At 29.7% G+C, this 50,993-nt stretch carries 44 protein-coding genes, 5 tRNA genes, 1 pseudogene and 1 riboswitch; of the genes and pseudogenes, 13 read left to right on the forward strand and 37 right to left on the reverse strand.

What is annotated here, in order from left to right; genetic code table 11:
* Nucleotides 1–287 precede the first annotated feature (287 nt).
* The gene (locus I6E17_RS07940; RefSeq protein WP_235236625.1) at nucleotides 288–635 is read left to right on the forward strand and encodes a hypothetical protein; all 348 of its coding nucleotides are present in this window, start codon (nucleotides 288–290) and stop codon (nucleotides 633–635) included.
* 68 nt (nucleotides 636–703) lie between these two features.
* On the opposite strand, the gene I6E17_RS07945 is transcribed toward I6E17_RS07940, so the two are convergent.
* Nucleotides 704–1,195, reverse strand: a complete 492-nt coding sequence (locus I6E17_RS07945) for a deoxycytidylate deaminase (RefSeq protein WP_235236627.1) — start codon at nucleotides 1,193–1,195, stop codon at nucleotides 704–706.
* 300 nt (nucleotides 1,196–1,495) lie between these two features.
* A riboswitch (SAM riboswitch) is annotated at nucleotides 1,496–1,584 on the forward strand.
* A gap of 88 nt (nucleotides 1,585–1,672) precedes the next feature.
* Here I6E17_RS07945 and I6E17_RS07950 point away from each other — a divergent pair.
* The 3 genes and pseudogenes from I6E17_RS07950 (at nucleotide 1,673) to I6E17_RS07960 (ending at nucleotide 4,249) form a co-directional block, all read left to right on the forward strand.
* Nucleotides 1,673–2,680: a methionine ABC transporter ATP-binding protein gene (locus I6E17_RS07950; protein ID WP_176828528.1), complete on the forward strand. Its 1,008-nt coding sequence runs from the start codon at nucleotides 1,673–1,675 to the stop codon at nucleotides 2,678–2,680.
* A pseudogene (locus I6E17_RS07955) lies at nucleotides 2,670–3,308 on the forward strand (methionine ABC transporter permease); the annotation flags it as partial. The gene I6E17_RS07950 and the pseudogene I6E17_RS07955, both read left to right, overlap by 11 nt.
* A gap of 149 nt (nucleotides 3,309–3,457) precedes the next feature.
* On the forward strand, nucleotides 3,458–4,249 hold the full coding sequence (locus I6E17_RS07960) for a MetQ/NlpA family ABC transporter substrate-binding protein (protein WP_235236629.1): 792 nt from the start codon (nucleotides 3,458–3,460) through the stop codon (nucleotides 4,247–4,249).
* A gap of 72 nt (nucleotides 4,250–4,321) precedes the next feature.
* Here I6E17_RS07960 and I6E17_RS07965 read toward each other — a convergent pair whose 3' ends face one another.
* The gene (locus I6E17_RS07965; protein ID WP_235236631.1) at nucleotides 4,322–5,683 is read right to left on the reverse strand and encodes a Na+/H+ antiporter NhaC family protein; all 1,362 of its coding nucleotides are present in this window, start codon (nucleotides 5,681–5,683) and stop codon (nucleotides 4,322–4,324) included.
* Nucleotides 5,684–5,710: 27 nt separating this feature from the next.
* Nucleotides 5,711–6,898 carry a MalY/PatB family protein gene (locus tag I6E17_RS07970; RefSeq protein WP_235236633.1) on the reverse strand — a complete coding sequence of 396 codons (1,188 nt, stop codon included), beginning with the start codon at nucleotides 6,896–6,898 and terminating at the stop codon, nucleotides 5,711–5,713.
* 310 nt (nucleotides 6,899–7,208) lie between these two features.
* Between I6E17_RS07970 and I6E17_RS07975 the strand changes: the two genes are divergently transcribed.
* The 5 genes from I6E17_RS07975 to I6E17_RS07995 all read left to right on the forward strand — a co-directional run bounded on the left by I6E17_RS07975 (nucleotide 7,209) and on the right by I6E17_RS07995 (nucleotide 12,365).
* Nucleotides 7,209–9,248: a sigma-54 interaction domain-containing protein gene (locus tag I6E17_RS07975; protein ID WP_235236635.1), complete on the forward strand. Its 2,040-nt coding sequence runs from the start codon at nucleotides 7,209–7,211 to the stop codon at nucleotides 9,246–9,248.
* Nucleotides 9,249–9,321: 73 nt separating this feature from the next.
* The gene (locus I6E17_RS07980) at nucleotides 9,322–9,996 is read left to right on the forward strand and encodes a NifB/NifX family molybdenum-iron cluster-binding protein (protein ID WP_235236637.1); all 675 of its coding nucleotides are present in this window, start codon (nucleotides 9,322–9,324) and stop codon (nucleotides 9,994–9,996) included.
* A 323-nt stretch (nucleotides 9,997–10,319) separates the two neighbouring features.
* The gene (locus I6E17_RS07985; RefSeq protein ID WP_176828534.1) at nucleotides 10,320–10,688 is read left to right on the forward strand and encodes a NifB/NifX family molybdenum-iron cluster-binding protein; all 369 of its coding nucleotides are present in this window, start codon (nucleotides 10,320–10,322) and stop codon (nucleotides 10,686–10,688) included.
* An 11-nt stretch (nucleotides 10,689–10,699) separates the two neighbouring features.
* A complete protein-coding gene (locus tag I6E17_RS07990; protein ID WP_235236639.1) occupies nucleotides 10,700–11,530 on the forward strand; it encodes a P-loop NTPase in 831 nt (276 codons plus the stop codon).
* Complete coding sequence (locus I6E17_RS07995) at nucleotides 11,520–12,365, forward strand: ATP-binding protein (protein WP_235236641.1); 846 nt, start codon at nucleotides 11,520–11,522, stop codon at nucleotides 12,363–12,365. Before I6E17_RS07990 ends, I6E17_RS07995 begins: the two co-directional genes overlap by 11 nt.
* A gap of 50 nt (nucleotides 12,366–12,415) precedes the next feature.
* Here I6E17_RS07995 and thrS read toward each other — a convergent pair whose 3' ends face one another.
* The 6 genes from thrS to rfaE2 all read right to left on the reverse strand — a co-directional run bounded on the left by thrS (nucleotide 12,416) and on the right by rfaE2 (nucleotide 20,305).
* A complete protein-coding gene (thrS, locus tag I6E17_RS08000) occupies nucleotides 12,416–14,329 on the reverse strand; it encodes a threonine--tRNA ligase (protein ID WP_176828537.1) in 1,914 nt (637 codons plus the stop codon).
* Between the two features lie 31 nt (nucleotides 14,330–14,360).
* Entirely contained in the window at nucleotides 14,361–18,002 is a 3,642-nt protein-coding gene (locus I6E17_RS08005; RefSeq protein WP_235236644.1) for a hypothetical protein, read from the reverse strand.
* 196 nt (nucleotides 18,003–18,198) lie between these two features.
* Entirely contained in the window at nucleotides 18,199–18,516 is a 318-nt protein-coding gene (gene trxA / locus I6E17_RS08010; RefSeq protein WP_176828539.1) for a thioredoxin, read from the reverse strand.
* A 191-nt stretch (nucleotides 18,517–18,707) separates the two neighbouring features.
* Complete coding sequence (gene tsaB, locus I6E17_RS08015; protein ID WP_235236646.1) at nucleotides 18,708–19,388, reverse strand: tRNA (adenosine(37)-N6)-threonylcarbamoyltransferase complex dimerization subunit type 1 TsaB; 681 nt, start codon at nucleotides 19,386–19,388, stop codon at nucleotides 18,708–18,710.
* Nucleotides 19,369–19,833, reverse strand: a complete 465-nt coding sequence (gene tsaE, locus I6E17_RS08020) for a tRNA (adenosine(37)-N6)-threonylcarbamoyltransferase complex ATPase subunit type 1 TsaE (RefSeq protein WP_176828541.1) — start codon at nucleotides 19,831–19,833, stop codon at nucleotides 19,369–19,371. The genes tsaB and tsaE overlap by 20 nt, the downstream gene beginning before the upstream one ends.
* Before the next feature lie 10 nt (nucleotides 19,834–19,843).
* On the reverse strand, nucleotides 19,844–20,305 hold the full coding sequence (gene rfaE2 / locus I6E17_RS08025) for a D-glycero-beta-D-manno-heptose 1-phosphate adenylyltransferase (RefSeq protein ID WP_235236648.1): 462 nt from the start codon (nucleotides 20,303–20,305) through the stop codon (nucleotides 19,844–19,846).
* Between the two features lie 276 nt (nucleotides 20,306–20,581).
* Here rfaE2 and I6E17_RS08030 point away from each other — a divergent pair, with 276 nt between their 5' ends.
* From I6E17_RS08030 to I6E17_RS08040, 3 genes are all read left to right on the forward strand, one after another.
* Nucleotides 20,582–21,415, forward strand: a complete 834-nt coding sequence (locus I6E17_RS08030; protein ID WP_176828543.1) for a hypothetical protein — start codon at nucleotides 20,582–20,584, stop codon at nucleotides 21,413–21,415.
* 173 nt (nucleotides 21,416–21,588) lie between these two features.
* Entirely contained in the window at nucleotides 21,589–22,473 is an 885-nt protein-coding gene (locus tag I6E17_RS08035; RefSeq protein ID WP_268825980.1) for an ROK family protein, read from the forward strand.
* Between the two features lie 22 nt (nucleotides 22,474–22,495).
* Nucleotides 22,496–23,464, forward strand: coding sequence for a type I phosphomannose isomerase catalytic subunit (locus I6E17_RS08040; protein ID WP_235236650.1), 969 nt, complete (start codon nucleotides 22,496–22,498; stop codon nucleotides 23,462–23,464).
* A 159-nt stretch (nucleotides 23,465–23,623) separates the two neighbouring features.
* Here the strand turns inward: I6E17_RS08040 and I6E17_RS08045 are convergent, their stop codons facing one another.
* From I6E17_RS08045 to I6E17_RS08105, 13 genes are all read right to left on the reverse strand, one after another.
* Complete coding sequence (locus tag I6E17_RS08045; RefSeq protein ID WP_176828953.1) at nucleotides 23,624–23,941, reverse strand: PTS fructose-like transporter subunit IIB; 318 nt, start codon at nucleotides 23,939–23,941, stop codon at nucleotides 23,624–23,626.
* A gap of 104 nt (nucleotides 23,942–24,045) precedes the next feature.
* Nucleotides 24,046–25,104, reverse strand: coding sequence for a PTS fructose transporter subunit EIIC (locus I6E17_RS08050; protein WP_176828952.1), 1,059 nt, complete (start codon nucleotides 25,102–25,104; stop codon nucleotides 24,046–24,048).
* Nucleotides 25,105–25,222: 118 nt separating this feature from the next.
* Nucleotides 25,223–25,663: a fructose PTS transporter subunit IIA gene (locus I6E17_RS08055; RefSeq protein ID WP_235236652.1), complete on the reverse strand. Its 441-nt coding sequence runs from the start codon at nucleotides 25,661–25,663 to the stop codon at nucleotides 25,223–25,225.
* 1 nt (nucleotide 25,664) lies between these two features.
* Nucleotides 25,665–27,722, reverse strand: coding sequence for a BglG family transcription antiterminator (locus I6E17_RS08060; RefSeq protein WP_176828950.1), 2,058 nt, complete (start codon nucleotides 27,720–27,722; stop codon nucleotides 25,665–25,667).
* Nucleotides 27,679–27,828 (reverse strand): hypothetical protein, encoded by a 150-nt coding sequence (locus tag I6E17_RS08065; protein WP_235236654.1) that lies wholly within the window; start codon nucleotides 27,826–27,828, stop codon nucleotides 27,679–27,681. The genes I6E17_RS08060 and I6E17_RS08065 overlap by 44 nt, the downstream gene beginning before the upstream one ends.
* A gap of 178 nt (nucleotides 27,829–28,006) precedes the next feature.
* Nucleotides 28,007–28,876 (reverse strand): mechanosensitive ion channel family protein, encoded by an 870-nt coding sequence (locus I6E17_RS08070; RefSeq protein ID WP_235236656.1) that lies wholly within the window; start codon nucleotides 28,874–28,876, stop codon nucleotides 28,007–28,009.
* A 127-nt stretch (nucleotides 28,877–29,003) separates the two neighbouring features.
* Nucleotides 29,004–29,080: transfer RNA gene (locus tag I6E17_RS08075), tRNA-Asp, on the reverse strand.
* 7 nt (nucleotides 29,081–29,087) lie between these two features.
* Nucleotides 29,088–29,163: transfer RNA gene (locus I6E17_RS08080), tRNA-Val, on the reverse strand.
* 7 nt (nucleotides 29,164–29,170) lie between these two features.
* A tRNA-Tyr gene (locus tag I6E17_RS08085) sits at nucleotides 29,171–29,255 on the reverse strand.
* Between the two features lie 35 nt (nucleotides 29,256–29,290).
* Nucleotides 29,291–29,365: transfer RNA gene (locus tag I6E17_RS08090), tRNA-Glu, on the reverse strand.
* Between the two features lie 7 nt (nucleotides 29,366–29,372).
* A tRNA-Thr gene (locus tag I6E17_RS08095) sits at nucleotides 29,373–29,448 on the reverse strand.
* Between the two features lie 255 nt (nucleotides 29,449–29,703).
* The gene (minD, locus tag I6E17_RS08100) at nucleotides 29,704–30,495 is read right to left on the reverse strand and encodes a septum site-determining protein MinD (RefSeq protein WP_235236658.1); all 792 of its coding nucleotides are present in this window, start codon (nucleotides 30,493–30,495) and stop codon (nucleotides 29,704–29,706) included.
* A gap of 12 nt (nucleotides 30,496–30,507) precedes the next feature.
* Nucleotides 30,508–31,191, reverse strand: a complete 684-nt coding sequence (locus I6E17_RS08105; RefSeq protein WP_235236660.1) for a septum site-determining protein MinC — start codon at nucleotides 31,189–31,191, stop codon at nucleotides 30,508–30,510.
* Between the two features lie 255 nt (nucleotides 31,192–31,446).
* On the opposite strand from I6E17_RS08105, the gene I6E17_RS08110 reads away from it, so the two are divergent.
* A complete protein-coding gene (locus I6E17_RS08110) occupies nucleotides 31,447–31,806 on the forward strand; it encodes an arsenate reductase family protein (RefSeq protein WP_235236662.1) in 360 nt (119 codons plus the stop codon).
* A 51-nt stretch (nucleotides 31,807–31,857) separates the two neighbouring features.
* Here I6E17_RS08110 and I6E17_RS08115 read toward each other — a convergent pair whose 3' ends face one another.
* The 15 genes from I6E17_RS08115 to I6E17_RS08185 all read right to left on the reverse strand — a co-directional run bounded on the left by I6E17_RS08115 (nucleotide 31,858) and on the right by I6E17_RS08185 (nucleotide 50,350).
* Complete coding sequence (locus tag I6E17_RS08115; RefSeq protein WP_235236664.1) at nucleotides 31,858–33,189, reverse strand: dicarboxylate/amino acid:cation symporter; 1,332 nt, start codon at nucleotides 33,187–33,189, stop codon at nucleotides 31,858–31,860.
* Between the two features lie 173 nt (nucleotides 33,190–33,362).
* Nucleotides 33,363–34,700, reverse strand: a complete 1,338-nt coding sequence (locus I6E17_RS08120) for an alanine/glycine:cation symporter family protein (protein WP_235236666.1) — start codon at nucleotides 34,698–34,700, stop codon at nucleotides 33,363–33,365.
* An 84-nt stretch (nucleotides 34,701–34,784) separates the two neighbouring features.
* Nucleotides 34,785–35,582 (reverse strand): biotin--[acetyl-CoA-carboxylase] ligase, encoded by a 798-nt coding sequence (locus I6E17_RS08125; protein WP_235236669.1) that lies wholly within the window; start codon nucleotides 35,580–35,582, stop codon nucleotides 34,785–34,787.
* On the reverse strand, nucleotides 35,540–36,319 hold the full coding sequence (locus I6E17_RS08130; RefSeq protein ID WP_176828943.1) for a nitroreductase family protein: 780 nt from the start codon (nucleotides 36,317–36,319) through the stop codon (nucleotides 35,540–35,542). The genes I6E17_RS08125 and I6E17_RS08130 overlap by 43 nt, the downstream gene beginning before the upstream one ends.
* Nucleotides 36,320–36,535: 216 nt before the next feature.
* Nucleotides 36,536–37,819 (reverse strand): ArsB/NhaD family transporter, encoded by a 1,284-nt coding sequence (locus I6E17_RS08135; protein WP_235236671.1) that lies wholly within the window; start codon nucleotides 37,817–37,819, stop codon nucleotides 36,536–36,538.
* Between the two features lie 63 nt (nucleotides 37,820–37,882).
* The gene (locus I6E17_RS08140; RefSeq protein ID WP_176828439.1) at nucleotides 37,883–38,812 is read right to left on the reverse strand and encodes a PTS sugar transporter subunit IIA; all 930 of its coding nucleotides are present in this window, start codon (nucleotides 38,810–38,812) and stop codon (nucleotides 37,883–37,885) included.
* Nucleotides 38,813–38,834: 22 nt separating this feature from the next.
* Nucleotides 38,835–40,112, reverse strand: coding sequence for a sodium:proton antiporter (locus I6E17_RS08145; RefSeq protein ID WP_235236673.1), 1,278 nt, complete (start codon nucleotides 40,110–40,112; stop codon nucleotides 38,835–38,837).
* Between the two features lie 101 nt (nucleotides 40,113–40,213).
* A complete protein-coding gene (locus I6E17_RS08150; protein WP_235236675.1) occupies nucleotides 40,214–42,730 on the reverse strand; it encodes a DegV family EDD domain-containing protein in 2,517 nt (838 codons plus the stop codon).
* Between the two features lie 41 nt (nucleotides 42,731–42,771).
* Complete coding sequence (locus I6E17_RS08155) at nucleotides 42,772–43,320, reverse strand: helix-turn-helix domain-containing protein (protein WP_176828436.1); 549 nt, start codon at nucleotides 43,318–43,320, stop codon at nucleotides 42,772–42,774.
* A gap of 4 nt (nucleotides 43,321–43,324) precedes the next feature.
* On the reverse strand, nucleotides 43,325–44,527 hold the full coding sequence (locus I6E17_RS08160; RefSeq protein WP_235236677.1) for a competence/damage-inducible protein A: 1,203 nt from the start codon (nucleotides 44,525–44,527) through the stop codon (nucleotides 43,325–43,327).
* 255 nt (nucleotides 44,528–44,782) lie between these two features.
* Nucleotides 44,783–45,286 carry a phosphatidylglycerophosphatase A gene (locus tag I6E17_RS08165; RefSeq protein ID WP_176828434.1) on the reverse strand — a complete coding sequence of 168 codons (504 nt, stop codon included), beginning with the start codon at nucleotides 45,284–45,286 and terminating at the stop codon, nucleotides 44,783–44,785.
* Nucleotides 45,286–47,451: a peptidase U32 family protein gene (locus I6E17_RS08170; RefSeq protein WP_235236679.1), complete on the reverse strand. Its 2,166-nt coding sequence runs from the start codon at nucleotides 47,449–47,451 to the stop codon at nucleotides 45,286–45,288. The genes I6E17_RS08165 and I6E17_RS08170 overlap by 1 nt, the downstream gene beginning before the upstream one ends.
* Nucleotides 47,452–47,453: 2 nt before the next feature.
* A complete protein-coding gene (gene coaE, locus I6E17_RS08175) occupies nucleotides 47,454–48,041 on the reverse strand; it encodes a dephospho-CoA kinase (protein ID WP_235236681.1) in 588 nt (195 codons plus the stop codon).
* 159 nt (nucleotides 48,042–48,200) lie between these two features.
* Entirely contained in the window at nucleotides 48,201–49,142 is a 942-nt protein-coding gene (locus I6E17_RS08180; protein WP_235236683.1) for a hypothetical protein, read from the reverse strand.
* Between the two features lie 299 nt (nucleotides 49,143–49,441).
* Nucleotides 49,442–50,350, reverse strand: a complete 909-nt coding sequence (locus tag I6E17_RS08185; protein WP_235236685.1) for a DUF1302 domain-containing protein — start codon at nucleotides 50,348–50,350, stop codon at nucleotides 49,442–49,444.
* Nucleotides 50,351–50,993: the final 643 nt, after the last annotated feature.

Genomic DNA, 50,993 nt, shown 5'->3' on the forward strand with positions numbered 1-50,993 from the left:
GTTAATGTCCTTAGTTATTTGCTTTGTCCTGTTTCTCACGGACAAGATGTATAATACCACAATATCTGAAATCCGTCAATAAAAATTTTTTTATTTTTTAAAATTTATTTTTATTTTTTATATTAAGCGTTTAATTTCAACATTTTTCTTTTAAAAAATTTTTTTATTTTTTTATATCATAAATATTTTTTAATAATTTTTTTATTTTTTTTAAAAAATATTTTATGGACTTACAAGTTAATAAAGTTTATAATAAAATACATAGATTTTTAACCAAGGAGATTTAAATGAAAAAAATTATAGTAACATGTCCTTCATGTAAGAAAAAAATGAAAGTTCTTAATAAAGCTGCAAAATATAAATGCCCTTCATGTGGAAATATTTACAAAATTAATTCCTTAACTCTTACAGGACTTAAGATAAAAGGATTTTTTACAGGAATAGGTGATACAGTAAGAGATATTAAAAATAATATTAAATATAAAATTAATTCTACCCGTGCCACATATAACTACATAAAGCAAATGAAAAAAAATATGAAAAATAACCCTGACTGGTCAAATTACCACAAAGAACAAAGAGAGATGAAAAACGCAAATAAGCGTTCTTTCAAAGATTTCTTCAAAAAAAAATAGCAAAATAAAAACTGCTGTATATTAAAAAGTGACAAAACTTTTATAAGTTTACAGCAGTTCTTTTTATTTTAATAATCTTCTTCCCTGAAAGAAAGTTCAAGTTTTTCTCTGTTTGGTTTAAGTTTTCTGTAAGTAACTCCAGCTGCATCAAGCATTCTTTTTGATGCCTGATCAGACTCTGTTCCATTATACTTATCAGAAAGAAATACTATTTCTTTTATTCCACTTTGAATGATTGCTTTACTACATTCATGACATGGAAAAAGTGCAATATAAATACTGCATCCTTTAAGACTTCTAGTACTGTTTAAAATTGCATTAAGTTCTGCATGACATACAAAGGGATATTTTGTATTAAGAAACTCTCCTTCTCTTTCCCATGGAAATTCATCGTCACTACATCCCCTTGGAAGTCCATTATACCCTAATCCAACTATCTTTTTATCATCAGTTACTATACATGCCCCAACCTGAGTATTAGGATCTTTACTTCTTTTAGCTGATAAAAGAGCAACTCCCATAAAATATTCATCCCAATTTATATAATCTTCTCTCTTCATAAAATTCCTCCTGATTTTGCATATCCTATCCAAAATATTTTTATAATAATTTTTTTATTTTTTAAAACAAAAAACAAACTTCATGATAATTAATTTATCTTCATAATTTTATAAAAAATCTGTTAAATATATTTTAAATTTTATTTTTTTAAAAAATTTTTTTATAACTACATAATACATTATTTTCCGTATTTTTCAAAAGGTTTCTTGATTATTTTTATTTTTATCAAAAAAATTTTTATAATTTTATTTGACAAAAAAATTAATTTGGTATATGATTAGTCCAACTTAAAAATTTAATATCCATCAAGAGAGACTGAGGGACTGGCCCTAGGACGTTTCAGCAACCTACCTTATCAGGTGTGGTGCTAATTCCAGACAGATGGCAAGAGCTAAACTTGTTGTACAGTCAAATCTCTATTACTTGATGGTAATGGAGATTTTTTTTATACAAACATCATGGGGAGGGGCTAACATATGATTTTAATTGAAAAAGTCAACAAAATATACTCAAATGGCTTTCATGCAGTAAAGAATGTTGACTTAGAAATAAAAAAGGGAGATATATTTGGAATTATAGGTCTTAGTGGTGCAGGAAAATCCTCACTTATAAGGCTTATTAACAGACTTGAAGAGCCTACAAGTGGAAAAGTAATAATTGATGGAGTGGATATCACTTCTCTTTCAAAAACTGAACTTCTTGAAAAAAGAAAAAAAATAGGAATGATTTTCCAGCATTTTAATCTTCTTTCTTCAAGAACTGTAGGAGAAAATGTTGCTTTTGCATTAGAGATAGCAAAATGGGATAAAAATAAAATTCAAGAAAGAGTAAAAGATCTTTTAGAACTTGTTGAACTATCAGATAAAATAAATTATTATCCTAATCAATTAAGTGGAGGTCAGAAACAAAGAGTTGCTATTGCAAGAGCTCTTGCAAATAACCCTGATATTCTTCTTTCTGATGAAGCTACTTCAGCTCTTGATCCAAAAACTACAAAATCTATACTTGAACTTATTAAAAGTATTCAAAAAAAACTTGGACTTACTGTTGTAATGATAACACATCAAATGGAAGTTATTAAAGAAATCTGCAATAAAGTAGCTGTTATGTCTGGAGGACAGATCGTAGAAAAAGGAGGAGTACACCATATTTTCTCAGATCCTCAGTCAGATATTACAAAAGAACTTATCTCATATCTTCCAAGCACAGATGAAAAAGGAATAGAAGTTATGAAACATAAAGGACAGCATATAGTAAAACTTAAATTCTTAGGAGTAATAGCTGAAGAACCTATCATCTCCCAAGCTACCAGAAAATTTGATATTGATTTAAATATCATAAGTGGTTCTATAGATAATCTTTCTACAATACAAGTTGGACATCTTTATGTTGAACTTGTAGGAAATTTTGAAAAACAAAAACAAGCTATTAAATGGTTTGAAGAATCTGGAGTTATTGTAGAGGTGATATACGATGGTATTTAATATGATTTGGACTTCAACTTTAGAAACTCTTTATATGGTTTTCTTTTCTACTGTTTTTTCTCTTGCAATAGGTTTTCCTGTAGGAATACTTCTTGTGGTTACAAAAGAAGGGAATATTATGGAAAGACCAAAACTTAATCAGTTTCTTGAAATTATTATAAATACTTTAAGATCTTTTCCTTTTATCATTTTGATGATATGTCTATTTCCTCTTTCAAGAATTGTAGTGGGAACAACAATTGGAAGCACTGCTGCCATTGTTCCTCTTTCAATATCAGCAGCACCTTTTGTTGCAAGAATGGTTGAAGGAGCATTAAATGAAATTGACAAAGGTCTTATTGAAGCTGCTTCAAGTATGGGAGCAAGTAATAAAACAATAATTTTTGATGTTATGATTCCTGAGACACTTCCTCATATCATACATGGTATAACTGTTACTGTAATAAGTCTTATAGGATTTTCTGCAATGGCAGGAAGTATAGGAGCAGGGGGACTGGGAGATCTTGCAGTAAGATTTGGATACCAAAGATTTAAAACAGATATAATGCTTTATTCTGTGGTTGTAATAATAATTCTTGTTCAAATTTTACAGTCACTTGGAAATTACTTAGCTAAAAAATCTGGAACAATGAATAGAAAAAAAATACTACAACATCTAGCTATAATCTTCATTGTCGCTGTTGCTGTAAAATATCTTATAAATTTTTTTAACTTTTAAAAACAGTTTTTAATTTATTTTTAATTATAAATTTTATATTTTTAAGGAGATGGTTATTTATGTCAAACACATTCAAAAGAACTTTACTTTCAACTGCTGCACTTTTAATTTTAGGTACTTCTTCTTTTGCTAATACAGTTTTAAAAGTTGGAGCTACTCCTGTTCCTCATGCTGAAATTCTTAATGCTGTAAAAGATAGACTTGCAAAAGAAGGAATTGATTTAAAAGTTGTAGATTTTACAGACTATGTCACTCCAAATCTTGCTCTTTCTGACGGAGAACTTGATGCAAACTACTTCCAACACAAACCTTATCTTGATAAATTCTGTGAAGAAAAAGGTCTTAAACTTAATTCTGCTGGGGGAGTCCATGTTGAACCTATTGGAATTTTCTCTGATAAACTAAAATCTATAAATGATATTCCTAACAAAGCTGTTGTTGCTATACCAAATGATCCTTCAAATGGAGGAAGAGCACTTATTCTTCTTCACAATGCAGGAATTATTACTTTAAACGATCCTTCAAATTTATATGCAACAGAATTTGATGTTGTAAAAAATCCTAAAAAACTTAAATTCAAAACACTTGAAGCAGCTCAACTTCCAAGAGTTTTAAAAGATGTTGATTTTGCTGTAATAAATGGAAACTATGCTTTAGAAGCTGGACTTTCTCCAGTTGAAGATGCTCTTCTTCTTGAAGGTAAAGAATCTCCTTATACTAATATAGTTGCTGTTAAAGCTGGAGATGAAAAAAGAGAAGATATTGTTAAATTAATAGAAGTTTTAAACAGCCCTGAAACTGCTGAATTTATAAATAATACTTATAAAGGTGGAGTAGTTCCTGCTTTCTAGTATTATATATTTATAAAAAAACTCCTGAAAAATGAGTAAAATCATTTTCAGGAGTTTTTATTTTTATATTTTTTATACTTCTGTTATAGATTCATGATGTTCTTTTGCTACACGGGCAAATTCTTTTTCCTCAGAAGTTCTTAATAATCCAAACTTAATTGTTACAAGTGTTGCTAAAATTAAGAATACAGGATAGTATGCAAATTTTAATATATCAAGAGGAGATACATGTCCCATACCTGTCATAATAAGCATTCCACCATCGTGAGGGCAAAGAGCAAGTGTTCCACAAGCAAAAATATCTATAAGACTTGCAAGTCTTTTTGGTGCAATATGATATTTAGAACCTATTTCTTTAGCTATTGGGGCAGATATAATAATTGCAACAGTATTATTTACAAGTGCTGCAGCAAGAGATCCTGCAAGAATTCCTATTCCATATTCAGCTCCGCTTCTTGTTTTTACTTTAGAAGTTATTTTTTCAATAAGCCATTCAATTCCACCATTTTCTTTAATAACACCAATTATACCTGCAATCAGAATTGCTACAATTGTAATTCCCATCATATCTTCCATTCCACCACCAATGGCTTTAATAAATGGAAGGAAACCTACACTTCCTGTTGCAAGTCCCACTATTCCACAAAGAACTATTCCTCCCATAAGGACAAGAACAACATTTCCTCCTGCAAGAGCTCCTGCAAGAACAAGAAGATAAGGTACAACTTTTATAAAGTGGAAAGTAAGATCTCCTTCAATCTCTCCTGCTTTACCTAAAATTGTATAAAGAACTATTGTAATAAGTGCTGCTGGTATAGCTATTAAGAAGTTCATTCTAAACTTATCTTTCATTTCACAGCCAACTCCTCTTGTTGCAGAAATTGTTGTATCTGATAAAATTGAAAGGTTATCTCCAAAATATGCTCCTCCCATAACTGCTGCAAGTGTTATTGCTACATCCATATTACTTTTTGCTGCAACTCCAACAGCTATTGGTGCCATAGCTGCCATTGTTCCCATTGATGTTCCCATAGCAGTTGCTATGAAACAAGAAATTAAGAATATTCCTGGAACTATAAATGTTGATGGTATGAAAGTAAGACCTAAGTTAACTACTGATTCAACTCCACCCATAGATTTTGCTGCTCCCGAAAATCCTCCTGCAAGAAGATAGATAAGACCCATTATCATTACACCTGATGAACCTGCATTTTTAGAAAAAACTTCTATCTTATCATCTATCTTTTTGTTCTTATTCATAAGAACTGCAACTCCAATAGCTATAAACAAAGCTACATGACGAGGAAATTGGTTAAAAGGTGATGCTGATCCTTTTATTGAAAAAAATACTCCACTTCCTATATACAATCCTAAAAAAATAAACAGCGGAAGAAACGATATTCCTCCAAGACCTTTTTTGTTATCTGCTGCCATAAAACTACCCCCTATTAAATTAAAGTTTTATTTATTTCTCCACATTTTTATTGCATTCTCTATTCTTTTCATACCCTCTTCAACCATATATCTTGGGCATGCTATATTCATTCTTTCAAATCCTGCTCCATTTTCTCCAAACCAGAAACCATCATCAAGAGCAATTTTTGCATCTTTTTGCATAAACATTGAAAGTTCCTCTTTTGTCATTCCAAGAGCTGAGAAATCAAGCCACATTAAATATGTTCCTTCAGGTTTTCTAACTTTTACTTCTGGAATATTTTCTTTTACAAAGTTTATTACATAATCCATATTTCCGTCAAGATGAACTAAAAGTTCTTCAAGCCATTCTTCTCCTTTTGTATAGGCTGCTTCAAATCCTACTAAACTGAAAGGACTGTTTCTTTTTACATCTAGTCTTCCAAGTTCTTCATCAAGCATTTTCCACTCTTCTTCTCTTGGAAGTGTTACAAATGAAGCCTGAAGTCCTGCTATATTAAATGTTTTTGTAGGAGAGAAACATGTTATTGTATTATACTCTGCCTCTTTGCTTACAGAAGCTGCTGGAGTATGTTTATGCCCTGGCATAATAATATCTCTCCAAATTTCATCTGCAATCACTCTTACATTATATTTTAAGCAAAGTTCTGACATTTTTTCAAGTTCTTCTTTTTTCCATACTCTTCCAACAGGGTTATGAGGACTGCAAAGAATGAAAAGTGTCACTTTTTCATCTGATACTTTTTTCTCAAAATCTTCAAAGTCTATTGTATAATATCCTGTTTCATCTTTCACAAGGTTATTTACTACAAGTTCTCTGTTATTTTCTTTTACAACTGCTGAGAAAGGATAATATACAGGACTCTGAATAAGAACTTTTTCATCTGCTTTTGTCATAAGTCTAACAAGTATTGATAGTGTAGGTACAACCCCAGGACTGTTTATTAAAGTTTTCGCATCTATTTTATATCCGAATCTTCTTTCAATCCAGTCAGCTGCACTTTGATAATATGATGCAGGTCTGTACACATATCCGAATATTCCCTGTTCTAATTTTTCTCTCATTGCATCAATTATTACAGGAGCTGTTTTTAAATCCATATCAGCTATCCACATAGGCCATAAATCATTAGAGATAAATTTATTTCCCATTTCCTCCCATTTAGCTGAATGGTTGTTGCTTCTGTCAATTTTTTCATTAAAATTATATTTCATTTTAACATCTCCTTATTAATATAAATGTCATTCTTTTATAAAAAAGTTTTATTTAAGAATTATACATTTCATTTTATTACACAATTTTATATTTAGCAATTTTTATGCCAAAATATAAGTTTTTTATAGATACTTAATTTTAGAGCATCTGACTTAAATTTATTTTTTTTTAATTTTTTTAAATTGGTTTTTTTATTTTTTAACCTGTTTTTATAGGTTTTTTAGGTTGTAATAACCTAAAAAATATTATAAAATAATAATTATACATTAATCTATCAGTTTTAAATTTTATATAAAAAAATAATTTCCTATGGAGGTGTTTAAAATTTCTTTAAAAATTGCAGTTATTTCAGCTGGTAAAGATGTAGGACTTTTTTATAAAAAACAACTTGAATATTTTTTTGCTGATGCAGTTGAACTTTATACATATTCTATTGAAGATGGAACAGCCTATTCTCCTAAAACAGAGGATATTTTTCTTATAACCACTATTTCTTTTGACAGTCATAATGAAGTTTTAAGGTATATTCCTAAAGACAAGCACATTGTTAATGGGACTATTACCGTAAGAAACAGCACCATTGAAAAACTAAAAAAATTACCTTCAGGAACAAAAGCCCTTCTTGTAAATTCTACAAAATCCATGTGTGAAGAATCCATTGTTCTTCTTCATCAAAAAGGAATAAACAATATTTCTTTTTCTCCTTATTATCCTGGATGTAAGGAAAAATATGAAGATATTCCTCTTGCTATAACTCCTGGGGAAGCTCACTTTGCCCCTGCTGGAAAAGAAATTATAGATATTGGAAACAGAGTTCTTGATACAAATACTATCCTGGAAATTATCTCTTTTACAGACTGTGAATACCTTTTAAAAACAGACAGACTTATAAATTACTTTGATGAAATTTCTGAAAATAATACTGGAGTAGAGTCTCTTATTTCAAAGATGGAACTTGCCACACAACAATTTAATATACTTTTTCGTCTTTCCAGTGAAGGAATTATTCTAGTTGATAAAAAAAATAATATTATAATGTGCAATCAAAAAGCAAACGACTTTTTAGAAAAAGGAAGGATAGATATTCTTTATAAGCCAGCTTCAAGTGCTTTTCAAAATAATATTTTTGAGCAGGCTGCAAAAGATCAGATTACTAAAACAGTTCTTCTTCTTTCCCCTTCCGGAATTAAATTAAAATTAAAGGTTATTCCTATAGTCAAACATGGAATTTATCTTTCTGGAATAGGGATAATAAATAGAGCAAATCCTGAAGATGAAATAATGACAAGTGCTGTTAACAAAATCTTAAAAAAGGGACATATTGCAAGATATACATTTGATTCAATTATTACTAAAAGTAAAAATGTAATCAAAATAAAGGAAGTTGCTAAAAAAATGGCAAAATCAAATTCTGCTGTCCTTATCACAGGAGAAAGTGGAACTGGAAAAGAACTCTTTGCTCATTCTATTCACAACTATTCTTCAAGAAGAGATAAACCTTTCGTTGCTATAAACTGTGCTGCTCTTGCTGATAATCTTTTGGAAAGTGAACTTTTTGGATATGAAGAAGGAGCTTTTACTGGAGCGAAAAAAGGAGGAAAAACAGGTCTTTTTGAAATTGCAAATAACGGAACTCTTTTTCTTGATGAAATTGAAGGAATGAGTAAAAATCTTCAGTTTAAACTTCTTCGTGTTATTCAGGAAAAAGAAATTATAAAAGTTGGAGGAGATGAAATGATTCCTATTGATGTAAGGATTATTGCTGCTTCCAATGAAAATTTAGGAGAACTTGTTGAAAATAAAGTCTTCAGACAAGACCTTTATTACAGATTAAATACTCTTCCTATAACTATTCCTCCTTTAAGAGAGAGAATAGACGATCTTTATCTTCTTATAGAAGATTTTAAGCAGGAAATGGATTTTAATTTTATATTTACAAAAGCATCAAAACATCTTATTGAGAACTATACATGGCCTGGAAATATAAGAGAATTAAGAAACTGTATTGAATATCTTGGATGTCTTGGAGAAACTATTATTGAACCTGAAATGTTCCCTCAGAACATGAATTCTTTAAATAAAAACATTACAAAACCATCTTCTTATGAAGAAAAAAATATTTTCTATGAAACTGCATTTGTTATAGGCGAACTTGAAAAAAAAGGAAAATCTTGCGGAAGAAAAAGTATTTCTGAAGAACTAAAAAATAAAAATATTTATATTTCTGAAGCTAAAATAAGAAAAATTCTTGAAAATATGAAAAACGACGGACTTATTTCTTCTGGAGAAGGAAGAACAGGATCAAAACTTACTTCTTTTGGAAGAAAAAAATTTAATATTTTTGAATAATAAATATTGACAACTTATTATACGAGGAGTATACTTTAATTGTGCATATGCACAATTAAACAAGGAGGCTAATATGCCAAGATGTAAAAAGCAAAGATGTTGCAGAATTTTAGATAATGAAAGAATTTTTAAGCCAACTGGAATTCCTATGTCAAATCTTAAAATAAATGAAATTGAAATAGATGAATTTGAGGCTATAAGGCTTTGTGACTATGAAGGAAAAAGCCAGATTGAAACAGCTGAAATCATGCAAATTTCAAGAGGAACTGTACAAAGACTTTTAAATTCAGGAAGAAAAAAAATTCTGGACAGTTTATTACATTTAAAAGCTATAAAATTAAAAAATACAGGACAGGAGATGATTTTAATGGCAACTGAAATATTAAGAGTAGGTTTCCCAACAAATGACGGAGTAACTGTAGAAGAACACTTCGGACATTGTGAAAAATTTGCAGTTTATTCAATAGAAGAAGGAAAAGTAGTTAATAAAGAATTTTTAACTGCACCTGAGCATGCACCAGGAGTTTTCCCAAGATTTATTGCTGCAAATAACATAAATGTTGTAATCACAGGAGGAATGGGACAAAGAGCTATTGATCTTATAAAAGCCAATGGAGGACAAGTTATTCTAGGAGCAAGTGGAAGAATAGAAGATGTTCTTGCTGTTTACTTAGAAGGAAGCTTATATTCAAAAGGTTCTGCTTGTGCTCATCATCACCATGATGACGACCATGAATGTCAACACTAATTTAATAAAATAAAATACAAACAGGAGCTGTTATCTCTCTAAAAAACATTATAAAAATAAAATTTTATCTCATGAAAAATATTTTCTATTTATTTTGTTCGTTTCACTAAAAATGACAAACTCACTTCGTTCAAACATGTCATTTTTCATCGTTCAACTCACTGCATAAATTAAGAAAATTTTTTCAATCTTCTAAAATTTTATTTTTTATAATTGCAAAGTTCTCTATATTTATGAGAGCTGTTTTTCACTAAATGGAAAATAAAAAAACATAACAGCTCCTAATTTTTTATACTCTTTAAAAATGAAAAGGAGATATCACAATGAAAATAGCAATAGCACTAGAAGAAAATAATTACTCTTCACAAACTGACAGAAGATTCGGAAGAGCAGCTTATTTTATTTTAATAAATACAGAAACAAATGACTATGAAATAATTGAAAATGAAGCAAAAGATGAAGCTACAGGAGCTGGACTTAAAGCAGTGAGAACACTTGTAAATCTTGGTGTAAATGAAATTATTGCAGGAGAAATAGGCCCAAAGGCAGCTGTTCTTATTAATGAATTTGAAATTCCTGTTTATAAAATGGGAGATTTAAAAACTATTGATGAAATATTAAAGAACTATAAAGATAATAAACTTGAAAAATATGATCTTTCTCCAAAACCACAAGGTCTTAGAATGGCATAAAGAGGTGAAAAATGAAAATAGCAGTTTTAAGTGGAAAAGGAGGAACAGGAAAAACTACTGTAAGTACAAACTTAGCTTTTATTTCAAAACTTCCTCTTTTTGATACTGACATAGAAGAACCAAATTCACATATCTTTTTAAAAAATAATATAATCAATGAAGAATCAGTATATATGAATTATCCAAAAATTCATATGGAAAAATGTAATCTTTGTGGGGAGTGTGGGGATTTCTGTAAATTTAATGCTGTTATTCCTGCTAGAAATACAGTTCTTGTCTTTGAAGAAAGCTGTCATGACTGTGGTGGTTGTGGAATCATCTGTAAGCAAAAAGCAATTTCTTGGGAAAAAAGAGAAATTGGAAAAATTTTTACAGGAAAAACATACTTTGACTCTGATACTGTGTATGGAAAGTTAAATATAGGAGAAATGTCAGGAGTAAGAATCATAAAGAAAATGTATAAAGATGCAAAATATAAAGACTTCTTAATTGACTGTCCCCCAGGAACTGCTTGTACAACAGTAGCTGCTGTAGAAGAAGCTGACTTTGCTATAATAGTTACAGAGCCTTCTCCTTTTGGACTTAGTGACATGAAACTTGTAGTAAAACTTTTAAAAGATATAAAAATACCTTTTGGTATAGTTGTAAATAAAGCTGAAGATGATGAAACAGAACTTAAAAAATACTGTCTTTCAGAAAATATAACTATCTTAGGGGAAATACCTTTCAGCAGAAAAATTGCAGAAAATTATTCTAAAGGAGAAATAATTTCAGATGTTCTTCCTGAATACAGAAAATACTATGAAAATATTTGGAAGAAGGTGAAAAATTATGGAAATTAAAGAAATAGTAGTTATTTCAGGAAAAGGTGGAACAGGAAAAACTACAGTTACATCATCTCTTATTCCTTATTTTCAAAATGTTGTCATAGGTGACTGTGATGTTGATGCTCCTAATCTTCAAATACTTTTTAATCCTCAAAATACTGTGAAAGAAGATTTTTTAGGAATGAAAAAAGCTCTTCTTAATAAAGAGCTTTGTATAAACTGTGGAAAATGTTATGAACTTTGTAAATTTGATGCTGTTGAAAATATTAAAAAGTGCGAAAGCTGTGGACTTTGTGAATATATATGTCCTGTTGGAGCAATTAAAATGGTTGATAATAAAGCAGGAGAAATTTTTGAATCAGATACAAAATATGGAAAACTTATTCATGCCTGCCTTTTTCCAGGAGAGGAAAATTCTGGAAAATTAGTTGCCCAAGTGAGAAAAAAAGCAAAAAAAACAGCTGAAGAACAAAATATGGAATATATTATTTTAGACGGAGCTCCTGGAGTTGCATGTAATGTCATAAGTTCCCTTACGGGAGTTAAAAAAGCTGTTATTGTAACTGAACCTACTCTTTCAGGACTTCACGATTTAGAAAGAGTTTTAAATCTTATAGAAAGATTTAGAATAAAGCCTTATTTTATAATAAATAAATATGATCTTTCTCCTGAAATTTCAAAAAAAATAGAAGAATTTTTACATAAAAAAGGAACTGAAGTTTCTGTAAAAATTCCTTTTGATAAAAAAATTATAAAATCCATTATAAAAAAATCTATTCCTTCTATTGAAGAAAAAGAATTCTTTGAAAAAATTGGCTTTAAAAAACTTGCTGAAGAATTAAAAAAATAACTTTATTATAATTAAAAAACGGCTCCCTTAACTATGGAGCCGTAATTTTATTATTTATTTATTTTTACTTTTGCTTCTTCAACTACATATTTTAAGAAGTCATCAAGTTTCATTGAAACTTGTTCATTTGAACCAAATCTTCTTACATTAACTTCTCTGTTTTCAACTTCGTTTTTACCTATAATTAACTGCATAGGAATTTTGTATTTTCCATTTGCTTCTCTAATCTTATATCCTATAGATTCTGCTCTGTCATCAAGTTCAACTCTTAAATCCATATCTTCTAAGATTTGTTTTAATTCTTTTGCATAAGGAACAACATCTTCATTGATAGTTAAAAGTTTGATTTGAGTAGGAGCAAGCCACATAGGGAATGCACCTGCATAGTGTTCTATTAAGATTCCTATAAATCTTTCAATAGATCCATAAACAACTCTATGAATCATTACTGGTCTATGTTTTTCCCCATCTTCTCCGATATAGTTTATATCAAATCTTTCTGGAAGGTTAAAGTCTAGCTGAATTGTTCCACATTGCCAAGTTCTTCCAATAGCATCTTTAATTTTGAAATCAAGTTTAGGTCCATAGAATGCTCCGTCACCAGGGTTAACTTTGTATTCTCTTCCCATTTTCTTTAAAGCACCTTCAAGTCCTGCTTCTGCTCTGTCCCATATTTCTTGGCTTCCTATTGCTTTTTCAGGTTTAGTTGAAAGTTCTATGCTGTAATCAAATCCAAAAATTCCTTTATAGAATTTATCAATTAATTCTGTTACTCCTATAATTTCTTCTTCTATTTGTTCAGGAGTCATAAAGATATGAGCATCGTCCTGAGTAAATGCTCTAACTCTCATAAGTCCATGTAATGCTCCAGAAAATTCATGTCTATGAACATGTCCTAATTCTCCTACTCTTTCTGGAAGATCTTTGTATGAGTGAATTTTATTTTTATAGTTTAAAATTCCTCCTGGACAGTTCATTGGTTTAATAGCAAAATCTGTTTCATCAATAGAAGTTGTATACATATTTTCTCTATAGTTAAACCAGTGTCCTGAAGTTTCCCAAAGTTCTCTGTTTAATATTGTAGGAGTTTGAATTTCAACATATCCTGCTTTTCTATGTTCTTTTCTCCATAAGTCTATAAGAGTGTTTTTAAGAACCATTCCTTTTGGCATAAAGAATGGGAATCCAGGTCCATATTCACTTACAAAGAATAGTTCAAGTTCTTTTCCAAGTCTTCTATGATCTCTCTTTTCAGCTTCTTCTAAGAATTTTAAGTAATCTTTTAATCTTTTTTCATCAGCAAAAGCAAGTCCGTAGATTCTTTGAAGCATTTTATTATTTGAGTCTCCTCTCCAGTATGCACCAGCTAGAGATTTTAATTTAAATGCTTTTATATAAGATGTAGAAGGTACATGAGGTCCTCTGCAAAGATCCATGAAATCTCCTTGTTTATAGAAAGAAAGCATTTCTCCTTGTGCTATATCTTTTATTATTTCAACTTTATAATTTTCTCCAAGAGCCTCAAAATGTTTTATAGCATCTTCTCTTGACATTTCAAGTCTTTCTATTTTTATATCTTCTTTTGAAAGCTTTTTCATTTCAGCTTCAATTTTTTCTAAATCTTCAGGAACAAACTGAACATTAGGATCAAAGTCATAATAGAATCCATTTTCAATAGCTGGTCCTATTGTAACTTTAGTTCCAGGGAATAATCTTACAACAGCTTGAGCCATAAGGTGAGCTGCTGAGTGTCTTATGATATGTTCTCCTTCTTCTGAATCTGCTGTTATAAATTCAACTTCAGCATCTCTATCTAGAATATAAGACATATCTTTTAATTCTCCATCTACTTTTGCTGCAACTGATTTTTTAGCAAGTGAATTGCTTATACTTTTAGCTATCACAAACATATTTTCAGCATTTTCAAATTCTTTTATATTTCCATCCATTAATTTTACTTTCATTATATATCCTCTCCTTAGTCATTCTTTTTTATTAATCTATTTCATCTTCAATTTTTATTCCGCTGAATACATGTACATCAGGACTTACATTTTCTCCCTCTGCACTTCCTCCTTTAGCTCCAAGACCAAATAATCTCTTATCTGGGAATGTAAGAAGTGTAAATTGAAGAGCGGCTTTCCATTCGTAATCACGAGTGGTTATACTATATTCTCTCATATATGCAACAGACCATTCATAGTATCCCATTTCTTTTCCTATTTCAACTCCAACTCCGTCAAAGAATCTTCTTCCACTTCCATCTCCGTATGGAGTATCAATATTGTCATAGAATTCTATGTAAGTCTTAAGTCTCCATCCTTCACTTGGTCTTCCAAGTTTTGTGTGGAAACTAAATTCATGTTCTCTCTCTGTTACTTTCCAGTTATCAGGATTTGTACGGTCTCCTCTATAATCAGCTTCTTGTGTAAATGTATATCCAAGTCCTGTTCTATTTTGTGAATAGAATACAGCTGCTTCTAGTTTTGAAATTGATCCCCAATAATCTTCCTGATGTCTTCTGTCATCATTACTTTCAAGTGTAAGTCTTGCATCAAAACTTCTTCTGTAATCTCCAAAGTTTACTTTATTGTCCATTACACTATTTAAATTAAATCCAACAGAATTTCTATTTTCAATAATGCTTCTAATATGGTTTAAATCTTGTGAAGTAAGTTCTCCTGCTTCTTTTCCATATTCTTTTTCTGCATATCTTGAAAGTTCTCTTTCTGATAATCTCTTATCTTTGAAACCATATCTTAATGTTATTACATTAGAGTTATAGTCTGTTTTAAATTTGTTTTCATAGCTTCCATATGGTTTATAATTTCCTTGATAATCTTCATATTTTACTCCATAAGAGTGTTCAATTTCTCCTCCGTTTAAATATGAAACTGCATAAGTTTTATTATTTATATCAAGAACATCATAATTTCCAACAGAGGCACTGTCTTTACCTTCTGTATATTGGAAGTTTAATCTGTTTTCATCAAAGCTGTATGTATAACCATATACATTTTCTCTAATTTTTTCATCAAGACCTCTTACTAACTGAGCTTCAAAATTACTATCTACAAAATCTATACTTTGATTTTTATAGTAAAACTCATGATTTCCAAAATAGATATTTGCTCCATAATCTTTATATCCTAAATCATTTTTATAATTATTAAATAAATCATTAGAGCCATATTCACTTACATATCTGTCATCACTGTTATAATATGCACTGAATGCTTTATCTCCGTCAATTAAGAAATCTACTTTATTTTTAAATATCTCTCCTGTTTTTTCATCATTAACAGGTCTTTCTTTTACAGTATATTCTCCAGTATAAACAGTTTCAGTATTTCCAAATTCAAAGGCAATTTTATCTCCATATTTATAAACATTCTCTTTATTTATAAATCTTCCATACTCTTGTCTTTCGTTATCTCCGTCATACTTATAATCCTGCCAGAAGAATGTAAAATCATTGCTAAGTCCAATGTCTGCCCATCTGTCAGCATTTCCTGAGTTATCAAGAAGTGTGATTCTGTGATTTAAACCACCTTGATATCTTGTAGATTTATCATTGTTTTCTGTATCTCTTCCATCATTTATACCTGAAGTATATTTATCCTGTCTGATATTTCCAAAAACATCAATTTCTCCAAGATATCCTAATTCTATATTATTTTTATTAATTCCAAATTCATAGAAATCAGAATCATTTTTATAAGTTCTGTAACCTTTTATTCCGTTTAAACCTTCTCTGTTTACAACAGTTTCTTCAGACTGTCCACCTGCAAAAGTAAAATCTGCAAGTCCTGTATAAAGAGTTGCATAAGCTCTGTCTTCTCTTGTTTTTTCATAGATAATATTTTCAAATCTATTATACTGACTCCATCTGCTTTTATCTCCAAAAACCTTTACTCTCATTGGGTCATTTTCTAGATTTAATTCTTTTTCAGAAAAATTAAAATCATATCCTGTCTTAAAAGCTATATTATCCGTCAGCTTATATTCTCCAAAAGCTGTGCTTAATTTACGGCTGTCATAAATATCATACTGAGATACTGTCCATGGAACATAGTCTGCTTCAAGACCATATCTTCCTGTATGTTTTAAACTACTTAAATCAGGATTTCTTTCCCAAGAATTAAGTCTTCTGTATTTATCCCCATTTGCTTCATCATAACTGAAAGAGATTTTATTTCTCTTATCTTCAAATCCAAAACCAAAATCTTCTGCTCTTGACTGAAGATCATTAGGGCTTGATCCTGGATCCATATCGTAAAGATAATTATAATATCCACTGAATTTATAATCTTTATTATCTTTTACTAAAGAAATTTCAGAAAATAAATCATTATCAACTTGTGAATCATAACCTAAATCATCAATCTGATCTGTTACTATATATTGATATGCTTTTTTATCATCAGTAAGTTTTACTTTAGCATTAAGAGATATGTCTTTTTCTGTTCCAAGTCCCGTCAGTGCAGTATCTAAAGTATAGAAGTTAGAATAATCTCCCATACTTGGAATTTCTCCTAAATCTCCTTTCACTGTTTTTCCATCTTTTCCTCTATGATTAAATTTTCCTTGGGCATCATAGTCTTCTATAATATCTTTTAAATTTTCATTCATATTATAGGTCATACTTTGGACACCAAAATTAAAGTATCCATAATTTCCCTCATAACTATGAGTATAATCTATACTCCATCTATCATCATGACTTGCTTCAGGTCTTCCTGTTTCTGAATCTATTTTTTGATCTCCTTTTTTATGAACAAGAAGATCTGTTATATTAAGTCTTGACTCTCCATATGTTCCTGTATCATACCAGTTTTCCATTCTTCCTATTAAGAATCCCATCTGGTCTCCAAATTTAGGTGCAAATCCTCCTCTAAATTTGTTATCTTTACTTTCATACAGAACCCCTGTAGAAATAGTCCATCCATAGTCATCTTCATCTCCCCACATTGGGAATAAAGGAACTTCTGAACCTTGTCTTATGTTAAATCTGTACCATGGAAATGTAAAAGGCATAACATCGTGATTCTGAATAAATAAATCAGATCCTGTAAGAGTTACTTGTTTATCTGGTTCAATTTTTATTCTCTCACTTTGAAGATAATATCCAAGTCCCGTCAGATCCCTGTTAGTATTAACTTTTGGATCTGTTGTTAACCAAGCATTTTTTAGAAGAACAATCCCATTATCAAACTTGGTTTTTTCTCCTCCAAAATATATTTTGTCATTAGGAGCTTCTGCTCCCGTTACCTTTCCTACCTCCATATATCCAAAGCTTTGCCCAAAAATAGCTTTGCTTCCATCAAGAAGAGCAACTCCATCTTTTGACTCCATTCTTATGTCTCCCATAGGCTGATAAGAATCAAGGGTAAAGTCTCCATCTATATACATTCTGTTTTTAGGTTCATCTCTTCTTACATTGAAAACTTTAAATTTATTATTTCCATAAATTATATCTATCCCATTGGTTGAGGTTACATTCTCATTATCCAGACTTATCTCAACCTCTGTTTCAGTACTTTTTTTATCTGATTTGCTTTCAACAACTTTATCTTCAGACAAAGCTTTCATACATACAAGCATCAATGCCAGAAGAAGATATATTTTTTTCTTCATAAAAAATACCCCTCAGTTTTTAATGTAATCACACATAATATTTCATTTGATTATACCATATATTTATTTATTTTTATAGAGTTTCAACTTTTTATTTTAATTATTTTTATTTTCTGACAAATAAATTTTATAATTATAAAAATAAAAAAACAGCAGAAAGAATTTTTAATCTGTTCTGCTGTTTAAAATTTATTACTTATAATGACTGAAGTTTTCCTGAAAGTTCGCTTTTATGTTTAAGCCCTACGAACTGTTCAACTTTTACTCCATCTTTAAAAACCATCATTGTTGGTATGCTTCTTATTCCAAACTTTACTGCTAATTCAGTATTTTCATCAACATTGACTTTACATATTTTTACATTAGGAAGTTCTTCTGAAATTTCTTCTAAAATAGGCAGCTGCATTTTACATGGTCCGCACCATTCAGCCCAAAAGTCTACAAGAACAACTCCTGAGTGTTTTAAAATTTCATTTTCAAAAGAGCCTATATCTACTTTAATTATATTACTCATTAAGTTCCCTCCTTAAAAAATAACCCTCTTCATAATCTATCACAGTTTTCATTACTTTGTCAAACCTTCAATTTTTTTACAAGAAAATTTTCTTAGTTTCAAAAATTTTTTAAACACTGTGTACTGTTATAGTTTTTTAAGAGAAAGACACTTAAATATACTTTTATAAATTTATAGTAATCTCTAAAATTTTAACTTCTTCTTTCTTTTTCTCTTTCAGCTTGTGCTTTGCTAAGATAGAAAGGCTCCATTGTATAAAGATTATCCTCCATATTTTCTGCAATTTCTCCTATTACAGCTCCTCTTGGAAGACTTAAAGATTTTATAGAAAATTTTGCATTTTCTCCCATAATTTCTTCTATAAGAGTTTTATATTTTAATGCTCCGTCCCCTGTGAAAATTATCTTTTTATCTTTTTTATTTTCTAAATACTCTCTTATTTCCCCTACAGCATATTCTTCTTTTCTTATAATTTTTCCATTTTCGTAAGCATATCTGCAGAAATATCCTCTTTCTTTTCTCGCATCTATAATAGGAATTATTTCACAGTCTGTCTCACTTATTCCATAAGCTATTGCATCAAGTTCATTTATTCCTGCAATAGGTTTTCCTGTTGAATAAGCAAGTCCTTTTGCTACTGCAACTCCTATTCTTATTCCTGTAAAAGAACCTGGTCCTGTACTTACAGCAAATTTATCCACATCTTTTATTGTATGTTCTGTAAGTTTTAAAAGATTATCTATTGCAATCATTATATTTTCAGAATGAGTTCTTTTTATATTTATTGTTATCTCACCAACAAGACCTGTTTCACTGGAATACAGTGCCACAGTTCCTACATTTGTTGATGTATCAATCGCTAAAATTAACATATTCCAGCATCTCCTTTTCTTTTGCCTTATTTCCTATATATTCTATTGATACCTTTCTTGTATCATCTCCGTCATATTCTAAAATAATTTCAATATATTCTTTAGGAAGTTCTGATTTAATTATATCTGCCCATTCAATAAGCATTACCCCATCTCCATTAAGATAGTCTTCATATCCCACTTCATATATTTCTTCAGCTTCTCCAAGTCTATACACATCAAAATGATATAGAGGAAGTCTTCCTGAAAAATATTCAAGCACATAGTTAAAAGTTGGGCTTTTTAAATTTTCTTTTACTCCTAAAGTTTCAGCAAATTTTTTTGTAAAAGTTGTTTTTCCTGTTCCTAAATCTCCAATAAGAGCAATAATATCTCCTGCTTTTACATAATCTGCAAGTTTTTCTGCAAGTCTATTTATTTCTTCAAACTTTAATACCTTTTTCATTTTTTCACCTTTATCCTTGGATTTTCTTTACTATGTTGGTAGTTGATTTTCCTTCAATAAAAGTAAGAATTCTCACTTCTCCTCCATAGCTTTCAACCACTTTTGTTTCTGGAAGATCGTCTTTTGTATAATCTCCTCCCTTAACATGAATTGAAGGCTTTAATTCTCCTATTAAACTTTCAGGAGTATCTTCTTCAAAAATCACTGCATAATCAACAGCTTTTAGTCCACAAAGCATTTCAGCTCTGTCATACTGATTATTTATAGGTCTTGTTTCCCCTTTAAGTCTTTTAACTGACTGATCTGAATTTACACCTATAATAAGAACATCTCCCTGTCTTTTTGCCTCATTAAGATATCTTAAATGTCCCACATGAAGAATATCAAAGCAACCATTTGTAAATACTACAGTTTTATTTTGTTTTTTTAATTCTTCAACTAATTTTTTTCCAAATTCTCTGTCTACAAGCACGGGAATCCTCCTGAATACTTTTTTAATTTCATTCTACAATTTTACACCATTTTTTATATTATAGCAATACTTACAAACTTTTATTATTTCTTTTTATTCTTTTAATTTTTTTTAGCAATAAATCTAGTTTTCCTTTATTTTCAAATACTAAAAATCAAATTTTTATTTCTTTTTTTGAAATTTTTCTTTACTTTCTTATAGAAATTAAGGTAATATAATATAAACAATGTATTTTTTACAGGTACTTTTTATTATTTCTTTTAGGGGGTTATAAATATGGAAAAATTATTGGAACTTGGATTTAAAAAAATTGGTTTCTGGAAAAAAAGTGAAAAAATTCTTTCTTTTGAGCTTTCTGAATTTAAAGACTCTACAGATATCATCTTTGCCTTTGTTCAAAATTCCACTGTTGTATATATGGCTTCAGCATCAAGTAATTTTGAAACTTTTTTAAATTCATTTGTAAATCCTTCAAATATAGATCTTGAAAAAACAGGAATAAAAAATCTTCTTTTAAAAGCACTTGATACAGGAGATATAGCAATATATGCGCTAAGAAATAAAAAATTCTTTGGACTTATGACAAAGTTTTCACCTGTTGAAATCGCAAATATAATAAAAGAAATGAACCCTTCTTGGAATTCAGACGACCTTAAAGAGCGTATGAAAAATATTGTAGGAAAAGATAGAAATGCTGTACTTAAATCTGAGCAACTTAAAGAAAAAGAAGAGAAAGAAGCAAAAGTTTCAGAACAAAATAATTCCTCTTCTGAAACTATTAAAGTTCCTACTAAAGAAAAATCAAAAAAACAATATGAAACATATATTTTTATTCTTGGAAAAAGCTATTACGAAAGAGGTTTCTTTAATTTAAAAACTTCTTATTCTCACCTTGTAGGAGAAGATAAAACAGATATTCAAATTATTCTTGAGGGAAAAGAAAAATATACTATTCCAGGAAAGATAAACAGAACTGCAAATACTTCAAAGGCTGCAAGAATAATTGGAAATAAACCTCTTAAAATGTGGTTTCAGGAAAATGCTCAAGTTAACAGTGAATTAAGAATCACATTTATTTCAAAAAAGAAAATAAAATTGGAAGTAGCTTAGTTTAAGCTACCTCAAATTATTATAAAAGCTGTTGCAGATCAATAAAATATTTATTGATTTTCTTCAGCTTTTATTTTTAATTTTCTGCTTTATTTTTCATATTTTTTTTGAAATTTTTTTATCTGTTATTAAAAAATATATAATGATATAATAAGTTTTAGGAGGAAGATATTATGATATTAGGTTCTATTGAAGCAGGTGGAACAAAATTTGTATGTGCTGTGGGAGATGAAAATGGTGTTATAAAAGAGCGTGCTTCTTTTCCAACAACAACTCCAGAAGAAACAATGAACACAGTTATTAATTTTTTCAAAAATAAAAATATTGAAGCTGTTGGAATAGGATGCTTTGGACCTATCTGCCTTGATAAAAAAAGCAAGGAATATGGTTCTATCACTACAACACCAAAACTTTTATGGCAAAATTATAACATTGTAAAAAAATTCAAAGAAAATTTTGATATTCCTATAGGATTTGATACTGATGTAAATGCTGCTGCTCTTGGAGAATTTACTTGGGGAGCTGCTAAAGATTTAAACTCATGTTTTTATATGACTGTAGGCACAGGAATAGGAGCAGGAATTATTGTTGAAGGAAATATAATCCATGGTCTTCTTCATCCTGAAGCTGGGCATATGATGATATGCCATGAAGAAAGAGATCTTTTTGAAGGTTGCTGTCCTTTTCATAAAAATTGTCTGGAAGGTATGGCATCAGGTCCTTCCATTGAAAAAAGATGGGGTAAAAAAGCTTATGAACTTGAGCCTGATCATATTGCATGGGATATTGAAGCACATTATCTTTCTGTTGCTTTAATGGATGCTGTTCTTATGATTTCACCTGAAAAAATTATTCTTGGTGGAGGAGTTATGAAACAATCTCATCTGTTTCCTCTTATAAGAAAAAAAGTTTTAGAAAGACTTAATGGATATATAAAAGTTCCTGAAATTTTAGAAAATATTGACAGCTACATTGTATATCCTGAGCTGGGAGATAATGCAGGAATCTGTGGAGGACTTGCTCTTGCTCTTAGAGAATTAAAAAAAATTAATAAATAATATGGTATTTGGAGGTTGATTTATGTATCCTATTAAATTTAAAAAATGCTTTATTGATAAAGTATGGGGAGGAAGAGCTTTTGAAACTGTTCTTGGAATGACTCTTCCTGAAAATAGAAGTATTGGAGAATCTTGGGAAGTAAGTTCTCATAAAAATGGAATGTCCATTGTTGAAAATGGAGAATTTGCTGGAATGACTCTTGAAGCTCTTAAAGACAAATATGGTGCTGAAATACTTGGAAAAGATGTCTTTGAAAGATTTGAAGGAAAATTCCCTATTTTAATTAAATATCTTGATGTTAATGACAGACTTTCTGTTCAAGTTCATCCAAGTGATGAATATGCACTTAAAGTTGAAGGAGAATTTGGAAAAAGTGAATGTTGGTATATAATAGATGCCAGCGAAGATGCAAAACTTATTCTTGGACTAAAGCCTGGAATGACTAGAGAAACTTTTTTAGAAAAAAGTAAAAATAAAGATTTTAAAAATATGTTCAATGAAGTCAGTGTAAAAAAAGGAGATTTTATTAATATCACTCCTGGAGTTGTTCATGCCAGCCTTGAAGGAAGTGTTCTTCTTTGTGAAACACAGCAAAACTCAGATACAACATATAGAATTTATGATTTTGACAGAACTGTAAACGGTGTTCCAAGACCTCTTCATCTTGAAAAAGCTGCTGATGTAATAAATTTTGGAGAAGTTCCTGTTGTTACTAAAGAAAATTCAAGACAGAATATAAAACTTAGAAACTGTGTAAAACAAGAACTTGTAAGATGTAAATATTTTAATGTTGACAAATTAAGAATAAATGGTATCTTCCATGATGAAATAAGTGAAAACTTTAAAGTTTATTCTATTCTTGAAGGAGAAGGAGATATTATTTACAATGATATTAAATACCCTGCAAGAAAAGGAGATACTTATTTTATTCCTGCAAATATGAATGTCTTAGTTGATGGAAATATTGAAATTTTAAAATCATTTATGTAATATAATAATTTAACTAAAGGAACTGTTGCATTTTCTAATTTATAAAATTTTATCTTTATAAATTTACAGCAGTCCCTTTTTTATTATAAATTTTATAATTTTATAAACAAAAAGAGAGGAAAATTCCTCTCTCTTTTTGTTGTGTAATGTGTTAAAAATCTATTTGTTTGCTTCGTAATGTGCTTTTAATTTATTTACAATAGCTTCTGCTTTTTTTACTGCATCAGTAATAGCAACTCTTACTACTTTTTTACCTTCAAATCTTTCTTCATTCTTAATAGCTACTTCTTTAGTAAGAACTACATAATCTGCTGATTTTACATCTTCAGGAGTAAGAACATTTTCTATTCCAATTCCTCCTTGAGTTTCAATTTTAACTTCTACTCCAAGTTTTTCTCCTGCTTTTTTTAATGCTTCTGCTGCCATATAAGTATGTGCAACACCAGAAGGACAAGCTGTTACTCCTATTATTTTCATAATCTTTACATCTCCTTATGATTTTTTTACAAATTACTGGCTTATAATAATATCCTACCACTAAATCTTAAATTTATCTACTTGAATTTACACAATATTTTTTATTAGAAATCCATTTCTAAGTCTACATCATCATCTGCAGAAGATGCTGCTGCTTCTCTTTCTTCAACTGGTTTCTTTAATATATTTACAATAATTGCTGTTGTTAAAGCTCCTGCTATTGTTCCAATAATATATCCTGTTTTTCCTTCTACTACAGGAAGTACAATCCAACCTCCCCAAGGAGCATGGTTAATAACATTCATAAGGAATCCTATAACATTTCCTACTATTCCTCCTGCAACTATTGATGGAAGAACTCTTAAAGGATCGTTTGCAGCAAATGGAATTGCTCCTTCTGAAATTCCTACAAGTCCCATAAATATTGCAGCTTTACCTGCTTCTTTTTCACCTTTATCGTATTTTTTAGGTGCTAATAATGTAGCAAGTCCCATTCCGATTGGTGGAGTACAAATTGCTATTCCAACTCCTCCCATAAGCCATGGTTGAGTTCCAACTTGTGTTTGAGCAAAAAGAGTTGCAACTTTATTGATTGGTCCTCCCATATCAAATGCTGTCATTCCTCCAAGAATTGCTCCAAGAAGAGCTTTACTTGCTCCTTGCATAGAAGAAAGCCAACTATTTAAAGCTTCCATCATTAAAGCTATAGGAGTTCCAATTATCCACATAACAACTGCACACACAATAAATGTTCCTACAAGTGGGAATATAAATATTGTTTTGATTGATTTTAATGAATCTGGAAGTTGAATTTTCTTTAACATATTAACAACATATCCAGCTAAGAATCCAACAACTATTGCCCCTAAGAATCCTGTTTTATATTGGCTTACTGCAATCCAAGAACCTATCATAGCTGGTGCAAGACCTGGTTTGTCAGCTATAGAATAAGCAATGTATCCTCCTAAAATCATAGGGAAAATTGTAAGACCTGCAATTCCCATATCTGATATATTTTTTAATAACCCTGTTTCAGGAACAGCTCCTTTACCGCTTAACATAACTGCAAGTGAAAGAAGAACACCTCCTGCAACTATAAATGGTATCATGTGGCTAGTTCCAAATAACAAATCTTTTTTAAATTTTGCTAAAGCTTGTTTCATTTTCTCCTCCTTAACATTTTATATTTTTTATATTTTATTTATTTTTTACTATTTTTGATTTTTATAAAATCTGCTGTTTAGTTTTTTATCTTTATTTATATAAATAATAATTTTTATACTAGTCATTTATTAAAGCTGCTGCTTCTGCTGCTGTTGCAACTTTTTCAAGTCCTGCTCTAAAATCATCATCAAGTATTTTTTTAGATAAATCTACAAGAATATTTATATGTGTAGTTCCTTTTTCTCCATCTGGAATAGCAAGCATAAATACCATTTTTGCATATTCATCTTCCTCTTCACTCCATAATACAGGATTTTTTAATCTTGCAAATGCAACTGCTGCTCTTTTTACTGTTGTACTTTTTCCATGTGGAAGCCCAACATCATATCCAACTGCTGTTGCTGAAATTTCTTCTCTTTTTAAAAGAGAATCAAGATATTCTTCATAATTTTCTGCAATTCCTTCATCAGTAATTTTTTTAGCCATCATTTCAATGACTTCTCTCTTAGATGTACATTCTGCATCTAAAACAATAAGATTTTCTACTGTTAATGCCATCTTATTTACCCTCCTCGTTTATAAACTCTTCTATTTTTTTAAAAATTTTATTTGATGTGTCAAGCTTATCAAATTCCTTTATCAGAGATTTTCTTCTTATTACTCCAAGAAATTCCATAAGTCCATTTAAATGTTCTCTTTTATCTTTACTTGAAAGTGTAATCACTATTCTTACTTTTTCATTTTCAGGAAATTCTATTGGTTTTTTAAAAAATGTAAGACTTATTCCTGTTTTTTTAATAGTCTTGCTGTTTCCACTGTGCCCTAAAAATATACCATCCTGCACAACCATATAATTTCCAAAATTATTTATCAGCTCTATTATCTCTTTAGGATAACTTTCTCCTACAAATCCTTCTTCTATCATAGAAAGAGCACTTCTTTCTATTGCTTCAGTCCACTCAGAAACTTTATCAACTATTGAAATTCTTGAAGGTGAAAGCATTTCTAAAAATCTAAGCCCCTTATCCTTTTTCATATCATCTAAAATTTGATGCTTAAATCTTTTTTTCAATTCCTCAGCCATCTCTTCTTCTTTTAAATTTTCAGAATATTTTTTAGCAATTTCTATTATTTCTGAAAGTTTTATATTTTTAGAAGAAGAAAGTTTTTCTTTTTTAAGTTTTATAATATCTTCTGTACTTAATATAGGAGAAACTTTTACAACTTTTACATCTCTGAATTTTATTCCTTCTATTGTAGTTACAACTAAATCAATATCTTCATTCTTATAATTTTCAAGTTCATTATATGGAATAATATTTACTATATTAACATTAAAATGTTCTTTTATACTTGCTGATAAAAATCTTGATGTACTGTATCCTGCACCACAAACAATAAGAATATTTTCAAGCTTTCTGCTTTTTATTCTTTTCATTGCAAGTTGAAAGTGCATTGCTATATAAGCCAGTTCATCATCACTTATTTTTATATCTATCCCTATTTTATTCCATGCCTTTGACACTAGATTTAAAACAAGTGGATAAGTTTCCTTAAACTCATCATAAATCTCACACGGAAGTCTTATTCCTTTTTTAGCTCTATATATTGCAGGCTTTATATGATTTATTAAATTTTCAAGCAGAAACATATCTTTTTCTAGCTCTTCATATCCACTTTTAGCCACTTCTTTTATAAGTTTCATCATAGAAATCTCTATTTGAACCCAGTTCACATAAAAAGAATCGTCTAAATCAAAACTATGACTTCCTAAAAAATATTCTGTCATATTAAGAATTTCGCTTTTTTCAAATCCATATCCAGAAAAATTTCTTTCTACTATTGCATATTCTTCACTTTTTGTTAAAAAATCCATATTTTTTACAACTTTTAAAGGATATTTTTCATATCTCTTAAATGCTATTAATATATAGAACAGAAGAACTTTAAAATTTTCATCTCCAATACTTTTTTTGGCTTCATCAAGAGTTCTTTTTAAAATTTTCATTGCATTTTCAATATTTGTTTGAGAAAAATATTCGTCCATTTTATCCCAACATATAAAGAAACCATATTGATAATTTTTTTCAATCTTTATTTTTCCGCCTTCAAGATACTTTATATTGTAATTTTTTAAAAGAATATCAAGTATTATTCTTCTTATATTTCTCTCTTCAGCATGATATGTAAGATTTTTACTGTCTAAGGAAATAATGAATGTCTTCATATAATTTTCAAGAACCTTCAAATCATTTTTTAATGTCAGTTCGCTTATGTCAAGTTTATCCTCAAAATTTTCCATTGATATATTTTCATCATTAAAAAATATATCTGTAATAATGATTTTTTCTCTTTCTTCTTTTGTAAAAGAATAAAGAGCCATATTTCCTGCAACACTTTTTACAATTTCTTCAAGAGAGTTTTTTACAATAAGTTCTCTTTTTCTTATTTCTATTTCAGGTAGTCCTAGCAGTTTTAAGTAATAATTATAATCATCAATTTTATATCTTAAGTTTCTTTCACTAATACCTATTATATTTGCATTTTCTATTAATGAAGTAACTCCATTTTCTTTAATATTTCTGACCATATCTAATAACTTTACTGTTATTGGCACTGTTCTCAACCTCCTCTTGACTACATTGATTATACTTTTTTACTACTCTGTGTTCAACTAAAATTCTTTTCATTTTTTTTTGGAAAATTTTTAATAATTTTAGCATAATTTTCTCAATTCCCATTTTTTCTGCTTTGATGCCTGGTAGATTTTTTTTAATTACTCACATTTCCAAAATTTTTTGAAAGTTTTTATATTTTATTGGCTGTTTACTGTGTTTTAAATATACAAAAAAGTTGCTGCATATGTAAACTGCAGCAACTTTTACAAGTAATCTTATTCTATTATTTATTATAAATATCAATTTTCTGATAAGGAATTTCAATTCCTTCTTTAGCAAATTCTATAACCACTGTTTCCATCATTGTATAATAAACTTCCCAGTAGTTTTCTGATTTAGTCCATACTCTGAAATTATAATCAAGAGAACTTGCACTATGAGCATTTAATCTTATTGTATATCCTTTTTCATGAAGTACTTTATCATTTCCCTCTGCTATTCTTTGAAGAACAGCTTTAGCTTTTTCAACAGGAGTGTCATAAGATGTTGATATTACCATATCAACTCTTCTTTCAGGCTCTCTTGAAATATTTGTAACAGCTCCATTAGCAAGCTGTCCATTTGGAATTATAATTCTTTTATTATCAGGAGTTGTAAGAGTAGTATAAAGAATATGAATTGCTGTTACTGTTCCTGAACCTGCTCCAGTTGTAATAAATTCACCTTTCAAGAAAGGTCTAAAGAACAGAATAAGAACTCCTCCTGCAAGATTTGCTAAACTTCCTTGTAATGCAAGACCTACTGCGATACCTGCTGTACCAAGTATTGCCACAAGAGATGTTGCTTGTACTCCTATTCCACTTATAATCATAAAGAAAAATCCTATATAAACAACTGTTTTAACAAGAGAAACTAAGAATGATTCAAGAAGTGGATCAGCTTTTCCTTTATGAAGAATCGCTCTTAAAGTTTTTATTACCATATTTACTACAGGCTTCATTATTGCAAGTAAAAATATTACCCATAAAAGTCTCATTGCTATACTTGGCAAAGCTTTAGCAATACTGTCTAAAATTGTATTTAAAAATGCATGCATTTTTTTATCTTGCAACACTTCAGCTATCTGTGTTATTTCTGTTACATTTTCTGTCATAATTTTATATTCCTCCAAATTTTTTATATATACATTATATCATAACTTACTATTTTAGTATATAAAATCTATATTTAAATTTTATGAGTAAAAAAAAGACACAGTATTGTGTCTTGAAGTTTTTAAATGGCGGGAGTGACGAGATTCGAACTCGCGACCTCCTACGTGACAGGCAGGCGCTCTAACCAACTGAGCTACACCCCCATTTTAATGGTGGTCACAATAGGACTTGAACCTATGACCCCCTGCTTGTAAGGCAGGTGCTCTCCCAACTGAGCTATGCGACCATATTGCTGGTGGTGAGGGAAGGATTTGAACCTTCGAAAGCTGTGCTGGCAGATTTACAGTCTGCTCCCTTTGACCACTCGGGAACCTCACCCTCTAAAATCTATATTAAATTTATTTGTACCTTATTGGTACCCCGTAGGGGAATCGAACCCCTGTTTCCAGAGTGAAAATCTGATGTCCTAACCGTTGAACGAACGGGGCATAAAAATGGTGCCGCTTATCGGAATCGAACCAATCACCTACTGATTACAAGTCAGTTGCTCTACCAGATGAGCTAAAGCGGCATCTCAGGAACGCATATAATAATACCATAACTTTAAAATCTTGTCAAATATTTTTTTAATTTTTTTTAAAATTTTTTTATTTTATTTTTCTCTATGGTAAAAATCAAAAATAAAATTTTCTTTAAATAAAAATATCTGTTATTTATACAGCTTATTTTACTAAAAATAATATACTTTTCACACTTTTTAGTATTTAGCTCATAGTATAAATTATACAGATATTTTTAATGCAGAAAATTTTATTTAATTGTCATTTTAATTTCCAAAAATATTTTTAAGTTTTAACATAAAACTTTTTTTAGTATCAAGTTCAAGGAATGGAGCATCTTTTCCTAAAATTCTTTGAACAATATTTTTATACGCTTCAGCTGCAAGAGATTTTCCTCTGTAAACAAGAGGTTCTCCTTTGTTTGTAGAAATTACAATGCTCTCATCATCAGGTATTACCCCAAGAACCTCTACAGCAAGAATGTCTACAATATCCTGAACACTTAACATATTACCTTGCTTTACCATTTCTATTCTAAGTCTGTTTACTATAAGTTTTATATTTTTTATTTCATTAGCTTCTAAAAGACCTATTATTCTGTCTGCGTCTCTTACTGCTGAAATTTCAGGAGTTGTTACTACTATTGCTTCATCAACAGAGGCTATCGCATTTTTAAATCCCTGTTCAATTCCTGCAGGACAATCTATAACTATAAAATCAAAATCTTCTTTTATTGCATCTATAAGCTCTTTCATCTGCTCTTCATTTATATCTGTTTTTTCTCTTGTCTGAGCAGCTGGAAGAAGACACAGTTTTTTATTTCTTTTATCCCTTATAAGTGCCTGCTTAATTTTACATCTTCCTTCTATAACATCTATAAGATCGTAGACTATTCTGTTTTCAAGTCCCATTACCACATCAAGATTTCTAAGACCTATATCTGTATCTATCAAAAGCACTTTGTAACCTTCAAGAGCCAGTCCTGTTCCTATGTTAGCACTGGTTGTTGTTTTTCCTACTCCGCCTTTTCCTGATGTTACAACTAACACTTTCCCCATAACCATGTCCTCCTAACTGTTATTTTCAAGCATAACCTCTAACATATCTTTGTTGTAATTTTCTATAAATATATTTTCTCCATTTACATAAGCTATCTCAAATTTACTGTCTTTTTTAGACTTTTTATTATTTTCCATCTGAGGATTTGGGTTTCTTGCTATATAATCTCCTATTTTAAGCTGTATAGGATTCATATATAAAGCACCTATAAAAGCATCTTTTCCACTTTCAACACCTGCATAAACTGTTCCGTTCAAATGTCCTAAAACAATTACAGAATCACTTGCTTTTACTATTCCTCCAGGATTCACATCTCCAAAAATAATAATGCTTCCATCATATTCTAAAAGATTTCCTGATCTTAGTATTCCTTTATAGAATTTTACTTTTCCTTCTCCCTTAAGAGAATTTAAAACAGCTTTCATCTTAGGATCTGTTTCCCCATTTGAAAATACATAAGTTATTTCCATATCACTGTTTTCTCTTATTATTTTTAAGAGTTCATCTTCTTCTTCATCTGAGATAATTCTTTCTGTAAATTCAACAGCTGTTTTTACTTTTCCAACAAAACCTTTTATCTCTGTAATTTTATCTAATAAATTCTGTTTAATCTGAAAGAAATCTGTTTCTGGATCAAGATATATTTTTAATCTGTCTCTTTTTACTTTTAATGTAACTACATCTTTCATATCCATGCTCCCTCTTTTCTTTTAATTTTAGTATACCATACTAGTTTTTATCTATCAATCTTCTTTTATTTTTAAAACTTTTCTTTAAATATTTTTACAATAAATTTTATGTGATTTACAAAATAACTAAAAATCTTATTCCTTATATTTATATACCTCATTTTTTCCAAATTTCCAAATTTTATTAAAAGTATTATTGTATTTATTATAATTTTCTGTTAGACTGAAAATAAAAATCTATCTTAAGGGGGAACTAAAATTATGAAACCTTTATTTGTTAACTATCCTAAATGTACTACATGTCAAAAAGCTAAAAAATGGCTGGAGGAAAATAATATAGATTTTGAATCAAGACATATTGTTGAAAATAATCCTACAAAAGAAGAACTTAAAGCTTGGCTTACTCTTAGCAAACAACCTATAAAGAAATTTTTTAATACAAGTGGTATACTTTATCGTGAAATGAACTTAAAAGAAAAAGTTGCTTCAGAAAGCGAAGATAATCTTCTTTCTCTTTTAGCAACTAATGGCATGCTTGTAAAAAGACCTATTCTTGTTACAGATGATGTTGTTCTTATAGGCTTTAAAGCTGAAACATGGGCAGAATATTTTAAAAAATAAAATTAAAGGAGCTATTGTAAATTTTTACATTAGCTCCTTTTTATATATTTTTTATTTATGATATACTTCGTGGTCAAACATATTTTCTGTTTTTGCAACATAAATACTTGCTGCACTGTCTCCTATTACATTAAGAGATGTTACAAGCATTTCAATAGGTCTGTTTATTGCAAGAATTAAAGAGTATGCAAGAATTGCTGCATCATTTGTATATCCTAAACCAGAAAGAATAGTAAATAATACAATAGCTCCTGCTCCAGGTGCTGCTGGTGTTCCTACTGATGCTACAAGTGCAAGAACTCCTATTATGAAAATATTTGCAAGTCCTATTTCATATCCTGCTGTTGTTGCTACGAAAACTGCTGCTATTACTTGCATTATTGCTGTTCCGTTCATATTTGTTGTCATTCCAAGAGGAAGAACAAAAGATGCTATATCATCGTGAACTCCAAGCTCTTCCACTGTTGTTTTTTTGTTTAAAGGAAGAGTTGCAGCACTTGATGAAGTTGAGAATCCAAAAAGAGCTACTTTAGCTGCCTTTCTTATAAAAGGAAATGGATCTAAACGAGTAGATGCTATAATTAAGAATGAATATCCAAACACTAAGAATACAAGAAGTGTCACTGTTGTTACACCCATATATACAAGAGCTGGTTTTAAATGTTCTATTCCATAAGAAGCAAAAGTTCTTGTAAGAAGAACAAATATTGCTATAGGTCCAAATTTATTAATTACAAATGTTAAAAAAGTAATAACAATATCATTTATTTCCTGTAAAACAGGTTTAAGATATTTTACTTTTCCTTCAAGATAATTTATGCAAAGTCCTGTTGATACTGCTAAAAATACTGTTGCAAGAACTCCACCATTATTTGAAAATGCTGAGAAGATATTATTTGGAACAATTCCAACTAAAACCATTAAAGGATTGCTTCCTGATTTCCCTGAAACAACATTTACAGAAGATTTAATATCTATACTGAATGCTCCTGAAGCTTTTACAGCCATTCCTACAAGTCCTGCAAGAGTAAGAGCAATTACTGATGAAACAAAGAAAAATCCTAAAGTTTTATAAGAAATACGACCTAATTTTTTAGAGTCACTTATATGACACATTGCAAGTGTAATTGATGTAAATACCATTGGAATTATTATAAGCTGAAGTGAATTTATGAAAAGCTGACCGATTATATAAAAAATACCAACTGCTTTTTCAGCACCTTTAGCTGAAATATCTTGGAATAAAAATTTATTTATCATTTTCCAAGTTTCACTCTGAGCTCCCACATTTTCTCTTAAAAGAATACATAAAAATCCTGCTGCGATACCTGCCACAAGTGCGATTGTCATTTTTACCGCAAGTGTGTTTTTACTTTTTACCATTTCTACCTCCATACTAAATTTAAAAAAAAGCCCTACTTATCAGAAAGATAAATAGGGAATTTAAAACATATTGTATATCAGTACCTTATTGACTTTCTGATAGTGCCAAAATTTTTTCCTTTAATGATTATAAGAAATTCAACAGAATATGTCAAAGGTTTTTTTGTTATTTTTTATTTTTTGTCTTCTTTTAATTTTTTTTCATAGTCTTTAAGTGAATCAAAAGCATATTTTCTTAAAGGAATTATAGCAGATATATTCACTATTGCCATAAGACCTAATCCTAAATCTGCAAGTGCCCATACTAAAAATGCCTGTTTCATTCCTCCATAAAAAAGCATACAACATGCAAAAATTTTAAAAGCTGTCTGAAGCCAATCTTTATCAGCTATAAAAATAAGATTTGGTTTTGCATAATAAGTAATGCCAAGAGCTGTACTGAAGGCAAATAAAAAAAGCACAAAAGCAATAAAAATTACTCCCCAGTTACCTACATGATATCTGAATGCTTCCTGTAAAAGTGTCATTCCTCCAAGACCTGCTGTAATTTTTTCATTTGTTACAAGAACCACAAAAGCTGTTGCTGTACATATTATTAAAGTGTCCACATAAACTCCCAATGCCTGAATAAGCCCTTGTTTTGCAGGATGATCAACCTCTGCAGCTGCAGCTGCACTTGGAGCAGAACCAGTTCCAGCCTCATTTGAAAAAAGCCCTCTCTTAACTCCTTCCATTACAACAGCACCAAAACTTCCTCCTATAGCTTGTCTTATTCCAAATGCTTCTTCAAAAATTCTTTTAAAAACATCAGGGATCAATGTTATATTTTTAACTAATATAAAAGCTACAAGTATAAGATATGCAAATGCCATGAAAGGTACCATCTTTTCAAGAACTCTCACTATTTTATCTTTTCTTCCAAAAATTACTCCAGCAGCAAGAACTGCAAGTATTCCTGACATAATTTTAGCATCTATTCCAAATGCCACATGAAAAGATTCTGTCACAGAATTTGATATAACCTGAAGAACTCCTCCCCAACATATCATTGCAAATACTACAAATATTACACCCAACCATCTTTTATTAAGACCTTTTTGAATATAATATGCTGCTCCTCCTACATAGTCCCCTCTTTTATCTTTTTCTCTAAAAAGAAGTGCAAGGGTAGCCTCAACAAATGCTGTAGCTGCCCCAAAAATTGCAACTATCCACATCCAAAAAACAGAACCTGCTCCCCCTACAGACAAAGCTGCAACAACTCCAACTAAATTTCCTGCTCCCACTCTCGTAGCTGTTGAAACACAAAAAGCCTGAAAAGAACTTATACCACTTTCACTGTCCTTTGTATTTCTTATAAGTAATCCTGCCATATCTTTTAAAAGTCTTATCTGCATAAATTTCATACTTAAGGTAAAGAATATTCCTGTCCCTACAAGCATGACTACTATTATATTTTTACCCCATATAATTCCATTTACAAAATCTACAATACTGCTGAAAAAATTCATTACTTTCCTCCTATACTACTTTCCTACTAAAAAACAAAACTATTTTTATCATACCTGTAATTCAGAATTTTTTCAACACTTTTTTCAGTTGTTTTTTGAAATATGAATTTCTCCAATATTAAAAAACTTTTCCCTATCTCCTGTTTTAACCATAAGCTGACCACTTTTATGAATATTTAATGCTATCCCTTCTTCAATATTTCCATTTTCAAAACTTATCTCTATATTTTTTCCATAAAGATAGTTTTTAGCATTTAATTCATCTAACATTTTTTCCCAGTTCCCATTGAAATAAAAAGCTAAATCTTTTTTAAAATTTTCTACTGCTGCAATAATTATTTCTTCAACATTATATTCTTTTAAAGTGATTTTTCCTATTGAAATTGCTGTGTTTCTAGCTTCTCCTTTTATTTCATTATTAAGATTTATTCCTATACCTATAATGAAATAATCACCTATTTTTTCAACTAAAATTCCACTTATTTTTTTGTCATTTTCATAAATATCATTCGTCCATTTAAATTTAAAATTTAAAAATGGTTCTATTTTTTCAAGAGTTTTCATAAGAGAATAACCTGTTACAAGAGGAAGTTTTGTATATTCTTCAAAAGCTATATTTCTATCTTCTTTCAAAAGAAAACTGAAATATGCTCCTCCTTTTTCTGAGCACCATTTATTTCCTCTTCTTCCTTTTCCTGAAGTTTGTACCTCAGCTATAGCTATATCAAAATCATTTTTTTCTTTAATTTCTTTTAAAAATTTATTTGTAGAATCTATTTCTTTAAATCTGAATATTCTCACTCTCTGCTCCTTAAAAATTATTTCTTTATAAACTCCCATTATTTCTTTATAAACTCCCAACAGTTTTTGATAAATTTCCATTGTCCTTTAAATCCTTTTTCTTCTGCTCCCATTTGAAAATGAAGCATAGCTATCCCTAAATCTATCTTCTCAAAACCTGTTTTATTACCTTTACTCTTTATATAAATATTTTCACCGTTGTATCCAAATATCCATGGCTGACTATTAAGTGCTGAAGGAGCTTTTCTTACACACTCTAAACCATTTTCTATCCACTTTTTATCTTCAGCCTTTACCTTCTTTATACTGTAAAATAACTCTCCTATACTTTTTCTATTTCTTCCAAAAAATCCAATTACTTTTTCAAAGCTTGTTTTCTCTTTCCCTTCAAGATTTCCAAGAGCAATAACACAATAAATTTTATCACTGTATTCTGTCTTTATATCCTTAGCAACAGCTTTTTTATCAAAAGTTCCTCCTACCCAGCATGTTCCAAATCCCATCTGAGTAAGCTTAAGCACAAGATATTCTCCATAATATCCTATTTTTTCTTCAATAGTTTCATCTCTTGAATCTCCAACAAGAGCTGCATAAGAAGAACAGCCTTTTATTATTCCATAAGATGCTTTAAGCCCTTCAAAAGCCTCATCTCCATAATTTATACAACATTGAAACTCAAGATTGCCCTCATCGTTTATTTTCTCAATAACTTTCAGTATTTCAACTTCTTCTTGAACAGTAATGGGTTTTTCTGAAAATCTTCTTCTTGAACATCTCTTTTTTATCTCTTCTGTCAAAACTTCATCTATTCTTATCACAAAAAGCACCTCCTGTGTCTTTCTGTTTCTATTGTAGAATAACATTCATATTTTAACAAGTACTTTATATTTTAAAATTATTTTTATATATTAAAAATATATTAATTTTTATAAATAATTTTTCTTTTTTAAAGTTACAAAAAAAGAGTAAAAATTTATATTTCTACTCTTTTCCATAAATTTCAACTATTTTATTCCGCTTTAAACTTATTTTATTTAGTTCATATATCTAATCCACATATAAATTGTTGAAGCTATAAGTGTCTGCACAGATATTAAAATACCAAATTTTAAAAATTTAACAAAGTCTATTTTGCATCCTGCTTTTCCTGCTGCTCCAACTGCAACAACATTTGTTGCTGATGCTAGCATAGATATATTTCCACCAAGACATGATCCAAAAGATAATGCCCACCAGAAAGCTTGAGTGTTTCCTATTTTTTCAAAAGACGGAATCATTACTTCCACTATTTTAGATACTGTTGCAGCATTGGCAACATTTCCTATTACAGATGTAAACATTGCTGAAAGCCATGTTATTGCAGCAAGAGCCATATTAAAGTTCCCTGCTGTTATGTCAATTAACTTTCCTCCAATTACATCAATTATATGAAGATTTTCTATTCCTCTTATCATCATAAACAATCCAATAAAGAAGAACATAGTATCCCATTCAACATTATTTAAAACTTCTTTAGGCTCTCTCTTTGCAAGAACAACAAGGATTACCGCTCCTGAAAGTGCTATTACAGCAAGACCTTTATTTATGAAGTTATTTAAAATAAATCCTGCAAGTACAAGAATAAATATTACTGCTGCTTCTTTTAAAAGTTTTATATCTTTTAAAGAACGGCTTGAATCAAGTTCCATAATTCTTGCTTTAAGCTCTCTTGAAACATGCATTTTTCTTCCATAAATAATATATACATTAATTATAAGTATTATCATTGAAACAATAGCCATAGGAGAAGTATTCATAAGAAATTCATTAAATCCTAAGTGTCCTTCTGAACCTATGATAAGCTGAGTAGGGTCTCCAATAAGAGTTGCTACTCCTCCTATATTAGCTGACATTACTTCACTTATAATAAAAGGGAAAGGATCCAGTTTTAACTGATTTGCAAGAAGTATTGATACTGGGGCCATCAAAAGAATTGTTGTCACATTATCAAGAAATGCTGAACAAAGAGCAGTTACTACAGAAAGAAGAACTATTAATCTGAAAGGTTCTCCTTTTACAAGCTGTGCCACTTTAATTGCAAACCATTGGAAAACTCCTGTTTCTGAAATTATATGAACTATAATCATCATTCCTACTAAAAGAAATATAATTTCAAGTCTTTCATAAACAGCTTCAAGAGCATTTTCCTCATTTATTATACCAATAAGTGCCATTACAAGTCCTCCAAGCATTGTTGCCCATGCATTTGGCACTTTTTCTGTTATCATTAAATAAAATACTGCTAAAAATATTAAAACACCTATTATAAGGTAAAGCATTTTTCCTCCTTAAGACATCGTAAAATTTTTCCCTTAACACCTTACCATATTTCGTTTTGTCAATTAAATGTGAAGAACTTTTTTAATTATGTCAGATCTTTTTATTACCCCAAGATATTCCCCGTTTTCTACTACATAAAGTCTTGTTACTCCCTTATTTACCATAATAAAACATATTTCCATAATAGGAGCTTTTTTATCAAGAATAATTATATCGTTCTTAGGTCTGTATATTTTTTCTATTGTTGTTGTTTTTTCATTTACAAGATATTCTTCAAAAGGTTCTCCTACAGTTAGGAAGTTTAAATCTTTCATAAGAGAAAGATATTTAGGCATACCAAATTCTATTAATTCCTTTTCTGTTATCTCTCCTAAAAATTTTCCATTTTTATCAACTACAGGAAGTCCACTTGCATGTTCAATAATAAGTCTCTTTGCTACTTCTTCAAGAGTTGATTCAGGATATACTGGAGCTATATTAGGGCTAAGTACATCTTCAGCTGTAATTTTATGCCCTATTTCAATATCAGCTTCCTGTACTGCTTTAAGAATTTCTTCAGGATTTTTAAGAGTTTTTATCTTATCAGCTATATGAGGATACTTAACTATAAGTTTAGAAACAGCACTCATTATTTTTAAGATATTTTTATTTTTTAAAATATCTGAAATAATTAAAAATACTAATTCAACTGTATCCTTTGATGCTGAACCTCCTATTTTTGCTTTAAAAGGAGTTTCTACTACACCAACTGCAACAATAAAATCATTAAAATTTTCTATTCTTGCATGTGGAATAGCCACCCCATTTCCAATAGCTGTTGATATTTCTTCCTCTCTTTTTATAACACTGGCTGTAATTTCATCTTTTCTGAGATTTACATTTTTCTCTTTAGATGCCATCTTTGCCACCATTTCTTTAATTATTTCTTCCATTGATGTTCCTTTTACATCTGTAAAAATTAATTTGGAATCTAAATAATTAGAAAACTTCATCTTTCCTCCTTTACAGATACTTCTAGTATCTTACATAAATATATATTAAACTTAAAATAGTTGACTGAAGTACTACAATTGATCCCCATTTAAAAAATTCTTTGAAACTTATTTCTATTCCAACTTTTTTAGCAACTGAAGATCCTACTATATTGGCTGCTGCTCCTACAATTGTCATATTTCCTCCAAGACATGCTCCAAGGGACAAGGCCCACCAAAGCACCTCTGTATTTCCTTGATATCCTGGAATAATTTCCGCAATAATTTTTCCAAAAGAAAGTGTATGAGGTATTGATCCTACTATAGGAGATAAAACTGTGGAAATTATAAGAATAAGACTTGAAGTCATCTCAAGATTTCCTTTTGTTATATTAAGTATATGTTCACCAAGAGCTTTTATAATTCCAAGATTTTCAACTCCCTCTACAAGAACAAAAAGTCCTCCGAAGAAAAATAAAGTTTCCCACTCTATTTTTGCAAAAATCTCTTCAGGATTTTTCTTACTTATAAATATAAGAATAACAGAACCAAGTATCGCTATTACTGCAAGCCCTATATTTGTTATACTGTTAGTTAAAAATCCAATTATTACTATAAAAAATAGAACCATAGATTGTGTTAAAAGTTTTTTATCTTTTATTGTTCTTTTAAGATCAAGTTCCATAATACTTAATTTTAGTTCTCTTGAAACAACCATTCTTTTTTTGAAATAAAGAGCTGCACTCCCAAGAAGAACCACTGTATTTATTAAAATAATAGGAGTAAGGTTTATAATGAAGTCATTAAATCCTATTCCCCCAAGACTTGCTATAATAAGGTTTGGAGGGTCTCCAATCATTGTGGCTGTTCCTCCTATATTTGACATAAAAATTTGAAGCAACACAAAAGGCTCTGGATCTACTTCAAGCCTTTTTGCAAGAAATATTGTAACAGGAACAACTAGAAGAATTGTTGTTACATTATCAAGGACTGCCGAAAAGAAAGCTGTTACTATTGAAAGGAAAACCAATATTTTTACAGGATCTCCTTTTACAGCCTGAGCTATTTTTATAGCTACCCACTGAAACACACCTGTTTCAGACATAATTTCAACAATCATCATCATACCTACAAGAAGAAAAATAACCTCCAAGTTGTATCCTACTGTTTCCAGTGCTTGTTCCTCATCAATAATTCCAGAGACTACCATAAGTCCACCACCTATTATTGCTACAACAGATTTAGGATATTTCTCTGATATTATAAAATAAAATGTTACTATAAAAATAGTAATTCCCAAAATCAGTTTAAATATTTCCATCATTCCCCCCCATAAAAATATTTTACATAACTGTTTACACCAGTTACTTCAAATAATTAGAGGACTCTTTTCAAACAAAAAGAGTCCTCCCCCAAACCTTTTTATCTTATCTTATCCATTACTCCCATACCATAAACAGGACCTGTATGAGAACCTAATGTTGCTCCTATTTCTACTCTTCCTCTGTAATCCACTCTCTTTATTTTTTCTGCTGCATTTCTCAAAGCATCTGCATTTGCTAATTCACTTTGAGTTCCACCCCATGCAGTATATAAAATAATTGAGTTTTTACTATTCTTAAGAAGTTTTTCCATATGAAGCATAGCTCCTCTTTCTCCTATAGCTTTTGCCTCAACAGATACTTCTCCGTTTTCAACTTTAAGAACAGGTTTAAGTTTTAGAATACCTCCCACAACAGCTGACGCTCTTCCGATTCTTCCACCTTTTTGAAGAAATTCTAAGTCTTTAACAACAAAGTATACTTTCATGCTTTCTTTAGTTTCTTCTATCCAGTCTATAATCTCTTTAAAGCTTTTTCTCTCTTTTGCAAGTTTTGCTGCTTCTGTTACAATATGACCAAGAGCAAAAGTTGTTGTTTTAGAATCTATTATTGCAATATCTCCCTCTCTTGATGTCATACCTTTTCCAACTCTTGCAGCCTGCTGTGTTCCACTTAATTTTCCTGAAATGTGAATAGATATAATTTTCTTATATCCTTTTGCAAAAAGTTTTTCATACATAGCTTTAAACTCTGCAGGTGAAGGCTGTGATGTTTTTGGAAGCTGTCCTTCTGTAAGAAGTTTTCTCCAGAATTCTCTCTTACTTATATCAACTCCCTCTCTGTAGTAGTTATTTCCATCAAGCTTAATCTTAAGAGGTACTATTTCAACATCAAGATCTTTAATAAGTTCTGGTGTAAGATCTGATGTAGAATCTGTAACAATTGCTATTTCAGCAAGTTTAGGATCTCTGTTTTCTATATAAATATAATAGTGATAATTATTTTGGTTTCCTTCTATATCGCTGTAAGATCTTTCTTCTCCTATTTCTCTAAGAAGAGCCAGACTTTCTTTATCTGCATCTTTACCTACTGAAACAAATACATTTAAAGTATATTCTGTAATATAATTTTCTTTTATTATTTCAACAAGTTCAGAAAGAGAAGAAGCTTTTTCTTTAATTTTACCATTTATCATGGCAATAAAATCTCCTTCATTTATCTCAAGATTGTTTACTTTTGTATTTCTTACAGCTTTTGTTATTTCAACAGATGAATTTCTGTTAAGATTTTTAGCTAGTTTTTCCATGTTAAGTTCTTTGTTCTTTACAATATAAAGTCCTCCAAGCATACTTGTAGTTTCAAGAACTGTAACATCTTTATCTGATCTTTCAGCTGCTATTTTAGCAGATGAAATTATATTCTTGTTATTTGGAAGAATAACAACTGACTGAGCTTCTATTTTTTTAAGTCCCTCTTCTATATCTGCAACACTTGGATTTTGTGTCTGCCCTCCAAGAAGCGCTGCTGAAGCTCCTGAATTAAGGAAAAGTTCTCCTATTTCTTTATTGTCAGCTATTGCAAAATATGCAACAGGTCTGCTGTTTTCATTTCTTACAAGAATTTTATTTTTACTTTCTTCAACTTTGTAAGCATCATCAGCAAACATCATATTTTTATGCTGTTGAAGTTCCATGTTGTCTATTTTTATATTTGATAAATTTCCAAGTTTCCCTGCAATTTCAAGAACAAGCCCTGGATTGTTTGTATGGATATGTGTCTTTGTCTTTTTAGAAGTCTGAGCACATACCATTGAATCTCCAAGAACTCCTATTTCTGCTTTATAAGAATCAAGATCAAATTTTCCATTTTCAATAATAAATTCTGTACAATACTTAAATTTAATCTCTTCCATTATAACAGCATTTGCATCAAGTCTTTCCTGTCTTTTTGCCTGAGACTGAACTATTCTTTCAAGATCTTCAAGCATTTGAGGATCACTTATAGATTTTTCAAATCCTTCAAGAATATAGAATATACCCTTTCCTCCAGCATCTACAACGCCAGCTTCTTTTAATTTTGAAAGAAGTTTAGGTGTTTCTTCTACAGCTTCTGCTGCTACATTTTTAAGATAAATAAGAAATGGGACGAAATCATTTTTATCCCCTTCATATGCTTTTGCTCCTTCGGCAACTCTTCTTATTACTGTAAGCATTGTTCCTTCAACAGGATTACTTACAGCTTTATAAGCTTTTGCTCTTGCAAGTTCAAAAGCAGCTATTGTGTCTTCCACTGTAGCTTCTTCTTTATCTCTTATTCCGTCTAAAAATCCTTGTATTATCTGAGATAAAATTGTTCCTGAGTTTCCTCTTGCCCCTAAAAGAATAGCTTCTGATACTGTATCACAAAGTTCTTCCATATCAGGCTCATAACTTAATTTTATCAGTTGGTTTTCTACTGACTGCAATGTCATTGACATATTTGTTCCTGTATCTCCGTCTGGTACAGGATAAACATTAAGGTCATTTAATATGTCTGCATGTCTTGAAAGCCATCTGCTCGCAGCAATCAGAAGTTTTGTCATTCTCATTGCATTAAGCACATTTACCTTTATATCCATTCTCTCCTCCGCTTTTTTTCGTCTTTTTTATTCAGTCATAATTAGAATGTAGGCGGTGTTACCACCCATATAGCTTTTGTTAATTTTTTACCATTATTTTTAAATCTATGATTTAATGATGATTTAAAATAAAAACTATCCCCTTCATTAAGAGTTGTAAGCTGATCTTCAATATATATATCCAAAGTTCCCTCTATTATATATATAAATTCTTCACCATTATGGTTAAAAAATCCTCTTCCACTCTCTCCTCCAGGTTTTATTTCATACATAATAGGTTCCATATTCTTCTCAATTTTTGAAGAAGTTAAAAGAGCTATTGATGTTTTTGAATCAATACTTTCTACATACTTTCTATCCTCTTTTTTAATATGGAAAGAACCCAGAGATTCATCTTCCTCTTCAATAAGATAACTTACTTTTACTTCAAGATAATTAGCTATTTTTTTTAGATTTTCTATTGAAGGAGATGCCTTTCCCTGCTCTATCTGAGATAGAAAACTTGCTGATAAATCTACCTTAGCAGCCAGTTCCCTCAAAGAAAAATCTTTCTCATTTCTCTTCTTTTTAATTCTTTCTCCTATCGTCATCTGTTTACTTCCTTTTTAACATTTTATTTAAGCAGAATAAACTATGTAGAACTGCTCTTTCTCTAATTTTCCTTCTGGAACCTTTAAAGATTTTTTTCTCAATCTGAATTTCTTTTCCGTTTCTTATTCCCATATATACAAGACCTACTGGTTTTTCTTCTGTTCCTCCCAAAGGTCCTGCTATTCCTGTAACAGATATTCCTGTATCAGTTGTAAGACCTAAAACCATTTCTCTTGCAGTTTCTTCACTCACTGCCCCATAATTTTCAAGAGTTTCTTTTTTTACTCCCAGCCTTTTTATTTTAGCATCATTTGAATATGTTACTATTCCTTCCATAAATACTTCAGATGCCCCTGAAACATTTACAAAACTATCTGCAAGAAGTCCACCTGTACATGACTCAGCTACGGAAAGTGTCTTTTTTTCTTCTTTTAATCTTTTTATTATAAGTGTTTCAAGTCTATCGGAATCTTCTCCGAAAATATTGTCGCCTACTCTATTATATATCTTTTCAACGATTTTTTCCACTATGTTTTTATTACTCAATTTACTTTGCAATCTTACTATTATTCCAAAATCTTTTACAAGAAATTCATATTCTATTCCTTTTTCGGTAAAAATATCGCTTATCAGGCTATCTAGATGGGATTCTGCAATTCCATAAGTTATTAAATCTTTTATAAAAATTTCATCTGATTTTAATTTTTTTTCTTCTGAATACCATTTTAAAAATTTTGGAAACATATCATAAAGTTCTATTGGCACACCTGGGAAGCACACTATTCCATCAATATAAACAGCTGGTGCCATTCCTGCTCCATTCTTAAATGTAACTGCTCCCTCTGGTTTTTCAACTTCTTTTATATTATTTGATATAAACTTTAAATTTCTTTCTCTGAACTTTTCTTTAAGTTCTAAAAGTTCTTCTTCATCAACAACTATTTTTTTATTTAAATATTTTGCAACAGCATCTTTTGTTATGTCATCTATTGTAGGCCCAAGACCTCCTGAAGTTATAATAAGATCACAATTTTTTCTTCCAAATTCAATAGCTTTTATTATATCTTCAATATCATCTTTTACGGTCATTTTTGAGTAAATTTCTATTCCATATTTATTAAGTTCCTCTGCCATGTAAAGACTATTTGTATCAATCATGCCCCCATTTAAAAGTTCTGTTCCAATCAAAATAAGCATTGCTTTCATTTTAATTTCTCCTCAAAATGTCTATTTTATCCCTGCATTAAAAACATTTTATCCTTATTTTCATATATTTTTCCTGCATTGAAAAATAATTTGTAATTAATGCAGTGAACAAAGCTTAAAAATTCATATGTCTGAGGGTAAAACCCGAGTTTATGAATTTTAGCTTTGAGAACAAAATTAATAAAATTATTTTTCGTAGCAGGACAGGTTTCTTTTGGTTACTTTTCTTTGCTTGTACAAAGAAAAGTAACTAATTTACCTATAAAATAAAAATGTCCATATACATGCAAGAAGAAAATTTCCTATTATTCCTGCAAGAAAATCATCTATTACAACTCCAACACCATGTCCCATAAATTGAGATTTATATATTGGTCCTGGTTTTGTAATATCAAAAAATCTAAAAATTACAAAAGCAAGTCCTACTGCTGTAAGTGTCTGAAACCATCCTACAGGATTTATTAAAAACAGTGTTGTAAGATATCCTAAAACTTCATCTATTACAACATTTTGAGGATCTTTCTTATGATAAATTTCTCTTTCACATATATCTGAAACATAAACAGCTACAACAAAGAATGTCATAAGGAACATAAAATAAAATGAATTGTAAAGCATATAATTAGGGAATAGTTTTCTCAAAAGAAGCAAAGCTATATAAATCGGAATTCCCCCAAGTGTTCCAAAAGTTCCAGGTGCTTTAGGCATATCTCCCAGCCCAAAACATGTTGCTAGATTTTTTACTAAAGATTTTTTCATTAAAATACACCTCTTTCATAATTATAAGGACTGTATGCATTTTCTTTTTTATCAATATTCTTAATAAGGAATCTTATTTCTTCTTCTGTTTCATCAAGAAGTTCTATTACAACTTCATCTATTCCTATTTTTCCAAGTCTTTTAACCTGACTTAGAATATTAAGTGGTTTTTCAAAATAAATTTCATCATTTCCTAATTCATTTTTACGGATTACAAACTTATCTCCCTGTTCATTTGTAATAATCTCACCATTTTTAAAAACAGGAAGCTCTAGATACATCCCTTTTAACTTACTATATCCTAAAAGTGCTTTCCTTACAGGAACTTTCCCTATATTTTCTATCTGCTCAAAGCTAAGTTCTGGAGTTATTATAACTGTTTTAACATTAGGAATTTTTGAATATTCATTAAGTGAATAAATATTTCCAACATTAAGATTCCATCCTACAGTAACATCTCTATTTTTATTTTTTAAAACCTGATAAAGATTAACTGCAAGTTCACTGTTTAAATCCATCTTTTCTAAATTATTTTCTCTTGCAATATCAAATCCTCTTTTATAAATTTTCTTTATTCCAAGTTCTCTTACAATTTTTTCTTGTATATCATTTGTTACCATAACAGATACTTCGCAATGTTTAAGCTCATCTTTTTCAATCGGTATTCTGAAGATTTCTGTCGTTTTTAAATTTCTTCTATGACTTTCCACAAGCTTTATTCTAAGTTCTTCAAGAGCATCTCTTCTAAGCTGCTTTAAAAGAGAAAGAGGAATAAAAATATTATTGTCTATATACACATTACATTCTTTTACTTTGAATACTGTATCTCCTGTTTCTGAAAGTTTTTCAATTATATTTTCTTTTTCTGCACCTCTTTTAGCTGCTTTTTCTATTAAGCTTTCTCCTTTTATTGTAACAACTATTTTTTTTCCTTGATTATTTACTGCAGAAACTTTTAATAGAGGATATTCTCCCTCTCTTCCTATGAATTCCATAGAAATCTCTTTTTTCTTACTGCTGTTCTTTAGTTTTGATTCTATATCATCATTTACTTCTTTGTCATAATTTTTAAAAACATACTTTGCACCTTTAGGAGCATTTATTAAAATTATTCTGTCTCCTTTTTCAGCAGTTTTAAATTTTTCTTTTCTATTTTTCTTTTCTATTCTGTTAATATAATCTCCACCAAGAGTTTCATAATCTTTTGAAAGATAAATTATACCATCTCCAAGCATAATATTTTCTTCAAGAGTAAGCTCTTTTCCTGAAATTATTCCTATAGGTTTCCCCATATTTGCTGGATAATTTCTATTCATTACAGAGTCTCTTTTTTCATAAAAATATCCTTTTGAATAGCCTCTATTAAATATTGAAGAAACTCTTTCTTCTGCTTTTATGCCATTTATCAGATTTTTAAAATAATTAACAGCTTCAAAAACATAAGTTTTTTCTTTCATTCTTCCTTCAATTTTAATACTGTTAATCCCTATCTCTTTAAGCTTTTTTATCTCTTCATATCCCATAAGCTGATCTTTAGGACTTAAAAGATATCCTGCATCTCCTTCTGAAGATGTATATATCTTTCTGCATGGCTGAGCACACATACCTCTGTTTCCACTTCTTCCCCCTATAAAACTGCTCATATAACAGTTTCCTGAGTAACATATACATAAAGCTCCTGAAACAAATATTTCAAGTTCTATTTCTGTGTTTTCTCTTATTTTTTTTATTTCTTCAAAACTCATTTCACGGGGAAGAACAACTCTTTTAAATCCTAACTTTCTTAAATATTCAGCTTCTACATGATTAGCAACTGTCATTTGAGTGCTTCCATGATAGTCTATATCTGGAAAGTTTTCTTTTAAAAATCTAAAATATCCTAAATCCTGTACTATTACAGCATCAAGTCCATGTTCATAAAGTGCTTTAAAATTTTGATATAAAAATTCTATCTCTACATTTTTCATTAAAGTATTAAGAGTAAGAAATATTCTTACACCTCTTTCATGGGCATAATCAAGTGCTTGTTTAAATTCTTCAAGAATAAAATTTTCAGCATTTCTTCTTGCTCCAAATCCTTTAAGCCCCATATATATTTCATCAGCACCTGCATTTACTGCAGAATAAAATCTCTCCATATTTCCAGCGGGAGCAACTATTCTCATAATTATTTTTCTCCTTTTAATTCTCTATAAATAGTTTCTGATTTTTCTCTTAAATCCTCAAGTGTCCCGTTATTCTCAAGGTGAATTTGAGATTTATTTAATTTTTCTTCAAGACTCATCTGAGAATTTATAATTTTTTCAGCCAATTCCTCTGTAATTCCATCTCTTTCTAACATTCTTTTTATCTGGATTTTTTTATCTGTAAAAACAAGAATTATTTTATCACACATTTTATCCATTCCAGACTCAAATAATAGAGGAACATCAAATATTATTATATCATTTTTACTTTTATTTTCCTTTATTTTTTTAAACTCCTCCATTACTTTAGGATGAATTAAATCATTTAATTTTTTTAATTTTTCTTTATTATTGAAAACTATCTCTTTTATTTTTAATCTATCTATTTTTCCTTCACTATTTATTACTTCTTTTCCAAAAATATTTCCTATCTCTTTTACAACATCTTCTCTTTCAGAAATTTCTTTGGCTTTTATATCTGCATCTATAATTTCTGCTCCCAATTCTCTGAAAATCTTACTCACAGTTGATTTTCCAGAAGCAATTCCTCCTGTAAGACCTATTATCATCTTCATACCTTCCTGTTATTTTATTTTTATTTATTTTAAGACTTTTTCCAAAGTTTTTCAATATTTTAATTTTCATTAAAAGAGAAAGGACGGCATTTCTGCCGTCCTCATTTATTAAGATTTAAAAGTTAGCTTTCTATTTATTTAAGATTTTTTAAACTAGAATGTATATTTCCATCCTACTATAATATCTTGGAATCCTTCTTGTGAGTGATTATTTTTATCAGCTAGCCATGCTTTTTCTGTTGTATTTTCATATGACCAGTCTCTGAATTCATATCCATATTTTCCATAAACATTTAAGTTTTCAGTAACTTGATAAGAAGCTCCTAAGTATATTCTATTTCTTCCAAAATCATCAAACACTCTGTATCCTTTTTTTGTTCCATTTGCATTATCTTTATAATCAGCATCTGTATGTAAAGAAACTCTTGCTTCTGTTGTTATAGATAATTTTTCTCCTTTGTAAAGAGTTGCATAAGCTCTTATTTGATGTTCTAAATAAGATTCTTGTTCTCCTGCACTGATATCACCTATATATTTTATTCCATCCATGAAATATCCAACTTTAAAAGGTCCATATTGAAGTCCAATAGGGAACCATTCCATTTCAAAATTGTCTGTTTGTCCTCCTGCTACTTGGTTTGTAGCTTGATACCAGAAATCCCCTGCTGACCATAAAATTCCATTGCTATAATCATATCTTAGAACATATCTGTCATAATCTTTTTGTCCTCTGTATCTTACTCCTAGTTTTAAATTATCTGTTGTTTTTTTCCAAGCATCTAAAACTAATCTATGGTTATCTGAATGTATTCCATTATCAAAATCTACATTCCATTGTTTAGCTGCTGTTAAACCAAATGTCCAATCCTCATATTTTAATCCAACTGTATTAAATAACCATGTATCATCAAAATCATCTGTTCCATTTGGATTTTCTATTTCAATTTCTTGTCCTACATGTGTCACTGTTAATTTTGGTTGTTCCTTAATTTCTTCAACAACTACAACTTCTTCTACTGTTGGAATTACTTCTTTTGCATAAGCAACTGAAGATACAAGTGATAATGCTCCTAATAAAAGTAATGCTTTTCTCATAAATTACTTCCTCCTTAAAATAATTTCTCTTTCTTCAAAAAAAATCAATTCTTTCTTAATGTTCGCGAGAACATATTTCCCTCATTCATTATGATACACGATTTTTATTTTTTTGTAAATAGTTTTTTCAGTTTTTTGTATTTTTTTTAATTTTTTAATTCTCATACAGAACATTTTATATATAATAAAAATAATATATTTTTTAATAATCTTGGAGTTTTAAATGTTTAAAAAGCAAAAAAAGAGAGACTTAAAAGTCTCTCTTAAAAATTTTATTATTTTTAATTTACTAGATTAAACTAGAATGAATAAGTCCATCCAACACAGAATTCTCCATAATAATCGTCATGTTTTGCTTCTTTTTTGTCATGAGCTTCATATTTATTCCATTCATATTGATAATATCCATTGATAGATAAATTATCAGTTAATGCATAGTTTGCACCAAGAATAGCTATATGTCTGTTATTTTCATCCCAACCTTGTTTTTTCACATATTCTTGATCATGAGCAAATTGATATCTATATTGTCCATCTAAAGATAATTTTTCTCCATTATAAATTGGGAAGAATACTCTTACTTGATGTAAAGCTTCTTCTTTCATATCCCAACCATCTTTTCCTTTTGGTTTATCAGAAGTTCCATTATATTTAGAATATTCAAAATAATATCCAACTTTAACTGGTCCATAAGAAACAGCTACTGGCATACCTTCAGCATAGAAATAATCATTAGCATCATTATTCATAAATTTATAACCAGCCATTAAATTTCCAGAGAACATTCCATAGTTATATTTAACTCTTGCTAAATATCTATCAGAATCAGATTCTCCTCTCCAAATTGCTCCAACTGAGAAGTTTTCATAGTTTTTCCAGAAATCTAATTCCATTCTGTGTCCGTTTGAATGAATTCCATCATCTGTATCCATTGACCAAGCTTTTCTAGCCATTAATCCAAATGTCCAGTCTTCATATGCTAATCCAACAACATTGGCAAAATGAACTTTTTCTCCAATGTCTGCTCCACCAGAAGTGTTGTCAACTTCTATGTATTGTCCTATGTTTGTAACTGTTAATGCAGGTGCTGCAACTGGTGCTGCTTCTTCAACAACTACAACTTCTTCTACTGCAGGTACAACTTCTTTTGCATAAGCAACTGAAGATACAAGTGATAATGCTCCTAATAAAAGTGCTAACTTTTTCATAATAAAATCTCCTCCTTGAATAAATTTCTCATTTAGATAATTATGCTTTCTCAAGGCATAATATTTTTCTTATTCTCTTGTGCTTTCTCAAGGCACAATCATATTATCTTTATAACTCATTTTTTGTATTTTGTAAATACTTTTTAAAAAATTATTTTTTTTGATCTATTTCCATATATTTTTTTATCTTTTTTTCTATTTCCGTACTCAAAAAAATTCCCAAATTTGAAATTATATCCATTTTCTGTAAAGCAGAAAATCAATTTTAAAGCCTGTTTAAGATTAATTGTATTTTTAAAAGTAAATTTTATACTTTATTTTTAATATTTTTTAGTCCTGTTTTAATATTTTTATTACTGAATTAAAACTATTTTTTTGAAATTTTATATAAAAATTTTGTTCAAATTATCTTCTTTTTTCTAAAATTCTTTATTTTTTTATAAATAAAAAAAGGTTGTTGCATTTCTTAATCTATAAAAACAAAATTTTATATTATGAAAATATTTTCCATATCTTAAAATTTTATTTTTATAAATTTGCAACAATCCCTTATTTTTGTGCATAAAAAAAGATTGGCAAGTTCCTATCCTCCCAAAGGGCTGCCCCCTAAGTACTTTCAGCGTTTACAGGCTTAACTTCTAGG

It is taken from the genome of Fusobacterium perfoetens, assembly GCF_021531595.1.
Classification (GTDB): Bacteria; Fusobacteriota; Fusobacteriia; order Fusobacteriales; family Fusobacteriaceae; genus Fusobacterium_B.

Coding starts and splice junctions, on each gene's coding strand:
- I6E17_RS07950 (WP_176828528.1), top strand. CDS start 1,673: ATGATTTTAATTGAAAAAGTCAACAAAATATACTCAAATGGCTTTCAT.
- I6E17_RS08120 (WP_235236666.1), bottom strand. CDS start 34,700: ATGAATTTTTTCAGCAGTATTGTAGATTTTGTAAATGGAATTATATGG.
- I6E17_RS08155 (WP_176828436.1), bottom strand. CDS start 43,320: ATGACGATAGGAGAAAGAATTAAAAAGAAGAGAAATGAGAAAGATTTT.
- I6E17_RS08150 (WP_235236675.1), bottom strand. CDS start 42,730: ATGGATATAAAGGTAAATGTGCTTAATGCAATGAGAATGACAAAACTT.
- I6E17_RS08110 (WP_235236662.1), top strand. CDS start 31,447: ATGAAACCTTTATTTGTTAACTATCCTAAATGTACTACATGTCAAAAA.
- I6E17_RS07975 (WP_235236635.1), top strand. CDS start 7,209: ATGGAGGTGTTTAAAATTTCTTTAAAAATTGCAGTTATTTCAGCTGGT.
- I6E17_RS08040 (WP_235236650.1), top strand. CDS start 22,496: ATGTATCCTATTAAATTTAAAAAATGCTTTATTGATAAAGTATGGGGA.
- I6E17_RS08135 (WP_235236671.1), bottom strand. CDS start 37,819: ATGCTTTACCTTATAATAGGTGTTTTAATATTTTTAGCAGTATTTTAT.
- I6E17_RS08030 (WP_176828543.1), top strand. CDS start 20,582: ATGGAAAAATTATTGGAACTTGGATTTAAAAAAATTGGTTTCTGGAAA.
- I6E17_RS07980 (WP_235236637.1), top strand. CDS start 9,322: ATGCCAAGATGTAAAAAGCAAAGATGTTGCAGAATTTTAGATAATGAA.
- I6E17_RS08160 (WP_235236677.1), bottom strand. CDS start 44,527: ATGAAAGCAATGCTTATTTTGATTGGAACAGAACTTTTAAATGGGGGC.
- I6E17_RS07995 (WP_235236641.1), top strand. CDS start 11,520: ATGGAAATTAAAGAAATAGTAGTTATTTCAGGAAAAGGTGGAACAGGA.
- I6E17_RS08125 (WP_235236669.1), bottom strand. CDS start 35,582: ATGGAAATTTATCAAAAACTGTTGGGAGTTTATAAAGAAATAATGGGA.
- I6E17_RS08145 (WP_235236673.1), bottom strand. CDS start 40,112: ATGGAAATATTTAAACTGATTTTGGGAATTACTATTTTTATAGTAACA.
- I6E17_RS08055 (WP_235236652.1), bottom strand. CDS start 25,663: ATGGCATTAACAGTAGAAAATCTTATTGTTTTAGATGCAGAATGTACA.
- I6E17_RS08115 (WP_235236664.1), bottom strand. CDS start 33,189: ATGGTAAAAAGTAAAAACACACTTGCGGTAAAAATGACAATCGCACTT.
- I6E17_RS07940 (WP_235236625.1), top strand. CDS start 288: ATGAAAAAAATTATAGTAACATGTCCTTCATGTAAGAAAAAAATGAAA.
- I6E17_RS08180 (WP_235236683.1), bottom strand. CDS start 49,142: ATGAGAAAAGCATTACTTTTATTAGGAGCATTATCACTTGTATCTTCA.
- I6E17_RS07985 (WP_176828534.1), top strand. CDS start 10,320: ATGAAAATAGCAATAGCACTAGAAGAAAATAATTACTCTTCACAAACT.
- trxA (WP_176828539.1), bottom strand. CDS start 18,516: ATGAGTAATATAATTAAAGTAGATATAGGCTCTTTTGAAAATGAAATT.
- coaE (WP_235236681.1), bottom strand. CDS start 48,041: ATGATAATAGGTCTTACAGGAGGAATTGCTTCTGGAAAATCAACTGTG.
- I6E17_RS08185 (WP_235236685.1), bottom strand. CDS start 50,350: ATGAAAAAGTTAGCACTTTTATTAGGAGCATTATCACTTGTATCTTCA.
- I6E17_RS08140 (WP_176828439.1), bottom strand. CDS start 38,812: ATGAAGTTTTCTAATTATTTAGATTCCAAATTAATTTTTACAGATGTA.
- I6E17_RS08035 (WP_268825980.1), top strand. CDS start 21,589: ATGATATTAGGTTCTATTGAAGCAGGTGGAACAAAATTTGTATGTGCT.
- minD (WP_235236658.1), bottom strand. CDS start 30,495: ATGGGGAAAGTGTTAGTTGTAACATCAGGAAAAGGCGGAGTAGGAAAA.
- I6E17_RS07970 (WP_235236633.1), bottom strand. CDS start 6,898: ATGAAATATAATTTTAATGAAAAAATTGACAGAAGCAACAACCATTCA.
- I6E17_RS08050 (WP_176828952.1), bottom strand. CDS start 25,104: ATGAAACAAGCTTTAGCAAAATTTAAAAAAGATTTGTTATTTGGAACT.
- I6E17_RS07990 (WP_235236639.1), top strand. CDS start 10,700: ATGAAAATAGCAGTTTTAAGTGGAAAAGGAGGAACAGGAAAAACTACT.
- I6E17_RS08070 (WP_235236656.1), bottom strand. CDS start 28,876: ATGACAGAAAATGTAACAGAAATAACACAGATAGCTGAAGTGTTGCAA.
- thrS (WP_176828537.1), bottom strand. CDS start 14,329: ATGAAAGTAAAATTAATGGATGGAAATATAAAAGAATTTGAAAATGCT.
- I6E17_RS07945 (WP_235236627.1), bottom strand. CDS start 1,195: ATGAAGAGAGAAGATTATATAAATTGGGATGAATATTTTATGGGAGTT.
- I6E17_RS08045 (WP_176828953.1), bottom strand. CDS start 23,941: ATGAAAATAATAGGAGTAACAGCTTGTCCTTCTGGTGTTGCACATACT.
- I6E17_RS08165 (WP_176828434.1), bottom strand. CDS start 45,286: ATGAAAAAATCTTTAGTAAAAAATCTAGCAACATGTTTTGGGCTGGGA.
- tsaB (WP_235236646.1), bottom strand. CDS start 19,388: ATGTTAATTTTAGCGATTGATACATCAACAAATGTAGGAACTGTGGCA.
- I6E17_RS07960 (WP_235236629.1), top strand. CDS start 3,458: ATGTCAAACACATTCAAAAGAACTTTACTTTCAACTGCTGCACTTTTA.
- I6E17_RS08005 (WP_235236644.1), bottom strand. CDS start 18,002: ATGAAGAAAAAAATATATCTTCTTCTGGCATTGATGCTTGTATGTATG.
- I6E17_RS08065 (WP_235236654.1), bottom strand. CDS start 27,828: ATGCTAAAATTATTAAAAATTTTCCAAAAAAAAATGAAAAGAATTTTA.
- I6E17_RS07965 (WP_235236631.1), bottom strand. CDS start 5,683: ATGGCAGCAGATAACAAAAAAGGTCTTGGAGGAATATCGTTTCTTCCG.
- I6E17_RS08105 (WP_235236660.1), bottom strand. CDS start 31,191: ATGGATATGAAAGATGTAGTTACATTAAAAGTAAAAAGAGACAGATTA.
- tsaE (WP_176828541.1), bottom strand. CDS start 19,833: ATGAAAAAGGTATTAAAGTTTGAAGAAATAAATAGACTTGCAGAAAAA.
- I6E17_RS08170 (WP_235236679.1), bottom strand. CDS start 47,451: ATGAGAATAGTTGCTCCCGCTGGAAATATGGAGAGATTTTATTCTGCA.